General features: G+C 72.5%; 47 protein-coding genes (1 of these 47 running past the window's edge). 33 read left to right on the top strand and 14 right to left on the bottom strand.

The window, feature by feature from the left end:
* The 5 genes in view from hsaA to ACZ4MH_RS30500 are tightly spaced (at most 28 nt apart) and all read left to right on the top strand, a layout consistent with a single transcriptional unit that may run on beyond the window.
* On the top strand, positions 1-67 hold the 3' portion of the coding sequence (gene hsaA / locus ACZ4MH_RS30520) for a 3-hydroxy-9,10-secoandrosta-1,3,5(10)-triene-9,17-dione monooxygenase oxygenase subunit (protein WP_351593376.1). 1,103 nt of this gene lie to the left of the window's left edge; the window shows 67 of its 1,170 coding nt (coding positions 1,104-1,170); its start codon lies beyond the left edge, outside the window; it ends in the stop codon at positions 65-67.
* Entirely contained in the window at positions 67-939 is an 873-nt protein-coding gene (gene hsaD, locus ACZ4MH_RS30515) for a 4,5:9,10-diseco-3-hydroxy-5,9,17-trioxoandrosta-1(10),2-diene-4-oate hydrolase (RefSeq protein WP_351593373.1), read from the top strand. The genes hsaA and hsaD overlap by 1 nt, the downstream gene beginning before the upstream one ends.
* Before the next feature lie 28 nt (positions 940-967).
* Complete coding sequence (locus tag ACZ4MH_RS30510; protein ID WP_351593370.1) at positions 968-1,894, top strand: VOC family protein; 927 nt, start codon at positions 968-970, stop codon at positions 1,892-1,894.
* A 14-nt stretch (positions 1,895-1,908) separates the two neighbouring features.
* On the top strand, positions 1,909-2,382 hold the full coding sequence (locus tag ACZ4MH_RS30505; RefSeq protein WP_467754793.1) for a flavin reductase family protein: 474 nt from the start codon (positions 1,909-1,911) through the stop codon (positions 2,380-2,382).
* Positions 2,382-4,052 (top strand): FAD-dependent oxidoreductase, encoded by a 1,671-nt coding sequence (locus ACZ4MH_RS30500; RefSeq protein WP_351593364.1) that lies wholly within the window; start codon positions 2,382-2,384, stop codon positions 4,050-4,052. The genes ACZ4MH_RS30505 and ACZ4MH_RS30500 overlap by 1 nt, the downstream gene beginning before the upstream one ends.
* A gap of 70 nt (positions 4,053-4,122) precedes the next feature.
* Here ACZ4MH_RS30500 and ACZ4MH_RS30495 read toward each other — a convergent pair whose 3' ends face one another.
* The 3 genes from ACZ4MH_RS30495 to ACZ4MH_RS30485 form a co-directional block, all read right to left on the bottom strand.
* Positions 4,123-4,869, bottom strand: a complete 747-nt coding sequence (locus ACZ4MH_RS30495) for a glucose 1-dehydrogenase (protein WP_351593361.1) — start codon at positions 4,867-4,869, stop codon at positions 4,123-4,125.
* Positions 4,869-5,999 carry an LLM class flavin-dependent oxidoreductase gene (locus ACZ4MH_RS30490; RefSeq protein WP_351593358.1) on the bottom strand — a complete coding sequence of 377 codons (1,131 nt, stop codon included), beginning with the start codon at positions 5,997-5,999 and terminating at the stop codon, positions 4,869-4,871. Before ACZ4MH_RS30490 ends, ACZ4MH_RS30495 begins: the two co-directional genes overlap by 1 nt.
* Before the next feature lie 126 nt (positions 6,000-6,125).
* Positions 6,126-6,773 (bottom strand): TetR/AcrR family transcriptional regulator, encoded by a 648-nt coding sequence (locus tag ACZ4MH_RS30485; protein WP_351593355.1) that lies wholly within the window; start codon positions 6,771-6,773, stop codon positions 6,126-6,128.
* Positions 6,774-6,929: 156 nt separating this feature from the next.
* On the opposite strand from ACZ4MH_RS30485, the gene ACZ4MH_RS30480 reads away from it, so the two are divergent.
* The 4 genes from ACZ4MH_RS30480 to bglX all read left to right on the top strand — a co-directional run bounded on the left by ACZ4MH_RS30480 (position 6,930) and on the right by bglX (position 13,736).
* A complete protein-coding gene (locus tag ACZ4MH_RS30480) occupies positions 6,930-8,243 on the top strand; it encodes a UDP-glucose dehydrogenase family protein (protein ID WP_351593353.1) in 1,314 nt (437 codons plus the stop codon).
* Between the two features lie 182 nt (positions 8,244-8,425).
* On the top strand, positions 8,426-9,661 hold the full coding sequence (locus ACZ4MH_RS30475; protein ID WP_351593350.1) for a glycosyltransferase: 1,236 nt from the start codon (positions 8,426-8,428) through the stop codon (positions 9,659-9,661).
* Positions 9,658-11,304 carry an MDR family MFS transporter gene (locus ACZ4MH_RS30470; protein WP_351593347.1) on the top strand — a complete coding sequence of 549 codons (1,647 nt, stop codon included), beginning with the start codon at positions 9,658-9,660 and terminating at the stop codon, positions 11,302-11,304. Before ACZ4MH_RS30475 ends, ACZ4MH_RS30470 begins: the two co-directional genes overlap by 4 nt.
* Before the next feature lie 119 nt (positions 11,305-11,423).
* Entirely contained in the window at positions 11,424-13,736 is a 2,313-nt protein-coding gene (gene bglX, locus ACZ4MH_RS30465) for a beta-glucosidase BglX (protein WP_351593344.1), read from the top strand.
* A 15-nt stretch (positions 13,737-13,751) separates the two neighbouring features.
* Here bglX and ACZ4MH_RS30460 read toward each other — a convergent pair whose 3' ends face one another.
* Entirely contained in the window at positions 13,752-15,155 is a 1,404-nt protein-coding gene (locus ACZ4MH_RS30460; RefSeq protein ID WP_351593341.1) for an RICIN domain-containing protein, read from the bottom strand.
* A 273-nt stretch (positions 15,156-15,428) separates the two neighbouring features.
* On the opposite strand from ACZ4MH_RS30460, the gene ACZ4MH_RS30455 reads away from it, so the two are divergent.
* The 12 genes from ACZ4MH_RS30455 (at position 15,429) to ACZ4MH_RS30400 (ending at position 30,443) form a co-directional block, all read left to right on the top strand.
* Entirely contained in the window at positions 15,429-17,024 is a 1,596-nt protein-coding gene (locus tag ACZ4MH_RS30455) for a phage tail sheath family protein (RefSeq protein ID WP_351593338.1), read from the top strand.
* A gap of 69 nt (positions 17,025-17,093) precedes the next feature.
* Positions 17,094-17,537: a phage tail protein gene (locus ACZ4MH_RS30450; RefSeq protein WP_351593335.1), complete on the top strand. Its 444-nt coding sequence runs from the start codon at positions 17,094-17,096 to the stop codon at positions 17,535-17,537.
* On the top strand, positions 17,537-18,055 hold the full coding sequence (locus ACZ4MH_RS30445) for a hypothetical protein (protein ID WP_351593332.1): 519 nt from the start codon (positions 17,537-17,539) through the stop codon (positions 18,053-18,055). Before ACZ4MH_RS30450 ends, ACZ4MH_RS30445 begins: the two co-directional genes overlap by 1 nt.
* On the top strand, positions 18,052-18,210 hold the full coding sequence (locus ACZ4MH_RS30440) for a DUF6760 family protein (RefSeq protein WP_351593329.1): 159 nt from the start codon (positions 18,052-18,054) through the stop codon (positions 18,208-18,210). Before ACZ4MH_RS30445 ends, ACZ4MH_RS30440 begins: the two co-directional genes overlap by 4 nt.
* 2,999 nt (positions 18,211-21,209) lie before the next feature.
* Positions 21,210-21,647 (top strand): phage tail protein, encoded by a 438-nt coding sequence (locus ACZ4MH_RS30435; RefSeq protein ID WP_351593326.1) that lies wholly within the window; start codon positions 21,210-21,212, stop codon positions 21,645-21,647.
* Positions 21,648-22,373: a CIS tube protein gene (locus tag ACZ4MH_RS30430; protein WP_351593324.1), complete on the top strand. Its 726-nt coding sequence runs from the start codon at positions 21,648-21,650 to the stop codon at positions 22,371-22,373.
* The gene (locus ACZ4MH_RS30425; RefSeq protein ID WP_351593322.1) at positions 22,373-24,268 is read left to right on the top strand and encodes a VgrG-related protein; all 1,896 of its coding nucleotides are present in this window, start codon (positions 22,373-22,375) and stop codon (positions 24,266-24,268) included. The genes ACZ4MH_RS30430 and ACZ4MH_RS30425 overlap by 1 nt, the downstream gene beginning before the upstream one ends.
* Before the next feature lie 55 nt (positions 24,269-24,323).
* Positions 24,324-24,806 (top strand): GPW/gp25 family protein, encoded by a 483-nt coding sequence (locus ACZ4MH_RS30420; RefSeq protein WP_351593320.1) that lies wholly within the window; start codon positions 24,324-24,326, stop codon positions 24,804-24,806.
* The gene (locus ACZ4MH_RS30415; protein WP_351593317.1) at positions 24,806-26,764 is read left to right on the top strand and encodes a putative baseplate assembly protein; all 1,959 of its coding nucleotides are present in this window, start codon (positions 24,806-24,808) and stop codon (positions 26,762-26,764) included. The genes ACZ4MH_RS30420 and ACZ4MH_RS30415 overlap by 1 nt, the downstream gene beginning before the upstream one ends.
* Positions 26,761-27,330, top strand: a complete 570-nt coding sequence (locus ACZ4MH_RS30410; protein WP_351593314.1) for a phage tail protein — start codon at positions 26,761-26,763, stop codon at positions 27,328-27,330. Before ACZ4MH_RS30415 ends, ACZ4MH_RS30410 begins: the two co-directional genes overlap by 4 nt.
* A complete protein-coding gene (locus tag ACZ4MH_RS30405; protein WP_351593311.1) occupies positions 27,327-28,628 on the top strand; it encodes a zinc ribbon domain-containing protein in 1,302 nt (433 codons plus the stop codon). The genes ACZ4MH_RS30410 and ACZ4MH_RS30405 overlap by 4 nt, the downstream gene beginning before the upstream one ends.
* A 48-nt stretch (positions 28,629-28,676) precedes the next feature.
* Positions 28,677-30,443 carry an eCIS core domain-containing protein gene (locus ACZ4MH_RS30400; RefSeq protein ID WP_351593308.1) on the top strand — a complete coding sequence of 589 codons (1,767 nt, stop codon included), beginning with the start codon at positions 28,677-28,679 and terminating at the stop codon, positions 30,441-30,443.
* On the opposite strand, the gene ACZ4MH_RS30395 is transcribed toward ACZ4MH_RS30400, so the two are convergent.
* Complete coding sequence (locus ACZ4MH_RS30395; RefSeq protein WP_467754792.1) at positions 30,440-33,292, bottom strand: AAA family ATPase; 2,853 nt, start codon at positions 33,290-33,292, stop codon at positions 30,440-30,442. The two genes, ACZ4MH_RS30400 and ACZ4MH_RS30395, sit on opposite strands and share 4 nt — an antisense overlap.
* A gap of 189 nt (positions 33,293-33,481) precedes the next feature.
* Between ACZ4MH_RS30395 and ACZ4MH_RS30390 the strand changes: the two genes are divergently transcribed.
* From ACZ4MH_RS30390 to ACZ4MH_RS30360, 7 genes are all read left to right on the top strand, one after another.
* Entirely contained in the window at positions 33,482-34,126 is a 645-nt protein-coding gene (locus ACZ4MH_RS30390; RefSeq protein WP_351599684.1) for a helix-turn-helix transcriptional regulator, read from the top strand.
* 143 nt (positions 34,127-34,269) lie between these two features.
* Entirely contained in the window at positions 34,270-34,914 is a 645-nt protein-coding gene (locus ACZ4MH_RS30385; RefSeq protein ID WP_351599697.1) for a Pvc16 family protein, read from the top strand.
* A complete protein-coding gene (locus ACZ4MH_RS30380; protein ID WP_351599685.1) occupies positions 34,911-36,968 on the top strand; it encodes an ATP-binding protein in 2,058 nt (685 codons plus the stop codon). Before ACZ4MH_RS30385 ends, ACZ4MH_RS30380 begins: the two co-directional genes overlap by 4 nt.
* A gap of 354 nt (positions 36,969-37,322) precedes the next feature.
* Positions 37,323-38,714 (top strand): family 2B encapsulin nanocompartment shell protein, encoded by a 1,392-nt coding sequence (locus ACZ4MH_RS30375; protein WP_351599686.1) that lies wholly within the window; start codon positions 37,323-37,325, stop codon positions 38,712-38,714.
* Positions 38,701-40,017, top strand: coding sequence for a cysteine desulfurase (locus ACZ4MH_RS30370; protein WP_351599687.1), 1,317 nt, complete (start codon positions 38,701-38,703; stop codon positions 40,015-40,017). The genes ACZ4MH_RS30375 and ACZ4MH_RS30370 overlap by 14 nt, the downstream gene beginning before the upstream one ends.
* A 161-nt stretch (positions 40,018-40,178) precedes the next feature.
* Entirely contained in the window at positions 40,179-40,418 is a 240-nt protein-coding gene (locus tag ACZ4MH_RS30365) for a hypothetical protein (protein WP_351599688.1), read from the top strand.
* Positions 40,419-40,526: 108 nt separating this feature from the next.
* A complete protein-coding gene (locus ACZ4MH_RS30360; RefSeq protein WP_351599689.1) occupies positions 40,527-41,519 on the top strand; it encodes a LysR family transcriptional regulator in 993 nt (330 codons plus the stop codon).
* Here the strand turns inward: ACZ4MH_RS30360 and ACZ4MH_RS30355 are convergent.
* The 4 genes from ACZ4MH_RS30355 to ACZ4MH_RS30340 are packed head-to-tail and all read right to left on the bottom strand — an operon-like array spanning position 41,509 to position 46,035.
* The gene (locus ACZ4MH_RS30355; protein WP_351599690.1) at positions 41,509-42,306 is read right to left on the bottom strand and encodes an SDR family NAD(P)-dependent oxidoreductase; all 798 of its coding nucleotides are present in this window, start codon (positions 42,304-42,306) and stop codon (positions 41,509-41,511) included. The two genes, ACZ4MH_RS30360 and ACZ4MH_RS30355, sit on opposite strands and share 11 nt — an antisense overlap.
* Positions 42,299-42,838 (bottom strand): cupin domain-containing protein, encoded by a 540-nt coding sequence (locus tag ACZ4MH_RS30350; RefSeq protein ID WP_351599691.1) that lies wholly within the window; start codon positions 42,836-42,838, stop codon positions 42,299-42,301. The genes ACZ4MH_RS30355 and ACZ4MH_RS30350 overlap by 8 nt, the downstream gene beginning before the upstream one ends.
* 43 nt (positions 42,839-42,881) lie before the next feature.
* Entirely contained in the window at positions 42,882-44,618 is a 1,737-nt protein-coding gene (locus tag ACZ4MH_RS30345; RefSeq protein WP_351599692.1) for an alpha-L-fucosidase, read from the bottom strand.
* Between the two features lie 55 nt (positions 44,619-44,673).
* Positions 44,674-46,035, bottom strand: a complete 1,362-nt coding sequence (locus ACZ4MH_RS30340; RefSeq protein ID WP_351599693.1) for a sugar porter family MFS transporter — start codon at positions 46,033-46,035, stop codon at positions 44,674-44,676.
* 214 nt (positions 46,036-46,249) lie between these two features.
* Between ACZ4MH_RS30340 and ACZ4MH_RS30335 the strand changes: the two genes are divergently transcribed.
* From ACZ4MH_RS30335 to ACZ4MH_RS30315, 5 genes are all read left to right on the top strand, one after another.
* Entirely contained in the window at positions 46,250-47,071 is an 822-nt protein-coding gene (locus ACZ4MH_RS30335) for an amidohydrolase family protein (RefSeq protein WP_351599694.1), read from the top strand.
* Positions 47,072-47,175: 104 nt separating this feature from the next.
* Complete coding sequence (locus ACZ4MH_RS30330) at positions 47,176-48,603, top strand: L-fuconate dehydratase (protein ID WP_351599695.1); 1,428 nt, start codon at positions 47,176-47,178, stop codon at positions 48,601-48,603.
* On the top strand, positions 48,600-49,367 hold the full coding sequence (locus ACZ4MH_RS30325) for an SDR family NAD(P)-dependent oxidoreductase (protein WP_351599696.1): 768 nt from the start codon (positions 48,600-48,602) through the stop codon (positions 49,365-49,367). The genes ACZ4MH_RS30330 and ACZ4MH_RS30325 overlap by 4 nt, the downstream gene beginning before the upstream one ends.
* Positions 49,368-49,420: 53 nt before the next feature.
* Entirely contained in the window at positions 49,421-50,425 is a 1,005-nt protein-coding gene (locus ACZ4MH_RS30320) for an aldo/keto reductase (protein WP_467754791.1), read from the top strand.
* 186 nt (positions 50,426-50,611) lie between these two features.
* Positions 50,612-52,726, top strand: coding sequence for an ATP-binding protein (locus tag ACZ4MH_RS30315; protein ID WP_351601982.1), 2,115 nt, complete (start codon positions 50,612-50,614; stop codon positions 52,724-52,726).
* 18 nt (positions 52,727-52,744) lie between these two features.
* On the opposite strand, the gene ACZ4MH_RS30310 is transcribed toward ACZ4MH_RS30315, so the two are convergent.
* The 5 genes from ACZ4MH_RS30310 to ACZ4MH_RS30290 all read right to left on the bottom strand — a co-directional run.
* Positions 52,745-53,743, bottom strand: a complete 999-nt coding sequence (locus ACZ4MH_RS30310; RefSeq protein WP_351601985.1) for a CDP-alcohol phosphatidyltransferase family protein — start codon at positions 53,741-53,743, stop codon at positions 52,745-52,747.
* Between the two features lie 111 nt (positions 53,744-53,854).
* The gene (locus tag ACZ4MH_RS30305; RefSeq protein WP_467754790.1) at positions 53,855-54,547 is read right to left on the bottom strand and encodes a hypothetical protein; all 693 of its coding nucleotides are present in this window, start codon (positions 54,545-54,547) and stop codon (positions 53,855-53,857) included.
* Positions 54,544-55,410, bottom strand: coding sequence for a carbohydrate ABC transporter permease (locus tag ACZ4MH_RS30300; protein WP_351601181.1), 867 nt, complete (start codon positions 55,408-55,410; stop codon positions 54,544-54,546). The genes ACZ4MH_RS30305 and ACZ4MH_RS30300 overlap by 4 nt, the downstream gene beginning before the upstream one ends.
* A complete protein-coding gene (locus ACZ4MH_RS30295; RefSeq protein ID WP_351601184.1) occupies positions 55,410-56,369 on the bottom strand; it encodes a carbohydrate ABC transporter permease in 960 nt (319 codons plus the stop codon). Before ACZ4MH_RS30295 ends, ACZ4MH_RS30300 begins: the two co-directional genes overlap by 1 nt.
* An 11-nt stretch (positions 56,370-56,380) precedes the next feature.
* A partial coding sequence (locus ACZ4MH_RS30290) for an ABC transporter substrate-binding protein (protein WP_467754789.1) occupies positions 56,381-57,671 on the bottom strand: 1,291 nt, incomplete at its 5' end.

Below are 57,671 nucleotides of genomic sequence, written 5' to 3'. Positions count from 1 at the left end.
CGAGCGCGCGCTGGTGCTCTTCGGGCAGGCGGCGCTCGGCCTCGACATCCAGGACACGATGCTCTGATGGGGGATCAGGTAATGGCGGTTACGTACGAGTCGACGTCCCGCACGGTCAAGGCCGGCGGCATCGATCTGCACTTCCACGAGGCGGGTCCCGCCGGAGCGCCCGTGGTGATCATGCTGCACGGCGGCGGCCCCGGCGCCTCCGGCTGGAGCAACTTCGGCGGCAACCTGCCCGTCTTCGCCCGTACCTTCCGCACCCTCCTCGTCGACCAGCCCTGCTTCGGCCGCTCCGCCAAGCCGGAGCTGGACAGGGACTACTTCAGCTACAGCGCGGGAGCCGTCGCGGCACTCATGGACGAACTGGGCATTGAACAGGCCCACTTCGTCGGCAACTCGCTCGGCGGCGGCACCTCCGTCCGCATGGCACTGGACCACCCGGCCAAGGTCCGCAAGCTGCTGCTGATGGGCCCCGGCGGCATCTCCCTCAACCTCTTCGCACCGGACCCGACCGAAGGCATCAAGCGGCTCTTCGAGTTCCAGGCGGCGCCGGAGCCGACCAAGGAGCAGCTGCGCGCGTTCCTCAGCGTCATGGCGTACGACCAGTCCATCGTCACCGACGAACTGGTCGAGGAGCGCTGGGCCTCGGCCACCGACCCCGAGACGAAGCTCGGCAACGCCCGGATGGCGGCGGCCTTCGCCAACCCGGCCTGGCAGGAGGACTGGATGCTCTGGCGCGAGGCGCACCGCATCACCCAGCCCGTCCTGCTCACCTGGGGCCGCGAGGACCGCACCAATCCGCTCGACGGCGCGCTGGTGGCCCTGAAGACCATCCCCGACGCCCGGCTGCACGTCTTCCCGCACTGCGGCCACTGGGCGCAGACCGAGCAGGCGGACGAGTTCAACCGGCTCGCGGCCGACTTCTTCTCCCACTGACCGCCCCACCAAGAAAGAGGTGTTCCCCATGGACATCCGCGCCCTGGGCTATCTGCGCGTGGAGACCACCAAGTTCGAGGAGTGGCGTACGTACGCGCTGGACCTCCTCGGCATGGTGGCGGCCACCGGCAGCGGCGAGGCCGGTGCTGACAAGGACGTGCTCCCTCTGCGGATCGACGACCGCGCCCATCGGCTCACCATCGTCCGCGGCACCGCCGACCGGCTCCAGGCGGCCGGCTGGGAGGTGGCGAACGCCACCGCGCTCGCGGCCGCAGGGCGGGAACTGGAGGCAGCAGGCTTCCCCGTCAAGGCCGCCGGAGACGCCGAGCTCGCAGAGCGCCGCGTCCAGGGACTGCTGCACGTCACCGACCCCTGCGGCAACCCCCTGGAGCTCTTCTGGGGCCAGGCGCAGGACCACACCCCGCTCGGCACCCCGTACGGCAACCGCTTCGTCACCGGCACGGCGGGTGACGAGGGCAATCTGGGCCTGGGCCATGTCGTCCTGCCCGTCCCGGACATCGAAGCGGCGCTGGACTTCTACGAGAACGTACTCGGCTTCCAGCTGCGCGACTCCATGAAGCTGCCCCCGCAGGCCGTCCCCACCGCCAAGGAACAGCGGGACTTCCACCTGATGCACTTCCTCAGCCCCAACCGGCGCCACCACAGCCTCGGCCTGTACCCGGGCGAACTGCCGCCCGGCATCGTGCACTTCATGGTCGAGCTGGAGACCCTCGACGACGTGGGACGCGGCCTGGACCGCATGCACGACGCGGGCATCCCCATCTCCTCGACCCTCGGCCGGCACACCAACGACCGGATGGTCTCCTTCTACGCCCAGGCGCCCGGCGGCTTCCAGGTCGAGTACGGCTGGGACGGTTTGATCGTCGACCCCGCCACCTGGGTCGCCAAGGAGATCACCGCCGACAGCTTCTGGGGGCACCGGTGGAACGGCTGACCGGGGGGACGACGGTGGACCCCGCCGGATTCCGCGACGTACTGGGCCGTTTCGCCACCGGCATCACCATCGTGGCCGGACTGGACGAGGGCGGCAGGCCCGCCGGCTTCGCGTGCCAGTCCTTCGCTTCGCTCTCCCTCGACCCGCCGCTGGTCATGCTGGCCGTCGGCAAGGCGTCCACAAGCTGGCCGGTGATCGAGCGCGCGGGCCGCTTCTGCGTCAACATCCTCGCCGAGCACCAGCGCGAGACCTGCGCCGCGTTCGGCCGCAGCGGCCCCGACAAGTTCGCCGGGGTGCCCTGGAGGACGGGCGAGCACAGGACTGTACGCATCGACGGCGCGCTCGCCTTCGTGGAGTGCGAGCTGCAGGCCGTGTACGAGGCGGGCGACCACCATCTGGTCACCGCGCGGGTCCTGGCGCTCGACGCCCGCGAGGACGGCCGCCCCCTCCTGTACTTCCGCAGCCGCTACGCAGTGGGGGCCTTCTGATGGATGCTTGGGATCACACGTACGACGTGGTGGTGATCGGGTCCGGCGCTGCCGGCCTGGCCGCAGCCCTCACCGCCCGGCTGCGCGGCCTCAGCGCGCTGGTCGTCGAGAAGACCGACCGGTACGGCGGCTCCACGGCGCTGTCCGGCGGTGCGGTCTGGGTGCCGGGCAATTTCCATCTCGACGCCGCGGGCCTCGGCGACACCCGGGAGAAGGCGCGCGCGTACCTCGACGCGACCGTGGGCGACCGGGTACCGGCGGAGCGCAAGGACGCGTATCTGGAGCACGGCCCGGCCATGCTGCGCGAATTCCACGACAAGACCGACGTCCGGTTCACGTACACCCCCGGGTACAGCGACTACTACCCGGAGCGGCTCGGCGGCGCCCCGCAGGGCCGCTCCGTCGAACCGGAGGTCTTCGACTTCAAGCGGCTCACGCCGGAGCAGCGCGCCACCATGCGCCGCGCCGGGCTGCCCACGTACGGGCTCACCATCACCTCCTACGACTTCCGCTACCTGAACATGGCCGCGCGTACGTGGGCGGGCAAGCGGACGTCCCTGAAGGTGGGCCTACGGGCGCTCGGCGCCCTGGCGGCCGGGCGCAAGCCGCTGGCCCTCGGCGAGGCGCTGATCGCCCGGATGCGGCACTCGCTCGACCGGCTCGGCGCTGACCTGTGGCTGTCCGCGCCGCTCACCGGCCTGGTGACGGAGGACGGCAGGGTCGCGGGCGTACGGGTCGGCCGCCACGGCGGCGAGATCACCGTACGCGCGAGGGGCGGCGTCGTCCTGGCCTCGGGCGGCTTCTCGCACAGTCAGCGGCTGCGCGAGAAGCACCTCCCGGCGCCCACCTCCACGGAGTGGAGCGCGGCGGCCGAGGGGCAGACCGGGGACGCCCTCGAAGCGGCCGTCGCGGCGGGCGCGGCGACCGACCTGATGGACAAGGTGTGGGGCGCGCCGTCCGTGGTGGCGCCCGGCGAGAAGCCGTTCTTCCTGGTCGCGGACCGCGGCATCCCCGGCATGGTGATCGTCGACCAGTCCGGCGCGCGGTACGCCAACGAGGCGGCGCCGTACCACGAGTTCGTCGACGCGATGTACGCGCACGACCGGCCCGGCGCCTCCACCGTGCCGTCCTGGCTCATCCTCGACGCCACCTCCAAGGCCCGGTACGTCTTCATGGGACTGCTCCCGGGCCAGCCGTTCCCGAAGAAGTGGACGGCGAACGGCTTCGTGAAGAAGGCCGGCACGGTCGAGGAGCTGGCCGCGCAGACCGGTCTGCCCGCCGACCGGCTGCGGGCGACCCTCGACCGCTTCAACGGCTTCGCCCGCGCGGGCCGCGACGAGGACTTCGGACGCGGCGACAGCGTCTACGACCGCTACTACGGCGACCCCACCCTGCCCGCACCCAACCTCGCCCCGCTGACCAAACCGCCCTTCTACGCCGTCCCCGTCCACCCCGGCGACATCGGCACCAAGGGCGGCCCGGTCACCGACGCGACGGCCCGCGTGCTGCGCGAGGACGGCTCGGCCATCGAGGGGCTGTACGCCTCCGGGAACGCCTCGGCCGCCGTGATGGGCGAGACGTACCCGGGCCCTGGCGCGACCATCGGCCCCGCGATGACGTTCAGCTGGATCGCGGTCAACGCCATCGCGGCCGGCCTCGGGGCCCGCTGACCGCCCGGCCCCACAGCCAGCAAGGAAGCCCGCCGGTACGGTACCGGCGGGCTTCAGCGCTTCCGGGCTCCTACTGCGCGGTCAGCCCGCCGTCGATGGCGAACTCGGCGCCCGTGACGTACGCCGACGCCTCCGACACCAGGTACAGCACCAGCTCCGCGACCTCCTCCGGGCGGCCCATCCGGCGCAGCGGTACGTTCGGCCACTCCCGCTCCCCGGCGTCCGCGCCGAGCGCGCCCGCGACCATCGGGGTGTCCACCATGCCGGGGTGCACGGAGTTGACCCGGATGCGGTGCCGGGCGAGGTCGAGCGCCGCCGACTTGGTGAGCCCGCGCAGCCCGAACTTCGTCGCCCCGTACGACGCGTGGCCCTGGATGCCGACCAGCCCCGCCGTGGAGGAGATGTTGACCACCGAGCCGCCGTCGCCCGTCGCACGCATCGCCGGGACGACGGCCTGGATCCCGAGGAACGGGCCGACGAGGTTCACCTGGAGGAGCCGTTGCAGGTTCTCCTCGCTCTCCTCCTCGATGGGCGCGGTGCGCCACAGCGCCGCGTTGTTCACCAGCGCGTCGACCCGCCCGAAGGCGTCCTCGGCGGCCCGTACGACCCGCTGCCAGCCCGCCGCGTCGGTCACGTCGTGGGCGACGAAGACCCCCTGCTCGCCGAGCGACTTGGCGACCGCACGGCCCGCTTCCTCCTGCACGTCCGTCAGGACGACGCGCGCGCCGTGCTCCGCGAACAGCCTTGCCTCGGCGGCCCCTTGTCCGCGCCCCGCACCGGTGACGAGTACGACTTTCCCGGCCAGCCGTGCCGCCATCAGCCCGCGTTCCCTTCGAGCGCGCGGAAGTGCGGGATGACCTTCTCGCCCCACTGCCGGATGGTCTCCATGCACACGTCCTGCGGCACGGTCCCCATCTGGACCAGGCACATCACCTCGTCGACGCCGATGCGGCGCAGCTGCTCGACGTAGTCGATGGCCGTCTCGGCGGTGCCGTAGGCGTGCTCGGCGTTGAAGGTACCGGTGTCGGCGGGGCGGGCCGGGATGTCCGCCTCGTGCAGCTTGGCGACGAGCTCGTCGCGGCGGCGCCCCATCGCGGCGACGTGGTCCTCGTCCTCCGCGTACACGGTCGGCTTCGGGCCGTTCCCGTACCAGTGCGCGATGGACTCGGCGAAGAACCGCTGGCCCCGGGTGCCGATCCGGTAGGCGGCGTCGGCGTCGTCCAGGACGATCGTGGGGCACAGCGCGGAGAAGTGGTCGTTGACCTCGGTGGAGACGAAGCGCTCGGTGCCGCGCATGGCGATGGCCTCGTCGTAGACCTTGCGCATCTCGCGTATGTCGTCGGCGCCCGCGAAGCCCAGCACGAGCGCGCCGATGCCCAGTTCGGCGGCGAGCTTGAGGGTGTCGTGCTTGCTGCACGCCATGAACAGCGGTGGGTGCGGAGCCTGTACGGGGCGGGGGAGTACCGCGCCGGGACCGATGTCGAGCGACCCGTGCCACTCGAAGGTCTCCTCGCGCCAGGCGGCGCTGACGATCCGCAGCGCCTCCTCCATCTGCGGATAGGTGTCCTCGGGCCGCACCCCGTACATGGACATCTCCTGCTTGGTGGCGCCGCGTCCGGAGCCGATGTCGACGCGGCCGCCGGAGAGCACGTCGAGCATGGCGGCCCGCTCGGCGACCCGTACCGGGTGCTGGTAGCCGAAGGGCATGGTCACCACGCCGTGGCCGATCCGGATGCGGGAGGTCTTCGCCGCCACCCAGGACAGGAAGACCTCGGACGCGCTCATGTGCGCGTACTGCGTCAGCGAGTGGTGCTCGACCGCCCAGATCCGGTCGAAGCCCATCTCCTCGGCGTGCACGGCCTGTTCGACGCAGTCCCGGATCACCTGGCGCTCGGATGCGGGAGACGGGTCGGCCATCTGCGCCTCGAAGATCATCGAGAACTTCACGACGGGCTCCTTCGCTCGACTATTTCTATTAGTAATACTCCTATCAGGTCTAGCGCGCACGCATAAGGGGGCACGGTCGGCTCGGCCGACCGTGCCCCCTTACGGAGTCGGTTCAGGAGTGCGGGCTCAGAGGCCGCACGGGCAGGCGCAACCGCACTCGCAGGTGCGCGGGTTGAGAAGGCCGGCGAGGCCGGCGCGGAGATGGGCTTCCAGGGTGGCGTCCGTGGCCGCGTCCAGGGCCGGCGTACGGAACGCCTTGCGCATCAGGCTCGTACCGAGGAGCCAGGCGGCGAGCAGTTCGGCGCGCAGCTCCGCGTCGGGTCCCTCCAGGCGCTCGGCGAACCGGCCGGAGAACACCTCGGCGACCTTGTCGCGGAACTGCCGGACGGCCTCCTCGCGGCTGGAGGAGCGGAGCACGGACAGCACCGGGTGCGGTATCTCCTCGTCCGGCGGGCCGCCGGTGACGAAGCCGCAGACCCAGGCGGCGACCTCGTCGAGCGGCACCTCCAGCAACGGGTCGAACATCGCGGTGTCCTCCATGGCCACCGACGCGAACAGGGCTTCCTTGGAGCCGAAATAGCGGTACACGAGGGCGGCGTCGACCCCCGCGTCCCCGGCGATGTCCCGGATGCTGGCGCCGTCGTAGCCGTACCTCCCGAAGCGCAGCGCGGCCGCCTCCATCAAGGCGCTGCGCGTGCCCGCCGCGTTGTGTTTGCGCGTCCTCGGGGGCTGCGCGCCGGTGTCGTTCTTCGCCTTCGGTGTCGATCCGTCCACGTGTTCGTACCTTCTTCGGCTCGTCGTTCAGCAGCACATGGTCCAGGATCCGGACCGTGTCCGGAAGTCATCGGTCGTTGTCATCAATCGTTGACCCCCTCCGGGGTCCGTGTCATAAAGTCGGGCGCCGACGATCATTCGAAAAGGTGATTATCAGTGACTGAACGACGCGTCGCCGTCATCGGTACCGGTTACGTGGGCCTGACCACCGGCGCCTGCCTGGCCTCCCTCGGACACCGGGTGGTGTGCGCGGACGCCGATCCGGGCAAGGTCGAGCGGCTCCGGAGGGCCGAGGTCGACATCCTGGAGCCGGGCCTGCCGGAACTGGTCCGGGAGGGACTGGAATCGGACCTTCTGGAATTCGTGGGAGACACCCCGGCCGCCGTGCGCGACGCCGAAGTGGTCTTCCTCTGCCTCCCGACGCCCATGGGCGCGGGCGGCGCCGCCGACCTGGCCGCCGTCGAGGCCGTCGCCGGGGAGATCCGCGCCGAGCTGCCGCACGGCGCCGTCGTGGTCAACAAGTCCACCGTGCCCGTCGGCACGGCGGACCGGGTCGCCGCGCTGCTCGGCCGGCCGGACGTGTCCGTGGTGAGCAACCCGGAGTTCCTCCGCGAGGGACGCGCCGTGCACGACTTCCTGCACCCGGACCGGATCGTGGTCGGGGGAGCGGACGCCGAGGCCGCGCGGCGGGTCGCGGAGCTGTACGTGCGGCTGGCGGCGCCGCTGGTCGTCACCGACGCCGGCAGCGCCGAACTCACCAAGTACGCGGCCAACTTCTTCCTCGCCATGAAGCTGTCCTTCGCCAACAACCTGGCGACGCTGTGCGAGCGCTTCGGCGCGGACATCGGCGACGTCACGGCGGGCATCGGCCACGACCCGCGCATCGGCGCCGCCTTCCTCCAGCCGGGCCCCGGCTGGGGCGGCTCCTGCCTCCCCAAGGACACCCACGCGCTGCTGTCCGTCTGCGAGGCGGCCGGGATCGACTTCCCGCTGCTGCGCGCCACCATCGAGACCAACGTCGAGCACCAGACCCGGCTCGTGGAACGCGTCGCGGCCCAGTGCTCGCGGGGCGACGGCTCGCTGACGGGCGTACGGCTGGCCCTGTACGGCCTGGTGTTCAAGGCCGGCACCTCCGACCTGCGGGACTCGCCCGCGCTGGCCATCGCCCGGCAGCTGCGGGAACGCGGCGCCGAGCTGTACGCCTACGACCCCGCGCTGAGCGAGACCCGGCCCGACCTGAGCGACCTGGTCACCCTCGTCGACGACCCGGTGAAGGCCGCCGAGGGAGCCGAGGCCGTCCTCGTACTCACCGAATGGCCCGAATTCATCGAACTGGACTGGGACGCGGTCGCCGCCCGCCTCGACGGCCGCATCGTCCACGACTTCCGCAACGTCCTCGTCCAGGAGCGGCTGGAGCGCGCCGGGCTCGTCCGGCAGAGCATTGGCAGCCCGTACACGATGGCCGGCTGACCGCCGGCAGGACTCCTGGCAGGGCCCCTCCCTCTCCCCATCCACCAGAGAGCCGGAACGACGGTGAAAAGGCCCCTCCCCCACCTCCACCGCACTCCCACAGACGCTACCGCCCACCACTGACAGTCGACCGGGGCCCGGCGCCCCACCCCCCACCACAGACGACCGAAAGGCCCCGTTTCATGCGAGTCTTGTGCACCACCCTCGGAAGTCCCTCGCACGGCCGCGCCCAGCTGCCCCTGCTGCGGGCCCTCGCGGCAGCGGGACACGAGGTACGCGTCGCGACCAACGAGGAGCTCGCCCCGCTCTTCCGCCACGACGACCTGCACGTCGTGTCCTGCCTGCCGGAATTCTCGCCGCAGGCGTTCGCCGACCCGGCACAGGACCTGGCCGGAACCGCGGACACGACCGAACTGGGCCCGGAACAGCAGCAGGCCGCCATGATGCGCTTCATGGTCCGGGTCCTGTCCGGCCCGATGGCCAAGCGGCTCCGCGAGTCGCTGCGCCCCATGGCACTGGAATTCCGCCCCCACCTCATCCTGCGCGACGGCATGGACCTCAGCTCCTGCCTCATCGCCGAGGAACTGGGCATCCCTCAGCTGCCCACGCCCTCCGGCGCGAGCAACGTCGTCGACCCGGCGGAGATCCACCCCGGCCTGAACGCCCTGCGCGCCGAGCTCGGGCTGCCCGCCCAGGAGGACCCGCTGTCGATCGTCCAACACGGGCGCGTCGACTACGTACCGGCGGACTTCTCCTTCGCCCGCCACCTGCCGGGCCCCCTCGCGTACCGCCAGACGGTGAACGTGGACCGCAGCTCCGTACTGCCCCACTGGGTCGCCGAACTGCCCACCGACCGGCCGCTGGTGTGGGCCGCCATCGGCACCGCGCTGCCCATGATCCAAAAGCGGCAGGAGCAGGGGGAACAGCTGCCGGAGATGCCCTTCGAGTTCCCCGACCCCGCCAAGACGCTGCAGAGCATCGTCGAGGCCGCGGCCAGGCTGGAGGAGTGCACGGTGATCGTCGCCACCTCCGGCGTACCGGTCGACACCACGGCGCTGCCGCCGCACGTCCACGTCACCGACCGGCTGCCGCAGCCGCTGCTCCTGGAGTGCGTCGACCTCTTCCTCACCCACGGCGGCTTCAACAGCATCCGTGAAGCGATGCGCACCGGCACACCGCTGGCGGTCCTCCCGCAGTTCGGCGACCAGCACCCCAACGCACAGCGCGTCGAGGAGCTGGGCCTCGGCCGGCAGATCACCGACCGCACCCCCGACGGCATCGCCGCGGTCTGCCGGCAGGTTCTTGCCGACTCCGGCGCCGCCGCCACCGCGCGCCGGGCCCGGCTGGAGATGCTGGCCCTGCCGGAGATCGAGAATGCCGTGGCCGACCTGGAGAGGCTCGCCGGAGAGCGCGCGTGACCTCCTCCGACGCGCTCCGCAAGCAGGAGCAGCAGCCCGCGGGCGGACCGGCCGGCCAGGCCGGGCCGCCCGCGCGGCTGTCCCACCGCGAAGTCGTCATCGTCATGTCCGGCCTGATGCTCGGCATGTTCCTCGGCGCGCTCGACCAGACCGTGGTCTCCTCCGCGCTCCGCACCATCGCCGACGACCTGCACGGACTGACCGCCCAGGCGTGGGTGACCACCGCGTACCTCGTCACCGGCACCATCGCCACGCCGCTGTACGGCAAGCTCTCCGACATCCACGGCCGCCGCCCCGTCTACCTGGTCGCGATCCTGCTCTTCGCCGCCGGGTCGCTGCTGTGCGGATGCGCCGCGTCCATCCACCAGCTCGCCGCGTTCCGCGCGGTCCAAGGGCTCGGTGGCGGCGGCCTGATGTCGCTGGCCATGACCGTGATCGCGGACATCACCTCGCCGCGCGAACGAGGCCGCTACCAGGGCTGGTTCATGGCGGTCTTCGCCGGGTCCAGCATCGTCGGGCCGGTGGTCGGCGGGGTGTTCGCGGGCAGCGGCACGGTGCTCGGCATCACCGGCTGGCGCTGGATCTTCCTGATCAACGTGCCGCTGGCCGCGGTAGCGCTGGCAGTGATCACGCGCGTACTGCGCCGCGTGCCGCACCAGCCCGTACGGCACCGCCTGGACTACGGCGGCGCGCTCGCCCTCGCCGTCGGCGTCGTCCCCCTCCTCGTCATCGCCGAGCAGGGCCGCAGCTGGGGCTGGGCCTCACCGGCAGCGCTCGCCCTGTATGCGACGGGGGCGGCCGGACTCGCCGCCTTCGTACTGATCGAGCGGCGCATGGGCGAGGCAGCGCTGCTTCCCCTCCGCCTCTTCCGCGTCCGCAGCTTCCGCCTCGGCACCCTGCTGCACTTCATCGTCGGCATCGGCATGTTCGGCGCGATGACCACGCTGCCGCTGTACCTCCAACTCGCCCAGGGCATGAGCCCGATGGCGGCGGGGCTGGCCATGCTGCCCACCACGGTCGCCAACGTCGCCGTCACACTGACGGTCGGCCGGCTGATGTCCCGTACTGGACGCCTGAAGGTGCACCTGGTCACGGGCGTCGGCTGCTTCACCGCCGCGATGCTCGTGTACGCGACGCTCCAGGTGGACAGCCCGTTGTGGTACGTCTCGATCGGCATGCTCTTCATGGGTGCGGGGCTGGGCGCGGCGATGCAGACCATGACGACGCTGGCCCAGTCCGAGGTGCCGCGTACGGACATGGGCGCGGCGACCGCCTCGGTGAACTTCTTCCGCTCCAACGGCGGCACGGTCGGCGCCGCGGCCTTCCTCTCCGTACTGTTCTCGCTGGCCGGCTCGCGCATCAGCGAGCAGCTCGCCGAGGCGTTTCGCCACCCGTCCCTGCGCCGGCTCGCCGAAGAGCCCGGCAACGCCCGGGCGCTGAGCGGGGTGCTGCGCCCGCACGGCGGCCTGAACCTGGAGGACTCCGCCTTCCTGCGCACCCTGGACCCGCGCCTGGCGCTGCCCTTCCTGGAGGGCTACGTCGCCGCCATGCGCATCGTGTTCCTGGCGGGCGCGGCGGTGACCCTGCTGGCCTTCCTCGTCGCGCTGCTGCGGGTGCCGAACCTCAAGCTTTCGGACGAGTGACAGGTACGGGGAGCTGCGTCGCGCCTCTTGACCCGCCAGTCAGGTAAAACTTAACGTCCATTCACCTTCTGAATTCGGGGCAGGCAATGCAGCCTGTCCATTGCCGAAAAGGTGAACTCATGCAGGGGATGCGACGACGCACGCTTCTGAGTGCGGCCGGTGGTACAGCCGTTGTCGGCGGGCTCCTCGGATCGGGGAACGCGCAGGCCGCCGCCCCGGCCGCACGAGGCGTTCCCCGCGCCTCCGGTCCGTACGATCAGAAGATCAAGCAGCTGATGGGCCGGATGACGGTCGACGAGAAGTTCGGCCAGCTCCAGCAGCTGCCGTGGACCTGGGACACCGGCCCCGGCGGCGGCGAGACCAAGGCGGTCGAGGACGCCGCGCGCAAGGGCATGCTCGGCTCGGTCTTCTCCCTCTTCGGCGCGAAGACCACCAACGCCCTGCAGAAGATCGCCGTCGAGGAGTCCCGGCTCGGCATCCCGCTGGTCTTCGGGCTGGACGTGATCCACGGCATGTGGACCAACTTCCCCATTCCGCTCGGCCAGGCGGCCAGTTTCGACCCGGAGGTCACCGCAGCGGACGCCGAGGTGTCCGCCAAGGAGGCCCGCTCCAGCGGCGTGCACTGGACCTTCGCCCCGATGATGGACGTCACCCACGAGCCGCGCTGGGGCCGCATCGCGGAGGGCAACGGCGAGGACCCCTACCTCACCTCGGCGTTCGCCGCCGCCAAGGTACGCGGGTACCAGGGCAAGGACCCCAAGGACCTCCAGGCCAAGGACCGGATGGCGGCCTGTGCCAAGCACTTCGTCGCGTACGGCGGCGCGGAGGGCGGCCGTGACTACAACACGGTCGACGTCTCCGAGTCCCGGCTGCGCAACCTCTACCTGCCGCCGTTCAAGGCCGCGCTGGACGCCGGCGTGGCGACCGTCATGGCGTCCTTCAACACCATCAGCGGCGTGCCGGCGCACGGCAACCCGCACACCCTCACCGACATCCTCAAGCGGGAGTGGGGCTTCGACGGGCTGGTGGTCAGCGACTTCACCGGCGTGCAGGAGCTGATCGCGCACGGCTTCGCCGAGGACGGCGCCGACGCGGCGCGGCTGTCGCTGAACGCCGGCGTCGACATGGAGATGACCAGCACCCACTTCGTCGAGAACGGCAAGAAGCTGCTGCGCGCCGGCAAGCTGGAGCAGAGCCGGCTGGACGACGCGGTGTACCGGGTCCTGCAGCTGAAGTTCCGACTGGGCCTCTTCGACCACCCCTACGTCGAGGAGAAGGACGAGATCACGGAGCCGTCCGCCGCGGCCCGCAAGGCGGCCCGCGCCGCAGGCAGCCGCTCGATGGTCCTGCTGAAGAACTCCGCGCACTCCGGCAAGGGCGGGCCCGTCCTGCCGCTCTCCGCCAGCGCCTCCTCGATCGCGGTCGTCGGCCCCTTCGCCGACTCCGCCGACCTGCTCGGCACCTGGGTGATCCCGGCCGCCGAGAAGAAGTTCCCGGCGGTGAAGGTGCTGGACGCGGTGAAGAAGGCCGCGCCGAAGGCGAAGGTCACGTACGCGAAGGGCGTCGACGCGGCGGGCAAGGACACCAGCGGCATCGCCGAGGCCGTCGCCGCCGCCAAGGCCGCCGAGGTGACCGTCGTCGTGGTCGGCGAGCCCCCGGCGATCAGCGGCGAGGCCGCGGCGCGCAGCGACATCTCGCTGCCGGGCGCGCAGGAGAAGCTGGTCGAGGCGGTCGCGGCCACCGGCAAGCCGTTCGTGGTGGTACTCGTGAACGGCCGCCCCCTGACCCTCGGCGATTGGCTGGAACAGGCGCCCGCCGTACTGGAAGCCTGGCACCCCGGCATCGAGGCAGGCCACGCCATCGCGGACGTCCTCTTCGGCACCGTGAACCCGGGCGGCAAGCTCCCGGTCTCCTTCCCCCGTACGGTCGGCCAGATCCCGATCCACTACAACCACGAGTCCACAGGGCGTCCCTACGACCCGGACAACAAGTACACGTCCAAGTACCTGGACCTGCCCGACGGCCCGCAGTTCCCGTTCGGCTTCGGGCTCAGCTACACCGACTTCGCGCTCGGCGAGCCGAAGCTCAGCCGGTCGGGCGTGGCCGCCGACGCGCTGCGCAAGGGCGACACCCTGGAGGTGTCGGTCGAGGTGCGGAACACCGGCGAGCGGGCCGGCGACGAGGTCGTACAGCTCTACGTGCACGACCGCGCCGCCTCCCTCACCCAGCCGGTCCGCAGGCTCCGCGGCTTCCGCCGGGTGACCCTGGAGCCGGGGAAGCACACCACGGTGCGCTTCCGCCTCGGCGCCGAGGACCTGGGCTTCTGGACGAACGACAGCCGCGGACACTTCACCGTGGAGCCGGGCGCGTTCGACCTCTACGTGGGCACCAGCTCGGCGGCCACCGCCAAGGTCGGCCTCACGGTGACCTGACGGACGGGGACCCGGTCAGCTGCTGGTGGGGAAGGTCCACTCGTGGTTGTTGTGGGCCTCGTCGGCGCAGGGGAAGATGCTCAGGTTGCGGTCCTGGCTGTCCGCCACCTGCGAGTCCAGGCACTGGTTGTCGCTCTTGACGTTGCGGATCCAGTACCGGCCCTCGGCCTTCTTGTCCAGCCACCACAGCTGGTTGTCGTCGGGCGTGCCGTTGCACCTGAACTCCGTCACCCGCGTCGCCGGGCGGGCGCCGCCGAAGTTGGGCAGGTCCATGCAGAGCCCGTCCTTGTCGTTGCGGATGACGAAGACGGGCGCCCCGTTCGGCCCGCCGTGGTCGAGCTTCTTGTCCAGGTTCCACAGCTGGTTGTCGGACGTGGCGCTGTTGCACCCCGACTGGTTGACGGGGCCGTCGGGGCGGCCCTGGTCAGTGGGGATGTCGGCGCACGTCTGGTTGGTCACGTTCTTGACCAGCACCCGGGTGAGGGTCGGCGGCAGGCCGTTGTCCGGCCCGCCGTCGGCGGGCTTGGCGGGGGCCGGATTCGCCGGAGGGGCCGGCTTCTGCTCCTGGCCGCCGGAGTCCGCGGGCGCTTCGGTCTGCTGCTGCTCGGGCTTGGGGGCTTCCGTGGGCGGCGGCAGCGTGGCGGCGGCACCGTTCGCGGGCTTCTCCTGGGCCTTGGTGTTGACCGCCGGCTGGTAGGTGAACCAGAGGATGAGCCCCGTAATGGTGAGCGCGAGCAGCAGGCCCAGCACCGTCATCAGCCAGTAGGGGAAGACGCTGCGCTGTACGTATGTGCCGTCCACCGCCATCGGTTCGCTGCCCGAGCGCCGCACGGCGAGGTTGTAGGGCCGCTGCTGCTTGTGGCCCGCCCAGGTGATCTGGCGGGGCTTGAGGGTGGCGTCCACGAACGCGGCGCGGCCGGGATCGATCTGTACGTTGGCCGGCCTGATCTCGTACGACAGCTCGTCAGCCTGGTCGCCGCCCGCGATCGAGGCGGTGAGCTTGGTGTTGCCGAGGTTGTCCACGGCCAGCTTCGGGCGCCCCCGGAACCGTCCCTTGACGGTGTGCGGGACCAGTTCGGCCCGTATCTCGCTGAAGGGCGTGATGGTGAGGTTGCCCTCGACGACGGTGGTGGCGTCCGGGTGTTCGGTGGGAATGACCTGCACGCCGTACGGATTCGGCCCGGCCGTGGCGTCGGGGGTGCGCGGCGGCGCGAAGGTCAGTTCCACGGTCCCCGTGGTGCCCGGGTACAGCCGGACCGTCGCGGGTTCCACGGTCACGTACGGCGCGATGTCGCCGACCGGCACGAAGCGGTACTCGTCGACGACGTCGCCGGTGTTGCGGAGTCTCAGCCGTACGGAGGTCGTGTTGCCGGGGTCCACGGTGGCGGACGAGGGCTCGAGGGAGGTCCAGATGCTCACGCCCGCGACGCTACGGCAGGGCCCGGCCGCAGGTCAGGAGGCCACGGGGCAGGAGTGATGCCCGAACGCGCGCCGCACTCTGCCCTGTTGGTACGCAACCGGCGGGCCGTGCGGCACCGGGGACGGCCGGGGACGGCCGGCAGGGACATCGGGTTGCTGTCCTTCAGGGCACCGGCGCTGCCCTGAAGAAGGAACCGGAGGACGTTCACCTGGGTGCGGACCGTCCCGGAGGGTGATCTCGGATCGTGTCCAGCATCGCGAGGAGAGCAGAGCATGTCGTCGTACCTGTCGCCGGGCGTCTACGTCGAGGAGGTGGCCGGTGGCTCGCGCCCGATTGAGGGGGTGGGCACCTCCGTCGCGGCCTTCGTCGGACTCGCCCCGAGCGGACCGCTGAACAAGCCGACGCTGGTCACCAACTGGACTCAGTACGTCGCCGAGTTCGGTGAGTTCACCGACGGGTACTACCTCGCGCACTCCGTCTACGGCTTCTTCAACAACGGTGGCTCCGCCGCGTACATCGTGCGGGTCGGCGGGGCGAAGGGCGGCGAGAACGGGCAGGCACCGGCCGCCGTCGCCGGCCGGACCACCACCCCCGCGGCGCTGCCGCCCGGTGAGCCGCAGGCGCTCGGTACGTTCAAGGTCGCGGCCCTCGCGCCCGGCAGCGGCGGCGACGGGCTCAGTGTCGAGGTGGCGGACGCCGAGGGCGAGGGTCCCGCCGAGCGGTTCCGGCTGATCGTCAAGGACGGCGGCAAGACCGCCGAGACCTTCGACGTCACCGCCAAGAAGGGCGGCCGCAACTACGTCGTCACCCAGGTCAAGGAACGCTCCCAGCTGATCTCCGTGCAGGAGGCGGCCCCCGCCGCGCAGCTGGCCCGCCCCGAGAACCAGACCGTGGCCCTGCCCGCGCCGGCTCCCGCCCCGGCCGCCGCCCCCGCTGCCGGCGAGGCGGACGGCAGCCACCCCGGCCCCGCCCAGTACCTCGGCGACTCCGCCGACCGCACCGGCTTCGGCGGCCTGGAAGCGGTCGACGAGATCTCGATGGTGGCCGTCCCCGACCTGATGGCCGCCTACCAGCGCGGCGCGATCGACCTGGAAGCCGTCAAGGCAGTCCAGCTCGGCCTGATCGCGCACTGCGAGCTGATGGGCGACCGGGTGGCCGTCATCGACCCGCCGCCCGGCCTCAACGCCCGCGGCATCCGCGTCTGGCGCCAGGAGACCGCCGGTTACGACTCCAAGTACGCGGCGCTCTACTACCCGTGGATCAAGGTCTTCGACCCGGCCACCGGCGAGTCGCGCACCGTCCCGCCGAGCGGCCACATCTCGGGCATCTGGGCCCGCAACGACTCCGAGCGCGGCGTGCACAAGGCGCCCGCCAACGAGATCGTCCGCGGCGCCGTCGACCTGGAGATGCAGATCACCCGCGGCGAGCAGGACCTGCTCAACCCGATCGGCGTCAACTGCATCCGCGCCTTCCCGGGCCGCGGCATCCGCGTCTGGGGCGCCCGCACCCTCGCCTCCGACCCGGCCTGGCGCTACCTGAACATCCGTCGGTACTTCAACTACCTGGAGGAGTCGATCCTGATCGGCACCCAGTGGGTGGTGTTCGAGCCGAACGACCAGCAGCTGTGGGCGCGGATCCGGCGCAACGTCTCCGCCTTCCTCGTCACCGAGTGGCGCGAGGGCGCGCTCTTCGGCTCCCGGCCGGAGGAGGCGTTCTACGTCAAGTGTGACGCCGAGACCAACCCCCAGGAGTCGGTGGACCTCGGGCGGGTCATCTGCGAGATCGGCATCGCGCCCGTCAAGCCGGCGGAGTTCGTGATCTTCCGACTGGCCCAGTTCTCCAGCGGCAGCGGCGAGCTGGAGGAGTAACAGCCCCTGTCTCCCCTCCGCACCTCTTCTCCGCACGATCAGTAATCAGCAAAGGACACCGGACGACCCATGAGTCTCCAGCCGGGTGACGCCCTCACCTCACATAATTTCGGCCTCCAGATCGACGGCGTGATGGTCGAGTACCTCCAGGAGGTCAACGGCCTGACCATCGAGCAGGACGTCATCGAGTACCAGCAGGTCTCCGCGCAGGGCAAGCCCGTCACGAAGAAGCTGCCCGGCGTGAAGAAGGCGGGCACCTGCACGGTCGTACGCGGCATGACCCAGTCCGCGGCCTTCAACCAGTGGATCACCGAGTCGGTGGCCGGGGTCATGAGCACGGCCCGCAAGAACGCCACCATCATGGTGATGGACTATCAGAACAACCCGGTCAAGCGGTACAACATGCGCAACGCCTGGTGCAGCAAGGTCGACACCAGCACGGTGAAGGCCGGCGAGGCGTCCGCGCTCACCGAGACCGTGACCATCACGTTCGAAGAACTGGTCATCGAGTAATGCGCCGTACCGCTCCCAGGTCGCCCGCCGCGGCGGCGCCGGCTGCCGGTCCCGAAGACGGGCCGGAAGCCGGTCCGGAAACCGGGGCCGCGGCCACCGGAATCGCGCCCCCGCCCGCGGCCGCCCCCGCGGCGCCGCAGCGGCGCAGCCTGAGCACCGAGTTCGCCTTCGAGCTGCCGCGCGGCTACGTCGACGAGTCGGGGACCGTCCACCGGGACGGGGTGATGCGCCTAGCGACCGCCAAGGACGAACTGGTACCGCTGCGGGATCTGCGGGTTCAGGAGAACCCGGCCTATCTGTCGGTGGTGCTGCTCGGCCGGGTGATCACCCGGCTGGGCTCGCTGCCGCTGGTGCACGACGGCGTGGTGGAGAACATGTTCGCCTCCGACCTCGCCTTCCTGCAGGACTTCTACCGGCAGATCAACGCCGAGGGCCACACGCGGGCCGGGGTGTCGTGTCCGCACTGCGAGCAGCCGTTCGAGGTCGAACTCGGCGGGAGCCGCCTGGGGGAATCGTGACGTACGCGACCGACCGCATGCATGAGGAGATCGCGTACATCGCCTACCACTTCCACTGGAGCCTGGAGGAGATCCTGGACCTCGAACACCGCGACCGGCGCCGGTACGTAGAGCAGATCGCGACGCTGGTGACCCGCGCGGAGGCGGAGCGGTAATGGGAATGCTCGACCGGTTCCGGCGGGGCCGGGGCGATGTGGCGGGGATCGATGCGGGTACGGGCGCTGGCCCCGGTGCTGGGGCTGTGGCCGCTGCCGGGCCGGTGTCCGGGTCCGGGTCCGTCGGTGCGACGGGCCCTGCCGGGCTGCCGCCGATCCAGCGCGCGGTGGCGCATCCGGCGCGGCACACGGTGGCTTCGGCCGACTTCTCCGCGTCGCTGGCGTCCTTCCAGAGCCCTGCGTTCATGGGCACGCTTTCGCACGCCGTACTCGACAGCGCGCCGGCCGGACTGATCCGGGACGCCCTGACCCCCGCGACGACGTCCGTCCGGGGCCTCGGCGACCCGGCGCTGTCCCTCCCGGTGGTACGGGCCGAGGACGCGCAGGGTGAGGCGTACGGGCATGGGCACGGGCACGGGTATGAACACGGGCACGGGCTCGTAGCTGGGGCCGGGGCGGCAGGCGAGGCCGGAGTGACCGGTGCGCCCTCTGCCTCTCCCTCTCCTTCTCCCTCCGCCTCGCCCTCTGCCTCGCCCTTGCTGTCCGGTGGGTCCCCCTCGGTTCAGCGGGCGCGGGGGCCGCGGGTCGTACCGGTGGTCGCTGCGGCTCCTCGCGCTGCGGCTCGTCGCGCTGCGACGGGCGCGACGCCGCCTGCGGTGTCCGGGCCGGGCACGACGGCTTCGGCGCCTGAAGCGGCACCGACGCCTGGAGCGGGCCCGATGCCCGAGTCGGGGCCGATGCCCGAGTCGGCTTCGATGCCTGTGGCGGCTTCGTTGCCTGTGGCGGGGACGAGGCCGGTCGCGGGTTCGCGGTCCGTGGACGTCTCGCGGCCTGTGGCGGCTTCTCGGCCTGTAGGCGCTTCAGCGGCTGCGGCTGTCACGACGGCCGCGGAGTCCCGAGAGGCCGCGGCGGTTGCCAAGCCATCGTTGACCAAGGCGTCGGTTCCCGGCACTGTGCAGCGCAGGACGTTGCCGACCGCGTTGCCGGTGCGGAGGACGGCGAGCGAGCCGGCGCCTGAGCCGGTGCGGCAGCCTGCTGCCGCAACCGAGGTGGCTGAGGCGGCTGTTCCGGCCGCTGCGGTCGCCGCAGTCGCCGCGGTCGCTTCGCAGGAAAGTGTGGTCGCTGAGGAGTCCGCTCCGGTACCGCCGCGGCAGACGTCCGTACCCGTGCCACCGACACCGCAGGTACGGACGGCTGTGTCGGTCCCGCCGGGAGAGGCGGCCGTACCGTTGTCGTCGGCGCCTGTCGGTCCCGTGCAGCGCTCTGCGGAGCGGTCTGCGGAGCGCAGCGCGTCGGCGAGCGTGCCGGAGCAGGCCGTCACTCCCGTTCAGCGGCCCGCGACGGCCCGGTCGGAACGGCCGGTTGAGCCGGTTCAGCCGGTACAGCGGGCTCGTTCGTCTCAGCCGGGTGAGATCGTTCGCCCGGCTGGGCCCGCTGATGCCGCTCGGCCGGTTCAGCCGGTTCGGCCGGCACCGGCTGCTGGGCCGATGGGTCCTGTCAGGCCTGGCCGGTCGGGCAGGCCCGCCGGGCTCGGCGCCCCCGTCAAGGCCGATGGCGGCGAGACGCCAGGAGCCGTCACCGCTTCGGTATCGCCCACCGTCCCGGCTTCTCCCACCGGTCCGGCTGCTCCCGTCGGCCCGACGCCCCCCGCCGCTGCGACCTCCGCGTCCACGGCGGCAGTTGTAGCGTCTCCGGCTGCTCCGACGACCTCGGCCCCGGCCCCGGCCTCGACCTCGGCTCCGGTACGCCGTCCTGGACTCGGCGCCCCGGTGTCGGCACCGCCCGCAGCGGCGAAGCCACAGCCACGCGCCGAAGCCGGTGACCGGCCGGTCGTCCAGCGACTGGCTGCCACGTCCCCTGCTCCCGCGCCCGCTCCCGTGTCCACGGCTGCTCCCGCTCCCGCGCCCGCTCCCGCGAAGCGGGACGGTGGGCGAACGGCTGCTCGGCAGCGGCCGGTGTCAGGGCTGGGGGCACCGCTGGTGCGCCCGGCTCGGTCCGATGTCGAGGCGCCGGTGACGCCTACCGCGCCCGCCCCGCAGAGCGGTCCGAAGCCGGTGGCGCTGCGACGCGTCAGCCCGGGGAGTACCACAGGGACAGGGAAGGCCACCAAGACCGTCAGGACCGGTGCGGCTGCCGGATCAGGCGGCCCCGGGGACACAGTCCAGCGTGCTGTCACGCCTCCCACGCAGGCCCAGCGTCTGACAGCGCCGCCCGCCGCGCCCACGACCGCGACTGCGGCCACGCCCACGAGCGCGCCCACGACCGCGACCGCGCCCACGCCCACGACCGCGGCTACGCCCACCATGCGTACGCCGGACACGCGCCCGGCACAGCCGCGGGGTGACCGTGCCCGTACCGCTGCCCGTACCGCTGCCCGTACCGCTGACCGCGACCGGGCCGCCGTGCCGCTGGCAGCGCCGGCTTCGGCGCCGTCCGTGCAGCTCCCCGTACAGCGGGCGTCCGCAACGCCGGCGGTGACGCCTTCGGTGACGCCGACCGTGCGTCCGTCCGCGCCGCGACCGGCCACCCCGCTCGTCACACCGCCGGTACAGCGGACACCGGCACCGACACCGCCACCACCTCCGGTACAGCGGGCACCGGCACCGGTACCCGCACCCGCACCGCCACCCCCTCCCGTACAGAACACCCCGCCCGCCCCGCCACCGCCACCCGCGCCCCAGTCTCCCGCCGTCGTCCAGCGGGCGGCCCGTGGGCGGGACGTGCGGCAGGGCGGGTCGGGCAAGGGCGGGGGCGCGGGGGCGCGGTCCGGTGGGTTCGACCCCCGGGAGCTGTCGGACGGGCAGGTGGACGAGTTGACGCATCGGCTCATCGGCCCGCTGACCCGGCTGCTGCGCACCGAACTACGGCTCGACCGCGAACGGATCGGCAGGCTGCGCGACCCCCGCCGATGACCACCGCCCCGCACCGCCCCACCCGCATAACCCGCAAAACAGCAAGCGCCAAGCAGTACGCAGCACCAGGAAGGCCAGGCCCACCCGATGCCTCAGGACCAGGATCCGGGCTCCACCATCTTCTTCAACCTGACCATCGACGGGGAGAGTCTGGGCGACTTCAACGGATGCGAGGGGCTTTCCTCGCAGGTGGAGATCGAGCAGCGGCAGGAGGGCGGCAACAACGGGTTTGTGTGGCAACTGCCCTCCCGCGTGAGCTTTTCGCACATCACGCTGACCCGGCCGCTCACCCCGGACACCGCCAAGGTGGCCGCGTGGATCTCCTCCGTCACCAGCGGCGCGGTGCGCCCCACCGCGCAGATCGCGGCGCTGCGCGCGGACGGCTCGGTCGTCGCGCGGTGGGGGCTGCTCGACGTGCTGCCGGTCAGCTGGCGCGGGCCCTCCCTGGACCCGGCCAGCCCGGCCGTGGCCACCGAAACGCTGGAGATCGCGCACCACGGCTTCACGGACGCGGGGGCGGCGTAGATGGCCGGCAGGGGAAAGGGCGGTGCGGGCAAGAGCCTGGTGCGGGCCACGCTCGCCATCCACCAGCCGCCCCTTGGGTACAGCACCAAGCCCGGCGGTCTGATCAGCACCTTCAGTTTCGACTTCAATCCGGGGCAGCTCGCGCTGAGCCGCCGCGCCGAGTGGAAGACGACGCCGACCGCCGCCGTACGCGACGGCGCGCTCCCGGAGTTCATGGGGTCCGCGCCCCGTGAGATGACGGTGGAGGTGTTCCTGGACCGGTCCGGGAATCCGGACAGCAACGATGTGCGGAAGAACGTCGAGGCGCTGTTCTCCTGCTGCGAGGTGACCTCGGCCAGCATCGCGGCGAAGCAGCCGTCGACGCCGTGGGTGGTGTTCGAGTGGGGGTCGTTCTCCACTGCCCGCTTCACCGCGTACGTCAGCGCCGTCGAGGCCTCGTACACCCTCTTCGGCACCACCGGCGTGCCCATCCGGGCCACCTGCCAGGTGCACCTGCACGAGATCCCGAGCCGGACCTCCGGCCAGAACCCCACCTCCGGCGCGCTCACCGCGCGCCGGGTGCACCGCGTGGTGGCGGGCGACTCGCTGCAGTTCCTCGCCTGGCGGGAGTACGGCGACGCCACCGCCTGGCGCACCATCGCCGAGGCCAACGACATCGACAATCCCGCACAGCTGCGGCCGGGGACCGAACTGATGCTCCCCGCCGCTGAAGAGGTCGGCTCCTGATGACGCAGATCGGCTACTCCAACGTCTTCCACGTCAAGGTCGGCGGCGCGCCGCTGAGGCCGGAGCTCGCCCGGCTGCTCGTCGGTGGCTGGGTCGACTTCGGTGCCGGGGTGCCCGGAGCCTTCCAGCTCACCTTCCGCGACCCGAAGCGGAAGCTGCTCGGTGAGGCGGGCATCACGATCGGGACGGAGGTCGTGCTGGCGCCGGTGGCCGACGGGCAGGGGGCCCAGTCCCCGCTGCTCACGGGTGAGGTGACGGGGCTGGAGACGGACTACGACGGGACCGGGACGTTCACCGTCGTACGGGGTTACGACCTGGGCCACCGGATGCTGCGCCAGCGCCGGGTCGCCGGTTACCGCTCCATGACCGCCTCCGACATCGTCCGGAAGCTGGCCGGCCAGGACCGGGTACCGGTCGGCCGGATCGACGGCACCACCGCCAAGTACGAGTTCCTCACCCAGGCCAACGTCACCGACTGGGACTTCGTGTGCCGGCTGGCGGACGAGAGCGAGCGGGTGCTGTCGCTGAGCCCCAAGGGCAAGCTCCAGTTCCTCCGGCCCGATCCGGCCTCCGGCGCGCCCCCGGTGAGCACGCCGAGCGAGAAGAGCCCCTTCGTCCTGGAGGCGGGCATGGACATCCTGCGCTGCCGGGCCGCGGTCACCTCCGCCGACCAGGTGAGTTCGGTGCAGGCGCGCGGCTGGGACGTGACGACCAAGCGCGACCTGGTCGGCCGGGCCACGGCCGCCACCACGCCGGGCGTGGCCATCGGGACGACGCCGGGCCGGGCCTCCAGCGCGTTCGGCGCCGCCACGCTGGTGGAGACCGACACCCCGCTCGACACCCAGGCCCAGGTCCGGTACGCGGCCGAGGCGCTCGCCGACGACGTGACCGGCGCCTTCGCCGAACTGGAGGTGACGGTACGCGGCAACCCCAAGCTGCGGCCCGGCGTCCCGGTCGCGCTCGCGGACGTGGGGGCGCCCTTCGAGGGCAAGTACACGGTGACCGCCGCCCGGCACTCCTTCGGCGACGGCCGGCACTACGAGACCCTGCTGACCGTCAGCGGCCGGCAGTGGCGTTCTCTGTACGGCCTGGCCTCGGGCGGCACGAGCGTGCAGCCACGACTGCCGAGCGTCGCCAACGCGCTGGTCACCGACGTCAAGGACCCGCTCAAGCAGGGGCGGGTCAAGCTGCGCTTCCCCTGGCTGGACGACAAGTACACCAGCGACTGGGCGCGGACCGTGCAGTTCGGCGGCGTGAAGGGCGGGGGCGTGATCACGCCGGACGTGGGTGACGAGGTGCTGGTCGCGTTCGACCGGGGAACTCTGGACCATCCGTATGTGATCGGCGGACTCTACAACGGGCGGGACAAGCCGGATCCGGTGGACGTGCCGCTGTACGACGCCACGAAGGGCACCATCACCCGGCGTACCGTCGCCGACCGCAGTGGTAACCGCATCGACCTGCTCGACCAGCGCACCGGCGGCAAGCGCGGCGTACGGCTGAGCACCGGGGACGACAAGCTGACGGTCAATCTGGACCGTACGGGCACCGAGATCACCATCAACAGCTCCGGCAGCGTCACCATCAAGGGCAGCCGTTCGGTGTCCGTCGAGGCGGGCACGGACCTGAACCTGAGCGCCCGCCGCAATCTGACCATCAAGAGCGGCGGCATGCTCAACATCCAGGGCCGGGGGCTGGTCAACCTCAAGTCCCTCGCCGGTGCGGTCAACGTGGACGCGATGGGCGCGCTGAGCCTGAAGGCGGTGGGCGCCGCGACGGTCAGCGCCGGCGGCACGATCCAGGTCAACTCCGTCGCCAACGTCGGCATCCGCGCCGCCACGCTGCTGCTCCAGGGCGTCGTGCTGGTCAACAACAAGCCGTACCCGATCCCGTGACGGCCGAGCGGATCACCCGGTACGGCACGGAACAGAGAAGGCAGGTGGCCCACTGATGGCCGATCAGTTCGTCGGGTCCGGCTGGTCGTTCCCGCTGCGCATCAGCCCCACGGGCGGCATCGCCCTGGTCAGCGGGGAGCGCGAGGTCGAGGAGGCCATGCGGCTGGTGCTGGCCACCGCACCGGGCGAGCGCCCGATGCGCCCCGAGTTCGGCTGCGCCATCCACGACATGGTGTTCGCACCGGTCAACGAGGCCACGGCGGGCCGCATTCAGCACGAGGTGTACGCCAGCCTGGACCGCTGGGAGCCGCGCATCGAGGTGGACGACGTCACCGTGACGGCCGGCGACGACCAGGGCGTGCTCTACATCGACGTGCGCTACGCGGTACGCGGCACCAACAACCCGCGCAGCCTGGTCTTCCCGTTCTACGTCATTCCCTCGCACGACGAGCCGGCCGGCTCCCCCTCCGCCGGCCCGCCCGGCGGCCCCGACCCTCTTTCCCGTACGCCCGACGAGCACATTGGAAGCGACCGCTGATGGCCCTGCCCTCCCCGAACCTCGACGACCGGCGTTTCCAGCAGTTCGTCGACGACGCCAAGCGCTACATCCAGCAGCGCGCCCCGGAGTGGACCGACCACAACGTCTCCGACCCCGGCGTCACGCTCGTCGAGACCGTCGCGCACATGGCCGACCAGGTCGTCTACCGGCTCAACCGGGTGCCGGAGAAGAACCACCTGGCCTTCCTCGACCTGCTCGGCATCACGCTCTTCCCGCCGTCCGCCGCCCGGGCCGACGTGACGTTCTGGCTCTCCGCACCCCAGGAGCAGCCCGTACGGCTGGCCGTCGGGACCGAGGTCGCCACCGCGCGCACCGAGAGCGAGGAAGCGGCCGTCTTCGCCACCGAGGCCGAACTGACGGTCGTGCCGAGCGAGTTGTCCTATCTCGTGGTCCAGCCGCACGGCGCTGAGGTGACCGAGCGGACCTCCGACCTCGTCGAGGGCAAGGACGTGCACTGCTTCGCCGAGTCGCCGCGCCCGGGCGACCGGATGCTGTTCGGGCTCAGCGCCGCCGTACCGCACTGCGCAGTGGTACTGACCCTGGGAAGCCGCGTCGACGGCGTCGGCGTGGACCCCCGGCAGCCCCCGCTGGCCTGGGAGGCGTGGACCGCGGACGGCTGGGTGGCCTGCGAGGTCGACCGTGACACCACCGGCGGTCTGAACCGCCCCGGCGAGGTCGTCCTGCACGTCCCCGGCGGCCACGTCCTCTCCCGCACCGGCCGGCGGGAAGCCGGCTGGCTGCGCTGCCGGGTCACCGAAGCCGCCGCGGGCCAGCCCTTCTACACCACCTCGCCCACCATCCGCTCCGCCGAGGCGTTCACCATCGGCGGCACCACCCGCGCCGTGCACGCCGACACCGTCCGCGACGAACTCCTCGGCGAGTCCCCCGGGCTGCCGGGGCACCGGCTGCGCCTCACCCACGCACCGGTGGTCGGCGACGCGCCCCCGCTGCACCTCCAGGTCGCCGAGCGCGACGGCTGGACCGACTGGCAGGTCGTCGGGCACTTCGCCGCCTCCGGCCCCGACGACCGGCACGTCACCCTCGACGCCGCCACCGGCGAGGTCGCCTTCGGCCCCGCCGTACGCGAACCCGACGGCACCCTCCGCCAGTACGGTGCCGTACCGCCCAAGGGCGCCGTCATCCGCGCCCGCCGGTACCGCACCGGCGGCGGCAGGACGGGCAACGTCGCCCGCGGCGCCATCCAGGTGCTGCGCGACTCCGTCCCGTACGTCGCCGAGGTCACCAACCGCGAGGCGGCCAGTGGCGGGGTGGACGGGGAGACCGTGGAGGAGGCCAAGGTCCGGGCGCCCATCGCGCTGAGCGCCCAGGACCGGGCCGTCACCCTGCGCGACTACGAGGAACTGGCCCGCCGCGCGGCGCCCGAGACGGCCCGCATCACCTGCCTGGCCGCCGAGCCGGACGAACACGGCGCGCACGCCGTACGCGTCCTCGTCATCCCGCAGGCCGTGCCCGACCCGGGCGGCCGGCTCCGCTTCGAACAGCTCGTACCGAACGACGCACTGCTCGACCGCATCACCCGTTACCTCGACGACCGGCGGCTGATCGGGACCCGGCTGGCGGTGGGCCCGCCGTACTACCAGGGCGTCACCGTCGTCGCGACCGTGCACGCCTTCCGCGGCACCGACACCGACCGGGTGCGGCGGGAGGCCCACGACGCGCTCCACCGCCACCTGGACCCGCTGACCGGCGGCGCGCACGGCACCGGATGGCCCTTCGGGCGGCCGGTGCAGGCCGGCGAGGTCTTCGCGGTCCTGCAGCGGGTGCCCGGCGTCGAACTCGTCGACGAAGTACTGCTGCACCCCGCCGACCCGCTCACCGGCAAGCGCGGCGACGCCACCGACCGGATCGACCTGGACCCCTCGGCGCTGGTCTTCTCCTTCGACCACCGCGTACGAGTGATCGGGGACGCGTCATGAGGGGGTCGATCGACGGCCTGGGCTCCTCCGCGCCGCTGGGCGCCATGCTGCCCGCCGTCTTCGCCGAGGACGATCTGGCCCAGCGCTTCGTCGCCGGGCTCGACGAGGTACTCGCTCCCATCCACAACGTCCTGGACTGCCTGGACGCCTACTTCACCCCCTCACTCGCCCCGGCCGACTTCACCCGCTGGCTCGGCGAGTGGGTCGGCGCCGCGCCCGACGGCGGCTCGGACCTCCCGGAGGACCCGGCACAGCTGCGGGCCGCGGTCGCCGCCGCCGTACATCTGCACCGCATCCGCGGCACCCGGCGCGGCCTGGAGGAGGCGATCCGGCTCGCCTTCGGCGTGGCACCGGAGATCACCGAGAGCGGCGCCGCCACCTGGAACGCCCGGCCGCTCGGCCCGGTACCCGGCGAACGCCGACCCCGCCTGCACGTCACACTCCGGCTCCCCGACCCGGGCCCGGCCGACGCACACCGGCTGGAGCGGCTCGTCGCAGCCGCCCGCCCCGCACACATGCCCTACACGGTCCAGGTGACCGCAGTTGAAAGGACATCGGACAGGTGACCGACCCCACCTCTCCCGCCGCCAACGACGGCCGGGCGGCCGGCTACGGCAGCTCCGGCTCAGGCTCCGACGCCGGCGAGGCCCGGCGCCGGCCGGTGGACTGCCCCGAGTGCGGCACCCGTGCCGCACCGGGCCAGTCCTTCTGCGACAGCTGCGGCGCGGTACTCGGCTGGAATCCGGGCCCGGGCCCGGCAGCGGCCCCGACGACGAACACCGACCCCGAGCGCGCCAGTGAGGTGACTGCCCGTCAGGAGAGCGACGCTCAGGTGACCGCTCGCCCGGAGGAGGCGGACACGGCCGCTCCGGGCCCGTCCGGCACGCCCTCGAGTCCGCCCGGGACCACCACGTCCCAGGACGCCGCGACCGTCCCCGTCGAACGGCAGCAGCCGGACTCCGCGGCGGCCGACGAGCGGGCCAGGGCGCTGCTCGTGCCCGTGGCGGACCCCGAAGGACGTGCCGACGCGGCACCCTCCGTGGCACCGGTGCTCCCCGGCCGGCCGGAAGCCGCCCGGCCCCGGGCACAGGCCCCCGTCGGCGCGCCCGACGAGGACGGTGGTCCCCCCTGCCAGTGGTGCGGCACCGGCAATCGCCCCGACCGGCACTTCTGCCGCCGCTGCGCCATGTCGCTCGCCGCCCGCCCGGACGGCCCGGTCCGGCTTCCCTGGTGGCGCCGGATACTGGACCGCAACAACCGTCCCGCGCCCTGGGCGGGGTCCCGTCCGCGCCTCCGCCGGGACCTCGGCCGCATCCTCAGCTGGATCGCCTGGGCTCTCGTGATCGCCCTGGTGGTGACCGCCGCGTTCAACGTCGGCACCGCCGTGGACGCCGTACGCGACCACTTCGCCAAGCGGGCACCGGTCGGCCCGGACACCGTCGCGGCGTCCCGCTCCTACCAGCACCACGGCCCCGAGAAGGTCTTCGACAAGTACAACAACACCTGGTGGGGACCCGGCGTCACGCAGGCGGGGGAGGGCGAGTGGATCGAGGCACGGTTCCAGGAGCCGGTCCGCCTGCTCGACCTGCTGATCACCCCCGGCAAGTCGGCGCGCCCCGCCGACCTCACCAAGGCCACCCTCCCGCACCGCGTCGAGGCCCTCATCACGACCTCGAAGGGACACCACCTCACCCGCAGTTTCACCCTCGACCAGGCCAGCGGCGCCCAGCGCGTCCCCTTCCGCGTCGGCGAGGTCAGCTCCGTACGGTTCGTCGTGCGCTCCTCTTACCAGCCCAACGCCGACAACCAGGTCTCCTTCGCCGAGATCGAGTTCTTCGGCCGCTCGCAGGCGTCGAGTTCATGAGGCCCGGGGGAGGGGAGAGTACTCCCGGGCGAACAGGAGGGTGCCACCATGCGTGACACGGAACAGCAGCGGGCCCCGGGCACGGGCCGCCGGGAGCCGGCATCGGCCCGGGCACGTACGGAGGCGGGGCCCGGCCTCGCCCGGTCGGTGGCGGCGCTCACCGGCCGGGGCGGGCGGCCCACCGCGGGGGACATCACCGCGCTGCAACGGGCCGCGGGCAACACCGCGGTGACGGCCGCACTGGCCGGGACCGCGGACCCGGCCCCCGTGCAGCGGTCCGCCGTGCACGACGTGCTCCGCAGCCAGGGCCGGCCGCTCGACGACGAGGTACGCGGCGACATGGAGGCCCGGCTCGGCGCGGACTTCTCCACCGTACGGCTGCACAGCGACGGGGTCGCGCAGCGTTCGGCGGCCGAGGTCGGCGCCCGCGCGTACACCTCCGGCGAGCACATCGTCCTCGGCGCCGGCGGCACCGACCGGCACACGCTCGCCCATGAGCTGACCCACGTCATCCAGCAACGCCAGGGGCCTGTCGCCGGCACCGACCGCGGGGACGGGCTGCGCGTCAGCGACCCGTCCGACGCGTACGAGCGCGCCGCCGAGGCCAACGCGACCCGCGCCCTGGCGGGCCCGGCACCGGTACAGCGCGCGGAGGGCGCGGCGGCGACGCGGGGCGGAGGGACCGCGGAACCCGTCGTGCAGCGCGCGATCGCCGGAGCGCAACGCACCCGCATCACCGACGCGTTGAAGGCGGGCAGCCAGGTCGTGGTGGCGGCCGGGGACGGGTCCCGCGGCCGGCTCACCTTTCACGGCGACCACTACCGGGTACAGAAGTCGAAGCGGGACACGGTCACCGTGGACGAGGCGACCCTGTGGCGGGACTACACCCTGCTGGGGACGGTCCGCGCGGGCGAGCGACTGCCCCTGGACCTGGACCCGGGCGACCTGCCCGGCAACACGAAGACACAGGAGCGCAACGGGGCGCAGGTGATGGACTTCGACACCTCACCCGTCGCCTTCGCGCACTACTCCTACGACCTGATGCCCGGGCCCGGCAAGGGCGGGAACCAGCGGACCAACGATCACCTCACCATCGAGAATTCGCTGCCGGCCATGCTCACCAGCCTGAAGCACAGCCCCGGGAAGGTGGAGGCCGACCTCCACGAGCGCCCGCACAAGATGAAGCCGCACTTCAACCGGCAACTGAACGAGGCCGGTCACGCGGACATCGACAACATCAATTTCCGCCCCACCGAGAACCGCCAGGGTCCCCGCCCGATCGGTGCCGCCCTCGATCCCACCGGCGCGCTGCGCGCCGACAAGAACCGCAAGGACACGGCGGCCGACCCGATCCCCGTGGAGGAGCGGATCCACCTGGAGTCGTTCCTCGGCTACATCGACACCGCCATGCGCCGGCTGGAACTGGGCCAGGGGATGCGCACGGCGATCGCCGATTCCATCCGTACCATGCAGGGCCGCATGGGCTTCGACGCCGACAAGCTGTACCTCAACTTCAAGCAGCGCGAGGACTTCACCCGTTTCGTGGTCCTGGTGACGAGCCTGACGGGCAGCCGGGGGATCCCCGACGTGCTGGCGCAGATGGCCGGGAACGAGGCGAAGGCCGACCTGAGCGATGCCGACTTCCGGCTGATCCGGGACCACCTGGACTCGCCGCTCCGGGAGCAGATCGCGGACAAGGTCGAGGGCGGCGGCACCTGGTCCGTCGTGGGTAACGGCCCCGACCTCAAGGCCGTCCGCTCCGCGATCGCCAAGCACTACTGGGACACCATCGTCGACTGGGCGAGGAACCCCTAACCCGCATGCCGGTCGTCGGAATCCCCGATGCCGTCGCCGTCCAGGGCCTCCCGCAGCGCGGTGCGGCGTTGTATGCCCAGTTTGCGGTAGGTGCTGGTCAGGTGGGTCTCCACGGTGCGGCGGGCGAGGTGCAGCAGGGCGCCGATCTCGGCGTTGGTGCGGCCGTCGGCGGCGAGCGCGGCGATGCGGCGTTCGCTGTCGGTGAGGGCGCCCGCGCCGGTGTGCCGGGCGGGCCCGCGGCGGGCGCCGCTGTCGCGCAGCGCCCGCTCGGCCGCGGCGAGGAGCGGCGCGGCGCCCATGCGGTCGGCGGTGGCGGCGGCCTCCCGCAGCAGGGGCCGGGCCCGGCGCGGGTGCCCGGCGGCGGCGAGCCGGCGGCCGTGCGTGATCAGCGCCGGGACCAGTTCGATGTCCAGCGCGTCCGGCGGCCCGGCGTCCGCTGCTGCGTACCCGGCATCCGACACGGGCCCCGGCGCGCCGTCCCGCAGGACGGTGACGGCCTGTTCGGTGAGTTCCAGTCCGTGCCGTCCGCCGGTGGCGGCGCCCAGGACGCGTAACGCCCGGCCCAGTACGCGAGGCGTGTGCCACACCTGCGCGAGCCGGTACTCCTCCTCGGCGAGGGGCAGGGCCGCCGCCGGCCGGCCGAGCGCCAGGTGACACTCGGCGGCGGCCGAACGCCAGGCGGACACGGCGGGGTTGAGGATGTCCCGGGCGGTCTGCCGCCGCCCGCAGTTCAGGAAGTCCTCCAGCGCGCCCACGTGGTCACCGCCCGCGGCGCGCAGCACGCCGCGGGCGTAGAGGAAGCGGTTCAGCTCCCAGCCGTCGGTGGCTTCGTCGACGTGTACGGGCGCCGCGAGCCGGCCGGCTTCGGCCAGCCGGCCGGCGCGTACGAGTGAAAGGACGGCGTGCGCACGGAAGTTGGTCGGCGCGACCCGCCCGGAATCCGCGGCGGATGGCCGCCGGCCGGAGAGGTCCGCGGGCTGCCATGCGTACCGGCCGCGCGACCCGGCGGTGTCGGCGCGGGTGTTGAGCAGGGAGTGGTGGGCCGGGTGCAGTGGCGACAGGCGCTCGGTCAGGCCGTCCCGTACGAGCCGGTCGGCGTCCTCCAGCGCGTCCGCCCACTGGGCGACGGCGGCGGCCGCGCTCAGCTGATACGGCATCAGCAACCGGTCCTCGGGGGCCGCGACGAGCTCCCGGACCTGTTCCATGGCCGCCTCGGCCGACAGCAGCCCCGCGCCCGCCTCGTACCGCACCAGCAGCGTCCGCACGGCCGGGCTGAGCAGGGCCGGGTACTGCTCGGCGGTCTTCCGCAGCCGCTCGTGCACCTCGCGCCGGATGTCCCGGTCGTGGTCGGAGAGCAGCGCGGCCGCCGTCTGCACCGTACGGGCCAGCACCGGATCGTCCTGGTCGTCGAGGCCACGCAGCACGTCGAAAGCGGCCTGCGCCTCGCCGCTGTGGACCAGCGCGGTGCCGAGCGTGACCGCGGTCAGCACCCGCTGCCGGGGCGCCTGCTGGAGGCGCAGCGCCTCCGCCAGCCGGGGTATCCCCGCCGACCGTACGGTGGCGAACTCCAGCGCACCGAGGCGGTTGAGCACCGCGGCCCGGCGCTCGGGCGGCATCGGCGCGTCGAGCGCGCCGCGCAGATAGGCGGCCGCGTCGCCGTCCCGGCCCGCGCGGGAGGCGTCGGCCGCCGCGTCCAGCAGGGTGCCGGCGGCCCACTCCGTACCGGTCGAGGGGGCCCGCAGCAAGTGCCGGGCCACCGCTTCGGCGCGGTCGCCCCGGCGGTACCGCAGCGCCGCGGCCCGGCGGTGCAACGCGAGCCGGTCCTCCTGCGGCCAGCCGTCCAGCACCGCATCGCGCAGCAAGGGGTGGGCGAAGAGCGGGCCGCCGTGGCCCGGGTCGCGGCGCAGCAGACCCAGCCGGGTCATCGCGGTGATCCATCCCGGCACCCGGGCGAGCCCGGCCCCGCTCACCTCCGCCAGCAGGTCGTCGGGGACGTGCTCGGTCCCCCCGCCGGCTTCCTCCAGTTCGGCCAGGGCGCGGGCCACGGCGGCCGTTTCGGGCCCGGCGCTGTCCAGCCACCACAGGACGGCGGCCGCGTAGGCCCCCGGGTAGAGGTCGGCGCAGCTGTCCGGCAGTGCCACCCCCTCCTGCCCGCCGTCCGGAACCACCGCGCGCAGGTCGTCCAGCAGGGCCCGCAGCAACAGCGGGAGGCCGGCACCGGCACGGACGCAGCCCTCCACCCAGGCGTCCGCCGCGTCCGCCCCGAAGGCGTCCCGGACCAGTGCCTCGGCCGCACCCCGGCTCAGCGGGGCCGGTGCGTGCGCGCGCACCAACGCGGGCGCCAGGGCGTGCGCCAGGCCGGGGCCCGGCGGCGCGATGTCGTACTGGACGCGCTCGCCGGCCACCAGCAGGACCGGCAGTTCGGCGAGCCGGCGGGCGGCCTCGGTCAGCCAGCGCCGGGACGCGGAGTCGGCGAGGTGGACGTTGTCCACGGTCAGCAGGAGCGGTGCGGCGGCCGCGTACGAGCGCAGCAGCCGCCACAGCCGGGCCGGGACGTCGTGGTGGTGGGGCGCCCGGCGCACGTCGTCGGCCAGGCCCGCGTCGGGCGGCGGGTCGAGCAGCTGCAGTACGGCGCCGAACGCGGTGCGGGAGCTCTCGGCGGAGCAGTCGGCGCGCAGCACCCGCATCCCGTGCTGCCCGCCGTGCCGGGCCGCGGCGTCCAGCAGGGCACTGCGGCCTGTCCCGGTGGGCCCCCGGAACAGGAGCAGTCGGCCCGTTCCGGCCCGGGCGCGGGCGGCCTCGGAGGACAGCAGGGCGAGCGCGGCGGCACGTTCGAGGAGCTGGGTCACGGGCGGAGACCGCCGTTGATCTCGTGGTGCGTCTCGTGGTCGGCCACGATTGCGGGCCCGGTGGCCGCGGCGGGAGGCTGGACGGTGTGCGTACCGCTCACGCCGCGACGTCCTCGCGGGTGGGCACGTAGCCGCAGACCAGCACGTACCCGAAGGCGCGTACGTACCAGCAAGCAAGTACTCAAGGGAATGGTTGTGCACGTTCGGACCCGGGTCCCGGTCGTCGTCCACGCATCGGATCCGCTCTCCCAGGCCGGAGCCGTCAGCCAGTTGCGTGCGCAACCGGAGATCGAGCTGATCGACGACACGACGGCACCCGTCCCCGAGGGAACGGTCGCCGTGCTGCTCGCCGAGAAGCTGGACGAGGCCACGCTGGCGCGGCTGCGGCGGCTCGTACGCACCGACGGCACCCGGGCCGTCCTCGTCACGGGGCTGATCCGGGAGGCCGAGCTGCTCCAGGTGATCGAGTGCGGGATCGGCACCATCGTCTGGCGGCGCGAGGCCACCGGGCACCGGCTCCTGAAGGCGATACTCGCGGCCGCCCGTGGCGACGGCGACCTCCCGTCCGACCTGCTCGGACGGCTGATCACGCAGATCGGCAGCATGCAGCGCAACGTGGCGGGCCCGTCCGACTCCCCGGCGTCCGGCTTGACCGCACGCGAGGTCGACGTGCTCCGCCTGGTGGCCGAAGGGCTGGGCACCGGCGAGATCGCTAGCAAGCTGTCGTACTCCGAACGCACCGTCAAAAATGTGATGCACGGCCTGACGACCCGGCTGCACCTTCGCAATCGGGCCCATGCCGTGGCGTTTGCTCTCCGTGAAGGCTACATCTGACGGTTCGCACGCCCGTCAAGGGCCCCCGGGGCACCGTCGGGTGCCCTTCGCGCGGCCCCGTAAAGGCTGCCGGGACCGGCCGTACGCGGTCCACCATGACGGGTACGGGGGACGACGAACCACTGCAAGTGAAGGGCACGACCGTGATCCACGAGGTGGACGAGGTACTCAAGGGGCTGCTGACCGGCGGCGCGCTGGCCGGTTCCGGCGTCGAGGTCGCCTTCGACGCCCCGACCAGGGAGTGGGCCGCCCGGCGCAACGCCCCGGCCATCGACGCCTACCTCTACGACATCCGCGAGGACGTCCAGCGGCGCCAGCGCGGTACGGTGCCGGTGCGCGACGAGCAGGGAGTGGTACTCGCGCGCCGCCAGCCGCCGCGCTGGTTCCGGCTCGCCTACCTCGTCACCGCCTGGACCAAGCGTCCGCAGGACGAACACCGGCTGCTCTCCGCGGTACTCGCCACCCTGCTGCCGTACGAGACCCTGTCCCCCGACCAGCTGACCGGCTCGCTCGCGGACCTCGGCCTCACCGTCCCGCTGACCGTCGCGGGCTCGTCCACCGAGGCCCGCTCGACCGCCGACGTCTGGACCGCTCTCGGCGGCGAGCTCAAGCCGTCCCTCGACGTCGTCATCACCGCGCCGTTCCCCGCCTACCCGGAGTACGACGCGGGCCCGCCGGTCACCGAAGGCGCGGGGGTACGCGTCCGGGCCCTCGACGGCACCCTCGACGACAGCCCCGAACGCCGGCACCGCCCCGGCCACTTGGCCGGCGGAGGTGCGGCGAAGTGACCGCGGACGCCCCATGGCACGACCCGTCGGCCGGCCCGCTGCTGGACCGGCTCGCCCGGCTGCGCGACCGCGTGGCGCTGCTGGTCGACCGGCGCGCCGCCACCGACCCCACCGCGGCCGACCCGCTGCGCGGGCTGTACCTGTCCGAGGACTCGGTGCGGCACGTGCTGGGGAAGGAGGGGGAGCCGGTTCCGCAAGAGGGCGCCGAGACGGTGCCGGAACCCCCGGCGGCGGAGCCGCACCCCCCGGTCGCCGCGGACGACGACCGCCTGCGGCGGCTCGCGGACCGCCTCGGCCTGACCGCGCTGGACACCCGCATCCTGCTGATCGCGCTCGCGCCCGACCTCGACCGCGATTTCGAGCCGCTGTACGGCTACCTCAACGACGACGTGAGCCGACGCCGGGCGACCACGGGGCTGGCGCTGGACCTGTGCGGCCTGCCCGCGCACGCCGGACCGGCGCGTGCCCGGTTCCACCCGTCCGCGCCCCTGCAGGCCCTGGGCCTGATCACCATGGAGGAACCCGAACGCCCTTTCCTGAGCCGGGCGTTGCGGGTGCCCGACCGGGTACTGGCCCACCTGCTGGGCGACGACACCCTGGACGCGGCCCTCGCCGGGAGCGTACGGACGGAGCCGCCCGGTGCCTCGTCCGACGCCGGACCGACGGGCCGGAAGCTGGCCGAACGGCTGGCGAACGGCCCGCTCACGGTTTACCTGCGCGAACACCGCGGCGGCGACGGACCGGCCTGTGCCGCGGCGGCACTGCACGCCGCCGGGCTCGCCGCGCTGCATCTCGCACCGGGGGAGGGGGCGCCGCACGCGGAGCTGCTGCGGGAGGCGCGGCTCACCGGCCGCGCGATCGTCGTGGCCCCGCTGCCCGAGAAGCCGCAGGCCCTGCTGCGGGCGCTGGCGGCCGAGGACGTCACCGTGCTGCTCGCCGACCCGCGTCCGTACGATCCGCAGTGGTACGACGGTGCCCGCGACCCGCTCGTGCTGGACGTCCCCCGGCAGCGCTCGGGCGACGTGGCGACCTGGACGGCCGCCCTCGGCGCCGCGTCCGTCGGCGCCGTCTCCGGCACCGAAGCGCCCGCTCCCGGTTTCGACATCGCGCCGGTCGTCGCCGCCTACCGGCTCGGGGAGAGCGGCATCCGCCGGGCCGCCCGGGCCGCGGTGGAACTGGCGGCGTTCGACGGCACCCCGCTGTCCGCCGCGCACGTACGGCTCGCCGCCCGCCGGCAGTCCGTCTCCGGGCTGGAGCAGCACGCCCGCCGCATCAGCCCCGACGTCGGCTGGGGCGATCTGGTGCTCCCGGAACGGCAGTTGAGCGCGCTGCGCGAGCTGGCCCGCCGCGCCACCCACCGTGACCGGGTGCTCGGCGACTGGCGGCTGAGCGCGGGCGGCGGACGCGGCCGTGGCGTCCTGGCGCTGTTCGCGGGCGATTCCGGTACCGGCAAGACGCTCTCCGCCGAGGTCGTCGCCGCCGACCTGGGGCTGGACCTCTACGTCGTCCAGCTCTCCTCCGTCGTCGACAAGTACGTCGGAGAGACCGAGAAGAACCTGGAGCGGATCTTCGCCGAGGCCGACCGGACCGACGCCGTGCTGCTCTTCGACGAGGCCGACGCCGTCTTCGGGAAGCGCTCGGAGGTCAAAGAGGCCGGTGACCGGTACGCGAACATGGAGAGTGCCTACCTCCTCCAGCGGCTGGAGTCCTTCGACGGCATCGCGCTGCTCACCACCAACCTGCGGGCCAACATCGACGAGGCGTTCACCCGCCGGCTGGACCTGGTCGTGGACTTCCCGTTCCCCGGCCCGGACCAGCGCCTCGCCCTGTGGCGGCACAGCCTCGCCCACGTCCCCTGCGCGGACGACATCGACCCCGGGCCGTGCGCCCGGGAGTTCGAGCTGGCCGGTGGCTCCATCCGCAGCGCCGTCGTGACCGCCGCCTACGCAGCGGCGGAGCGCGGCGGCCCGGTCGGCAACGACGACCTGCTGGACGGCGCACGACGGGAGTACCGCAAGGCGGGCCGTCTGGTGCTGGAGGACGCGGACTGGTGACGCCGGTCGTGACGCCGATCCGTGACGCCGGCCGGTGACGGTGGCGTACGGATGGAATCGCGTCGTATCCGGGAATCGGACGGTGGCGTCCGGAAGGCGTGCTAACGGCCATGCACCACGGAGGTCGGAGGTCCGACCGCTGGTCACGCATGACCCGCGCGCGAAGTGGTTGCATTGCGGACCAATTGGCACAAGAGTCGGTCCGATTGTTTCAGGACTATGAAGCGCCATGCCGTCTTGTGGTCGATAAGGGCCCGCCGTGACGATCACTCTCGTTCCCGGCCGCCGCTCCACCGCGTCCGGGGCATCCGTACGGGGCAACCCCCCACCGGCTTCCGACGTCCAGGAGTCACCATGAGCGACCGCCTCAGCCTCAGCCCTGATGCCGCACGGCAACTCGCGACCACCACGAAGACCGCGCCCCAGATGCGCGGCATCACCCCGCGTTACCTGCTCCGCGCGCTGCCCTGGCTGGACGTCGACTCGGGCGTCTTCCGTGTCAACCGACGCCGTACGTTCCTGCTCGGCGACGACCGGATCACCGTCGACACCGACCACGAGGGCGCCCGCCGCGTGGTCAGCGAGGACCTGCGGGAGATCCCGTACCTGCGCGAGGCGGACCCGGCGCTGCTCGGCGAGCTGGCCCAGGCGTTCACCGAAGTCTCCTTCGACGCGGGCCAGTTACTGGTTCAGGAGGGCGAGTCCACCGACCGCCTGTGGGTGCTGGCGCACGGCCGCGCGGAGAAGCGCGTGACCACCCGTTACGGTGAGGAGACCGTGCTCGAAGTGGTCGGCGACGGCCAGTACTTCGACCTCGACTCCTGGACCCGCGGCGAGCGCACGCCGTACCAGGTCAAGGCCCTCACCCCCGGCGTCGCGCTGTGCGTCGAGCGCGCCGTACTGGGCCGCCTGTCGGACCGCGACGAAGCGCTGTGCAACGCGGTCACCGCGTACAGCGAGGGCGGCGCGCCCCTCGCCGGCAAGGAGGCCCCCATCCAGCTCGCCGGCGGCCACGTGGGCGAGCCCGAACTGCCCGGCACCTACGTCGAGTACGAGGACACGCCGCGCGAGTACCACATGACCGTCGCGCAGACCGTGCTGCGCGTCCACACCCGCGTCTCCGACCTCTACAACGAGCCCAACGACCAGGTACGGGCCCAGGCCGACCTGACCATCCAGGCGCTGCGCGAGCGCCAGGAAGCCCTGATGCTGAACCACCCCGACTTCGGCCTGTTCCACAACGTCACCCCGGGCCAGCGGGTCCAGGCACGCACCGGCGCGCCCACCCCCGACGACCTCGACGAACTCCTCACCAAGGTCTGGAAGCAGCCCGGTTACTTCATCGCCCACCCCAAGGCCATCGCGGCGTTCGGCCGGGAATGTACCCGCCGGGGTGTGCCCCCGGTGATGGACACCCGCTTCGGCAGCCCCCTGCTGACCTGGCGCGGCGTGCCGCTGCTGCCGTCCGACAAGGTCGGGTTCACCAACGGCTCCGGCGCGGTGACCGGCACCACCGAGATCCTGCTCGTCAGGGCGGGCGAGGCCGAGCAGGGCGTGGTCGGGCTGCGCCCCTCCGAGGTGCCCGACGAGGTCGAACCCGGCCTGTCCATGCGGAACATGGGCACCGACAAGAAGGCGATCACCTCCTACCTGATGACCGCGTACTTCAACACCGCGGTCCTGGTCGAGGACGCCATCGCCGTGCTCCAGAACGTCGAGGTGTCCAAGTACCATGACTACTCCTGAGATGCTGGCTCCTGAGATGTGGGGAGCCCTCAAGAGTCCCGAGGCCCGGACCCCGGAGGCGGCGCCCCGGGAGCCCGCGAGCCCCGGCCGTGGCTTCGATCCCGAGACCGTGCGGCGCGACTTCCCGGTCCTGCACCGGACGGTCAACGGCCACCCGCTGGTCTGGCTCGACAACGGCGCCACCACCCAGAAACCGCGCCAGGTCATCGAGGCGCTCGCCGCCTTCTACGGCTCCGCCAACTCCAACATCCACCGCGGCGCCCACACCATGGCCCGCGAGGCCACCGAGGCGTACGAGGGCAGCCGCGCCGCCGTCGCCTCGTTCCTCGGCGCCGCGTCCCCCGACAACGTCGTCTTCGTCCGCGGCACCACCGAGGCGGTCAACCTCGTCGCCCAGACCTGGGGCCGGGCCAACCTCGGCGCCGGCGACGAGATCCTCGTACCGGTCCTGGAACACCACTCCAACATCGTGCCGTGGCAGATGATCGCCAAGGAGCGGCACGCCCGGGTGGTGCCCGTACCGCTCGGGCCGGACGGCCAGATCGACCAGAACGCCTTCGCCGACCTGCTCTCCTTCCGCACCCAGCTCGTCGCGCTCAGCCACGCGTCCAACGTGCTCGGCACCGTCCCGCCCGTACGGGAGATGACGGCGCTGGCACACCGGTACGGCGCCAAGGTGCTGGTCGACGGCGCCCAAGCGGTCGCGCACTTCCCGGTGGACGTCCAGGCGCTGGGCGCCGACTTCTACGTCTTCTCGGGGCACAAGCTCTTCGGCCCCACGGGAATCGGCGCGCTGTACGGCAAGCCGGAGGTGCTGGCGGGGATGCGGCCGTGGCAGGGCGGCGGCAACATGATCGACTCGGTCGAGTTCGGCCGGACCACCTTCGCCCCCGTACCGCATCTGCTGGAGGCGGGCACCGGCAACATCGCCGGCGCCGTCGGCCTGCGCTCCGCGATCGAGTGGCTCACGTCCCTGGACCGCACCGCCGTCACCGCCTACGAGAAGGCCCTGACGGAGTACGCCGTAGCGGCCCTGGCCACCGTCCCCGGGCTGGAACTCATCGGCTCGGCCCCCGAGCGGATCTCCGTCCTCACCTTCACGCTCGCGGGACACGACCCGGCGGCGGTCGCGGAGTGCCTGGACCGCGACGGCATCGCCGTCCGGGCCGGCCACCACTGCGCCCAGCCCGCGCTGCGCCACTACGGCCTGGAGAGCGCGGTCCGGGCCTCCTTCGCCCTCTACAACACGCCGCAGGAGGTGGACACCCTGGTCGCTTCGCTGCGGAACATGCGGCAGCCGTGACCTGAGGGGCCGGCCGCAGGCACTTCGGAGCCGTCCGCGCCACTCCGTCCCTTCCATTCAGGTGACGCGGTGTGTGACGGCTGTGACGTGTGGTTACTCATCGACTGCCGGGCGGCGGAGGAAGCCGCCTCTTCCCTGTGCAACCAATGGAGGAACCGAAGATGAACCGCACTGCGAAGCGCCTGACCGCCCTCGTCGTTCCCGTGGCGGCGCTCGTCCTGGCGGCCGGCGGCACGGCCGTGGCCGACGACCCCGAGTTCCTGAACACCAAGATCGCGTCCACCGACTCCGGTTACCAGAGCGGCAGCGCCAGCGAGCACCACGGCGCGCAGACCACGGGCGCGGAGACCCACACCTCGCTCGTCGAGACCGGCGCCGACAACAGCTCCGACGACGACTGATCCGGCGCTTCCAGCCGGCCCGGCCTCTTCCGCCGAGACCTGCCGAGCACCAGCCCCGCTCTTCTCCGGGAGAGCGGGGTCCGCCATGTACGAGGTGGGGAGCGAGACATGGAACTGCGTGATCTGGAGTATTTCGCCCTGGTGGCCGAGGAGTCGCACTACGGCCGCGCCGCGGCCCGGCTGCACGTCGCGCCCGCCGCCGTCCGCCGGCGCATCCGCGACCTGGAACGGGAGCTGGGCCTCGTCCTCTTCGACCGGACGAGCAGCCATGTGGAGCTCGCCGCGGCCGGCGGCGAACTGCTGCCCGCAGCGCGCCGCACGCTCGCCTCGGCCGCCGAGGTCGCGGACACCGCGCGCACCCTGCGCGCCGCCCGGCTGGGGGAGCTGCGCATCGGCTGCGCCCCAGGCGCGGCCCGTCTCGTCGACGTACTGATCGGCAAGGTGGCGCGCGCACACGCCGACGTGGCCGTGGTGTCCGTCCCCATGTGGAGCCTGCAGGCACTGGACGCCCTCGTACAGGGCGAACTCGGCCTGGCGCTGGTCCGCGACCCGCTGCCACCGCACGGCACGTCGTCCCTGATCGTCGGGAGGTACCGCGACGACCATGTGGCGGTGCCCGCGCCCGGGCCGCTGACCAAGCAGGTCCCGGTGCCGCTCGGCGCGTTCGAGGGCATGCCGTTCCTGATCAACGAGCGGGACACCGCGCCCGGTGTGCACGACGCGACCGTACGGTTCTTCGCCGACCACGGCGTGGCCCCGCTCTGGCAGCACCACCGGCTGCGCGAACAGGAGCAGCTGCTCGCGCTGGTGGCGGCCGGCACGGCGTCCGGGCTGGTGCACGCGCACCCCGCCGACGTCTCCGACCCCGCCAACATCACCTGCCCGGGCGTCGCCGTCCTGCCGCTCAGCGAGCCGGGCCCCGAACACCGCTTCCACCTGGTCTGGCGCGCGGACGACGACTCCGAACTGCTGCGCGCGGTCATCGACCTGATCTGCGATCACGGCTGCGACCTCGACGAGCCGGAGGAGGGGCCCGCTAACGGGCCGGAGGGCGGGCGGGAGCACCGGCCGGGGCACGGTCAGGAGGGCGTCACCACGTAGGACGGGCGCTGACGCCGCCGTCCACGACCAGGTCGGTGCCGGTGATCCACGAGGCCGCGTCCGAGGCGAGGAAGACGCAGGCGTCGCCGACGTCCTCCGGGCGGCCGAGCCGGGTGAGCGGCGCGGCGCGGGTCCACCGGTCGACGCCGTCCGGCCAGTCCGCTTCGAGGCCCGGCCGGTCGATCAGGCCGGGGGAGACGGTGTTGACCCGGATGCCGAGGGGGCCGTACTCCAGGGCCGCCGACCGGGCGAACATGATCAGGGCGGCCTTGGCGGCGCTGTAGTGCGCATGGCCCGGCGCGGGCCGGGAGCCCTCGATCGACGCGATGTGGACGACCGAACCGCCGCGTCCGGCCCCTTCACCACTGCCGCGCGTCATCGCCCCGACGGCCGCCTGGGTGCAGCAGAACGCGCTGGTCACATTGGCTTCGGAGAGCCGCCGCCAGTCGGCCGCCGTCATCCCGGCGAGCGGCTGGACCGGCTGGATCCCGGCGTTGTTGACCAGGATGTCCAGCCGGCCGCGCCAGGCGGCCGCCGCGTCGACCAGCTGCCGGCACTCCTCCTCCCGCGTCACGTCCGCCCGTACGGCCAGCGCGCTGCCGCCCGCCCCGGTGATCTCCTTGACGAGCGCTGCGGCCTGCTCCTCGCCCCGGTACCAGTGGGCCACCACGGCCGCTCCGGCCCGCGCCAGCCGCCGGGCGATGCCGCCGCCGATGAGTCCGCTGGCGCCGGTGACCAGGGCCACCCGCCCGGCCAGGCTGCCGGCCGCCGCTCCCGCGTCACGCATCGAACGCCCCGTCCCGCGTGCCCTCCGGCATCCGCAGCGGGGCGCCGGGCCGGCACAACTCCCTGATCCGCTCCGCGTGCCGGGGGTACTGCCTGGTGAGGACGTCCACGTCGCCGCCTTGATAGTCGGAGGGCAGGAAGCCGGGCGCCATCGTCGTCCCGCACAGCGACCAGCTGCCGCCCGGGATCACCCGGGCGCCCATCCACGTACCCGCCGGCACCACGGTCTGCACCTCCCCGCCGCTGCCGCCGAGGAGCACGGCCCGGCCGCCGTCGCCCGGTCCGAGGAGGAGCAGTTCGGCGGGGTCGCCCCGGTAGAAGTGCCAGACCTCGTCGAGGGGCAGCCGGTGCAGGGCGGAGAAGCCGCCGGCGTCCGTGGTGAGCAGCACCAGGATCGCCGAGCCTGCCGGGCGGCCCGTGGCGTCCGGCGGCCCCGCCCACGTCCGGCGGAACAGCCCGCCCTCGGCGGGCAGTGGCCGCAGCCCGTACCGCTCGGCCACCTCGGCCGACGTCGTCCCCTCCGTACCCGGCACGGCCCACCCCTCTCTGTCGTCACGGCGGCGCGGTCACGGGCGCTCAGGCCGGTTCGGCGCTCCGGTACAGCCCGAGGAAGGCCAGCCGCGGCGTCGCCCGCGCCGCCGTGATGCGTACCCGTATCCGACGGGCCGTCACCGGCGCGGGCAGGACGAGAATGCGGCTGTACCCGATCGTCGTACCGGACGCCACCTGCCGCCAGCCCGCCCCGTCCCACACGTCCAGCGCGCAGCCCTCGACGCGCTGGCCCCGGGTGATGTCCTCGCCCAGCCGGACCCGGTCGAACGCGGCCTCCTTCGGGAGCGTCAGCTCCAGCGCGCCGGTGACCGCGCCGCCGGGCGGCGACCAGCCGGTGCCGAGGCCGCGGTCGGTGAGCGCGGCGGCCGCCCGGCCGCGACCGCCGGAGAGCAGGTTGGTGCCGTACGTCCGGTCCAGCGCGCGGCGGAAGGAGGTCAGCGCGTCGATGTCCGCCGGGTCCACTCTGCCGTTCCTCGCGGGCGGCACGTTGATCAGCAGCACGGCGTTGCGGCCGACGGACTTCTCGTACAGGGACACCAGTTCGCCGGGCGACTTGGGCCGCTGCTCCGGGTGGTGGTACCAGCCGGGCCGAAGGGAGACGTCGGCCTCGCCCGGGAACCACCGCAGCGACGTCACGTCCGGGTTGCCGGTGATCCGCTCCCGCGAGCCGAGGTCGGCGCCCGACTCGCCGCCGGGGACCTGCATGCCGACACCGTCCCCGGTGACGGGCAGGACGCTCCACTCGGACTCGCGGGCGGTGCCCTTCTCGTTGCCGATCCAGCGGACGCCGCACGGTGCCTTGAAGACGACGGTCTTCGGGGACAGCTTCCCGATGACGTCGTAGAAGGTGGCGAAGTCGTAGGTCTGGGTGATGCCCGCGTCGGTCCACGGGTTGGCGCCGTCCAGCCACAGTTCGTCGATCGGGCCGTACTGGGTGAACAGCTCGTAGACCTGGTTGAGGTAGTACGCGTCGTAGTCGTTGACCGTGACGTCGAACGTCGGCAGCTCGCCCTTGGCGACGGCCCGCGCGCGGTCGTCGCCGTCGACGAGGGTGGGGAGGGTGCGCGGGGTGGGCTCGCTGCCGTTGCCGTACCGGCCGTGGCCGCCGGGAGCGCGGTCGCCGTCCTCGAGGGTGGCCTGCTCCTCGATGCTGAGCGGTTCACCGGCCTGCTGCTTGGCGCGGATCTTTTCGACCCAGTCGGCGTGCCAGGCGTGCGGGAGTTCGGCGCCGTCGGCGGGGGAGAGGTACACGCCGACCTTCAGGCCTGCGGCGCGGGCCGAGCGGACGTACGCACCGAGGATGTCGCCCTTCCAGCGGCTGGCCGCGACGGAGTGCCCGGTGTACCGGGTCGGGTAGAGGACGAAGCCGTCGTGGTGCTTGGCGGTCAGCATGACGAGCTTCGCCCCGGCCGCGCGGTACACGCGCATCCACTGGTCCGTGTCCACCTGTTCCGGCGCGAACCACGCCGGGTCCTCGGCCCCCGACCCCCACTCCCGGTCGGTGAAGGTGTTCATGCCGTAATGCGTGAAGACGGTCAGTTCGTTGCGCTGCCAGGCGAGCTGATGGGGTGTCGGTACGACGTGGGCGGCCTTGGCGACGATCCGTTCGGCGGTGTCGCCGGGGGAGACGGGGATGACGGGCGCGGGCGTGATGCCGGTGGAGTCGGCGACGGTCGTGGTGCCGGCCGCCACCGCGGTCCGGGAGAGGAGCGCGGTGGCGGGCAGCGCGGCTCCGATGGCGAGGATCGTTCTCCGGGACATGCTCATCGTGGTCCTCCGTACAAGGTGTTGTGGTGGACGAGCGAGTGCGACCGGGCTACGCGCGCTGCTGCCAGTACTGCTCGATCTCCTCCAGGGAGCGGCCCGCGGTCTCCGGGACGCGGCGGGCGACGTACCACGCGGCGAGCGCGGACAGCACGGCGAAGACGGCGAAGACGGAGCTGCCGATCGCCTTCAGCACGTCCGGAAAGGCCAGCGAGAAGGCGAAGTTGAGCAGATACTGGGTGAAGGTGATCACGCCCATGCCCAGCGCCCTGGCCCGCAGCGGCAGCACCTCCGGGCAGTACAGCCAGAACACCGGCCCCAGCCCGAACCCGAACGCGAAGGTGTAGACGAACACGCAGATCACGGCGAGCACGGAGACATCGGGGAAGAGGGCGAGCGCCACCATGGGCGGGACCTGCGCGGCCAGCGAGATGGTCAGCAGCTTGACCCGGCCCAGGCGTTCGATGAACGGCAGGGATGCCGCGGTGGACAGGACCAGTGCCGCGCCGACGCCGTAGTTCGCGATGGTGCCGGCCTGCGAGCCGTTGCCGTCGGTGAGGTGGGAGAAGATGACGGGCGCGTAGTAGACCACCGCGTTGATGCCGGTGAAGACCTGGAAGAAGGTCAGGATCAGGGTGATCCGCAGCGCGGGGCGGTATGTGCCCGCCAACTCCCGCAATCCTGCGTGCTGTTGGGCCAGGCTGTCGCGGATCTCGGTGATCTCCGCCTCCGCGGTCTCCGGTGTCGCGCGCAGCCGCCGCAGGACGCCGCGGGCCTCCTCCTCGCGCCCGTGCGTCATCAGCCAGCGCGGGCCCGCCGGGCTGAGCACCATGCCGGCCAGGAAGACCACGGCGGGCACGGCGCCCAGGCCGAGCATCCACTCCCACGCGCCGGCCGCCGACAGCGCGTCGCCGACCCCGTACGCGAGCAGGATGCCGACGTTCACCGCGAGCTGGTAGAGCGCGGTGATGCGGCCGCGCAGGTGCTTGGGCGCGAGCTCGCTGAGGTAGATCAGGCCGAACATGTTCGCGATGCCGACGGCGAAGCCGAGGACGAACCGCGAGACCATCAGCGCCCCGGCACTGAAGGCCAGGCCGCAGGCGACCGAACCGAGGACGAAGATCACGCCCGCCAGGATCAGCAGGTGGCGGCGGTCCCAGCGGCGGGCGGCGAGCGAGCCGCCGACGATGGCCGGCAGCGCGCCGAGCAGCAGCAGGCTGGTGACCAGGCCCTGCCCCGTGGCGTCCAGCCCGAACCGGTCGGTCAGGGGTTGCAGCGCGCCGGAGATGGCGCCGGAGTCGTAGCCGTACAACAGGCCGGACAGGCCGCCGAGCACGGCGATCCAGTGCACCCGCCGGGGCACCTTCTCGCCGCCCTGCGCGGCGGCTCCGGCCGGGGACTGGACCTGTGCCACGGGATTGTCCTTCCGTACGCCAGACATGGGGCCGCCAGACATGGGACCTATCCGGAGGGGGTGTCATGCTCGGCGACGAAAGCTAGCCTGTGGACACGGTCACGGCAATGGTTCACACCGAATGCGTCACGAAGAGATCCGACCTATTGTCGGCGCCATTGCCGTCGAATTGCTGCGTCATTCATCCGATGTATCGATTGGTCTGGGGGTTCCCGTGATCGACGCGCACCACCACCTCTGGGACCCGGCGGCGCGCGCGTACCCCTGGATGGACCCCGACGCACACGCGCCCATCCGCCGCCGCTACACCGTGGCCGACCTCGCGGCGTGCGCCGGCGAGGACGTGACCGCCACCGTCCTCGTGCAGACCGTGGCCACCGCCGAGGAGACCGCCGCCTTCCTCGCCGCGGCCCGCGCCTCCCGCGGCCTGATCGCGGGCGTCGTCGGCTGGACGGACCTCACCGCACCCGAACTCGCCCTGCCGGACGACCCGTTGCTGGTCGGTGTGCGGCACCAGGCCGAGGACGAGCCCGACCCGCGGTGGCTGGTCCGCGCCGACGTCCGCCGCTCGCTCGCCGCGCTCGGCGCCCGTGGGCTGGCCTACGACGTGCTCGTACGGGCCCCGCAGCGGCAGGCCGCGCTGGAGTGCGTACGCGGCCTGGACGAGGTGCCGTTCGTACTCGACCACGCGGGCAAGCCGGGCATCGCGGCGGGGGAGTGGGAGCCGTGGGCGTCCTGGCTCACGGACCTGGCGGCCTGCCCGAACACCGTGTGCAAGCTCTCCGGGCTGGTCACCGAGGCGCCCTGGCACAGCTGGACGGCCGAGCTGCTGAGGCCGTACGCCGAGCACGTACTGGCCGCGTTCGGCGCCGACCGGGTGCTGTTCGGGTCGGACTGGCCGGTGTGCGAACTCGCGGGTGGTTACGCGGCCGTACGCACCCTCACCGAGGACCTTTTGGGCGGCTGTACCGCCACGGAGCGCGCCGCGGTGCTGGGCGGCACGGCCCGGCGGGTGTACGGCCTGCCCGCCGGGTGATCTCTTGTGCTCCGGCTCGGCGAGGCCGTATGTTCACGTCGTTGGCAGAGACATCCGATGTATCCCGTGCATTCCGCAAGGCGGTCGACGAAGGGCTCCAAGCAATGAGACCGACACGCCTCGGCACGCCGGGCCGGGAATCCCCGGCCGCCCCGACCGGCGGCCCCACCGCCTCCGCCCGGGTCACCTCGGTCACCGTCCACGACCTCCGCTTCCCCACCTCCCGGGAGCTGGACGGCTCGGACGCCATGAACCCCGACCCCGACTACTCCGCCGCCTACGTCGTTCTCGGCACCGACGCGCCCGACGGCCTCGAAGGCCACGGCTTCGCCTTCACCATCGGCCGCGGCAACGACGTCCAGGCCGCGGCGATCGCCGCCCTCCGCCCGTACCTCCTGGGCCGGTCCGTGGACGCGCTGTGCACCGACCCCGGGTCGCTCAGCCGCGACCTCGTCGGCGACAGCCAACTGCGCTGGCTCGGCCCGGAGAAGGGCGTGATGCACATGGCGATCGGCGCGGTCGTCAACGCCGTGTGGGACCTGGCCGCCAAGCGCGGCGGCCGGCCGCTCTGGCAGCTCCTCGCCCACGCCGAGCCCGAATGGCTCGTCTCGCAGGTCGACTTCCGCTACCTCACCGACGCGCTCACCCCCGACGAGGCGCTGAAGCTGCTGCGGGCCGGCAGGGCGGGCAGCGCCGGACGAGAGGCCCTGCTCCGCGAGCGCGGCTACCCCGGCTACACCACCTCGCCCGGCTGGCTGGGCTACTCCGACGCCAAGCTGACCCGGCTGGTCCAGGAGGCCGTCGCGGCCGGATTCCGGCAGATCAAGCTGAAGGTCGGCGCCGACCTGGCCGATGACATCCGGCGCTGCCGCACCGCACGCGCCGCCGTCGGCCCGGACATCCGCATCGCGATCGACGCCAACCAGCGCTGGGACGTGGCCGAGGCCATCGCCTGGACCAAGGCGCTGGCGGAGTTCGATCCGTACTGGATCGAGGAGCCCACCAGCCCCGACGACATCCTCGGGCACGCCGCCGTGCGCCGCGCCGTCGCGCCCGTACGGGTCGCCACCGGCGAACACGTGCAGAACCGCATCGTCTTCAAGCAGCTGCTGCAGGCCGGCGCGGTCGACGTGGTGCAGATCGACGCGGCGCGGGTCGGCGGCGTCAACGAGAACCTGGCGGTGCTGCTGCTGGCCGCGAAGTACGGCGTGCCGGTCTGCCCGCACGCCGGCGGCGTCGGCCTGTGCGAACTGGTCCAGCACCTCGCCATGTTCGACTACCTGGCGCTGTCCGGTACCACGGAGGACCGCGCCATCGAGTACGTCGACCATCTCCACGAGCACTTCATCACGCCGGTGGAGATCCGGGACGGGCACTACGCGGCGCCCACCGCGCCCGGCTTCTCCGCCGAGCTGCGCCCCGCCACGCTCACCACGTACGCCTACCCCGACGGCACGTTCTGGACGGCCGACCGCGCGGCACACGAGGAATCGACGAAGGACGACGACGCACTTCAGGAGGAGCGGGCATGAACGAGACGCGGGACATGAACGGCCTCAAGGCTCTGGTCACCGGCGGCGCCTCGGGCATCGGCCTGGCCACGGCCCAGCTGCTCGCCGCGCGCGGCGCCCGGGTGGCCGTGCTGGACCTGGTACCCGACAAGGTCGAGGAGCCGCTGACCGGTTACCGGGCCGACGTCAGCGACGACGACTCCGTACGCGAGGCGGTCGGCGCCGCGGCCCGCGACCTGGGCGGACTCGACATCCTGGTCAACAACGCCGGCATCGGCGCGGCCGGCACGGCCGAGGACAACACCGACACCGAGTGGCACCGCGTCCTGGACGTCAACGTCCTCGGGATCGTCCGCACCAGCCGCGCGGCGCTCCCGTACCTCCGGGAATCCGCGTACGCCGCGATCGTCAACACCTGCTCCATCGCCGCCACCGCCGGTCTGCCGCAGCGCGCGCTGTACTCGGCCTCCAAGGGCGCCGTCCTCTCGCTCACCCTCGCCATGGCCGCCGACCATGTCCGCGAGGGCGTCCGCGTCAATTGCGTGAACCCCGGCACCGCCGACACGCCCTGGGTCGGGCGGCTGCTGGACGCGGCCGACGACCCCGAGGCCGAGCGCGCCGCGCTCAACGCCCGGCAGCCGATGGGCCGCCTGGTCACCGCAGAGGAAGTCGCCGCCGCCATCGCCTACTTGGCGTCACCCGCCGCCGCCTCGGTCACCGGCACCTCGCTCGCCGTCGACGGCGGGATGGCGGGGCTGCGCCTGCGCCCGGAAGGCCGGCGGTGAGCCGCGGGCCGCAGGACATGGCGCCCGGTGGCCCGGGCGGGGCCGGGCCACCGATGCCTCCCGCGCCGCCCGGGCCCCCGGAACGTCGCCGCACCCTCGGGCGCAGCGGCGTCCCCGTCACCGCGCTGTCCTTCGGCGCCGCCGCCCTCGGCAACCTCTACACGGCCGTCACCCCCGACCAGGCGGCCGCCACCGTCGACGCCGCCTGGGACGAGGGCATCCGTGCCTTCGACACCGCGCCGCACTACGGGCTCGGCCTGTCCGAGCGGCGGCTGGGCGCCGCGTTGCGCGACCGGCCGCGCGCGGAGTACGTACTCTCCACCAAGGTGGGCCGGCTGCTGCGCCCCGGCGGGCCGGGCGGCGACGACCTGGCCCACGGGTTCGCCGTGCCGGCCACCCACCGCCGGGTCTGGGACTTCAGCGCGGACGGCGTCCGGCGCAGCATCGAGGAGAGCCTGCACCGCCTCCGCCTCGACCGGATCGACCTCGCCTACCTGCACGACCCGGACGACCACGCGGAGCAGGCGTTCGGCGAGGCGTACCCGGCGCTCGAACGCCTCCGCGCCGAGGGAGTGGTCCGCGCGATCGGCGCGGGCATGAACCAGACCACCATGCTCGCCCGCTTCCTCCGCGACACCGACGTCGACGCCGTCCTGCTCGCCGGCCGCTACACCCTGCTCGACCCCTCGGGCCTGGACGAGGTGCTGCCCGAGGCCGCCGCGCGCCACCGCGCCGTCGTCATCGGCGGCGTCCTCAACTCCGGCCTGCTCGCCGACCCCCGGCCCGGCGCGACCTACGACTACGCACCCGCCACCCGCCCCGTACTGGAGCGCGCCCTGCGCCTCAAGGCCGTCACGGAACGGCACGGCGTACCGCTGCGCGCCGCGGCCCTGCACTTCCCCTTCGGGCATCCGGCCGTCGCGAGCGTCCTCGTGGGAGCCCGCTCACCGGCCGAGGCGACCGACGCGAGCGAACTCCTGCGCCGCCCCGTACCGCCCGCGATGTGGACGGAACTACGGGCGGAGGGCCTGCTGCCGGAGCAGGTGCCGACCCCCTGACCGGGCGCCGGCCGGTCAGGGGCTCAGGATATGTCCCGTTGTGGTCCGTCCCAGTCCGTTATGGTCCGGCGCCGTCGGCAGCGATCGTTTTCTCCCCGACGGTCATGCGGCGCGGCGAGAGTCGGCAGGCTGGCCACAGGGGCAGGGGCAGGGGCAGGGGCAGGGGCAGGACCGAGGAGGGCGATCGTGGCGGTGCAGCGGCGGTTGGTGGGGAACCTGCCTGCTGAGTCGGGTGAGTTGATCGGTCGCCGGGCGGAGCTGGCACAGGTCCAGCGGCTGTTCGAGGGCGCGCGGTTGGTCACCCTGACCGGGGCCGGTGGTGTGGGCAAGACCCGGCTGGCGCTGTGGGCCGCGGCCGAGGCGCGGCCGGGGTTGCGGGACGGGGCGTGGTGGGTGGCGTTGTCGGCGTTGCAGCAAGGTGAGCTGCTGGCGCACGTCATCGCCGAGGCACTGCCGCTGGCCGATCAGACGAGCCGGCCGATGATCGAGGTGGTCGCGGAGTACCTGGCGGGCCGGGAGCTGCTGTTGGTACTGGACACGTGTGAGCACTTGACCGGTGCGTGCGCGGTGGTCGCGCAGGCGCTGCTGGCGGCGGCCCCGGGGCTGCGGATCCTGGTGACCAGCCGCAGTCCACTGCGGATCATCGAGGAACGGGTGCTGACCGTGACCCCGCTGCCGGTCTCCGAGACACCCGACCGGGCGGCGGGCGGGGCGGACGCGGTGGCGCTGCTCGCCCAGCGCGCCGCCGAGGCGGTCCCCGGCTTCGCCGTCACCGACACCAACCGCCCCGACCTTGTACGGCTGTGCCGACGCCTGGACGGCCTTCCCCTCGCCATCGAACTGGCCGCGGCCCGCCTGCGCGAGATGTCCGTGGCCGAGCTGACCGAGCGGCTGGAGGATCGCTTCTCCGTACTCGGCGAGACCGATGAGGTGGCGTACGGCACCGAGCCCCCCTGGCATCAGGCGCTGCGCACCGCGATCGGCTGGAGCCATCAGCTGTGTACTCCGGCCGAGCGGTTGCTGTGGGCGCGGCTGTCGGTGTTCGCGGGCAGCTTCGATGCGAAGACGGCCCAACGGGTGTGCGCCGACGCGGAGCTGCCCGCCGGGAGGATTCCGGCCCTGCTGAGCGCGCTGGCCCACGCCTCCCTCCTCACGTCGGCCCCGGCCCTGGGCGGTGGCCCGCGCTTCCGGATGCTGGACACGATCCGTGAGTACGGCGCCGGATGGCTGCGCCTCTTGGGCGAGGAGGACCAAGCGCGAGGGCGCCACCGGGACTTCTACCTGGCGCTGGCCCGCGAGGGTGGCGCCGCCTGGCTGGGGCCCGACCAGTACGCCTGGTACGACCGGATGACCGGGGAGCACGACAACCTCCGCGCCGCGCTGGACTTCTGCCTGACCACGCCGGCGCCGGGAGACCACACGGCACTGGAACTGGCCGGGTCGCTGTGGTTCTTCTGGTACGCCTGTGGGTTCGCCCGGGAGGGGCGCCACTATCTGGACCAGGCCCTGGCCTCGGAAACGGAGCCGAGCTGGGCGCGCAACCAGGCCCTGTGGGCCTGCGGCTTCGTCTTGCTGGTCCTGGGCGATGCCGACGCCACCGCTGCCCGGGCCGCCGAATGCGCCGCGGCGGCCGAGCGTCTCGGGGACAGCGGCGCGGCGGACGTCGCGCTGGCCGTCACCATGACCGCGGCGGCGTTGCGCGGTGACCTGGCGCAGGCGGGAGCCATGTCGGAGAGCCTGCTCGCCACACGGCGGCACGGTAGTGAACTCACTCTCCCCGGAATCACGGCCCGACTGGTGAGCAGCCACGCGTGCGTCGTCCTGGGACGCATCGAGGAAGCCATCGCCCACCAGGAGCAGCTGTGCGCCGTATGCGACCCCCACGGAGAGCATTGGGCACGTTCCTACGGCGACACCATCCGGGCAGCGGCCGAGCTGGCGCGCGGTCGGTACGAGGCCGCGCAGGACTACGGCCGGCTGTCCTTGGAGGCGAAACACCGGCTGCACGACAGTGTGGGGGTCGGGATGAGCTTCGATGTGCTCGCCGCGGCCGCGGCGGCCACCGGGCGCGGCGAGCGCGCCGCTCGGTTGCTCGGCCTGTCCCAGCAGGTCTGGGACACCCTCGGCCGCGCGCAGGCCGGTGCCCCTGACTTCTTCGCCACCCGCCGGACATGCGAGCGGCAGACCCGCCACGCCCTGGGCGACGACGCCTACAAGGCCGCCTTCCACGCCGGCTACGACACCGACCTCGACACCGGCGTCACCTACGCCCTCAGCCCGGTACCGTCCAGCGCTCCTTGACCGCGGTACCCGGGACGCTCAGGCCGCCGCCGGCGTCTTCGCGTTCTCGAAGGAGTCGAGGGTGCGGGCGAAGTCGCGGGTGGAGAGGAGCAGCTTGTAGACGATGGCGAGTTCGAAGAGGAGCAGCAGGACGGCGGAGACGACCGTGACGGGGATGACCGCGTCGAAGAGCGGTCCGATGATGAAGACGCCCATCTGGAACTCGATGCCGCTGATGAGGTGCGTGCGGACCCGGTGCCGCAGCAGGTAGGAGCGGGCCCGCAGATAGCCGGGGAAGCGGCTGCGGAACTCCCGCTGCAGGTCGATGACGTCGGCCTTCTTCCGCCGCTGCGGTTCCGGTACGGCCATCAGCACCGGCGTGCTCTCCACGCCCTCCATGCCCTCCATGCTCTCCGCACGGTCCTGCTGGAGGTCCTGCTCGATGTCCGCCTCGGGGTTGTCGCGCAGCAGGTCCTCCATGAACGCGACCTCCGCCGCGTCCTCGGCCCGCCGCGCCGCCCGGATGCGCGACTTGATCTGCTTGCGCATCGTGTGCCGGGTCTTGAAGATCTCCAGGGAGTTGATGTACCGCAGGCCGTCGAGCGCGACCACGCCCGCCGCGAGCCAGATGTAGAGGGTGTCGCCGGTGCGGTGGTACTGGCCGCCCATAAGGGCGACGGCGCAGGCCATCACGCGGATACGGTCGAAGATGTAGTCGAGCCAGGCGCCGAAGACGGAGCCCTGGCCGGTGAGCCGGGCGACCTTGCCGTCCATGCAGTCCAGGATGAAGCTCAGGTGGTAGACCACGGCACCGGCGATGAGCCAGCGCCAGTCGCCGAGCGCGAAGCAGGCCGCGGAGACCAGGCCGAGGAGGAGCGCGCCCCAGGTGATCTGGTTCGGGGTGATCCGCGTGCGCATCGCGGTCTGCCGTACCAGAGGGGTGGCGACCGGGTCGACCAGCAGGACGGTCCACCATGCGTCCCGCTTCTTCTGGGTAAGGCGACGCACCTCGGCGAGGGGCGGTATGTCTCTGCGCATGTTCGACTTCCTGGTGTTAGCACGGGGTTCACCTGAAGTTAAGGAAGTGATTGTTGGTTGCACAAGGTTCGCTCGGGGCAACCTTTTGGTGGGGATAACGGTCTTACGGGGTTAGTGAGTCGATGACTTTGGTGTGTCCGTTGCCGCGAATGTCGCCGCGGACGGGCCCGCTCGGCGCGCCTCGACCGCCGTCAGTGCCACCGCCAACGGCCCCGGCAGCAGGAACAGCAGGGGCGGTACGGTCCATGCGCAGACCGCGGCCGTGGCCAGCGCCAGCAGGACCAGGAGGCTGCCGGGGAGGTCCCGTACGGTACGGGCCGCGCCCTCGCGTACCGCCGCCCGCCAGCCGTCCGCCGCGCCGCCCCGCACGCTGTCCGCCCCGCCCTCCGCCGCCGCGGGCCGCGCGCACGCACGCAGCCCCGCCACCGCCAGTACCGTCCCCGCGAGCGCCAGGAAGAGCGCGAAGGGCACCGCGCCCGGCAGGCCCGCCGCCGCCAGTGCCGCGTCCGCTGCGAAGAGCGCGCCCAGCGCCAGCAGCAGGCCGCCGGCGGCCAGGTCGGCGCGCCACCGCCGGGCGCGCAGCGCGGCGAAGTACCGCCCGGCCGTGCACGGCTCGTCGTACCACTGCCGCCTGCGCAGCAGCGTGCAGGCCGTGGCCAGCGCGGCCGGCACCGTCACCAGCGGCAGACAGGCCACCGCCGTGGCGAGCCCGATGGCGAGCACGTCGGCGAAGAACGCGAAGCGCGGCCCGAACAGCTCGCCGGGCTCCCGGCGTCCGGACGCCGGGTCCGTTGCGGCGCTCATCCCTTGACCCCCGAGTTCGCCATGCCCTCCACCAGGAAGCGCTGGAAGGCCAGGAAAAAGAGCACGATCGGGAGCAGTGCGAGGACCGACATGGCGAACATCGGGCCGTACGCGGACTGGCTGGAGGTGTCCACGAAGGTACGCAGGGCGAGCGTGAGCGTGTACTTGTCCGGCTCGAAGAGGTAGATCAGCTGGGTGAAGAAGTCGTTCCAGGTCCAGATGAAGGTGAAGATCGCGGTGGTGATCAGCGCGGGCCGGGTGAGCGGCAGCACGACCCGGGCGAAGGTACGGAACGGCCCGCAGCCGTCGATCTTCGCGGCCTCCTCCAGCTCGCGCGGCAGCCCGCGCATGAACTGCACGATGAGGAAGACGAAGAATGCGTCGGTCGCCAGGAACTTCGGCAGCACCATCGGCCAGAAGGTGTTCACCATGCCGAGCTGGTTGAAGACGATGTACTGCGGGATCAGCACCGCGTGGTGCGGCAGCATGATCGTGGCGATCATGAAGGCGAACAGCGGCCCGCGCATCCGGAACCGCAGCCGCGCGAACGCGTACGCGGCCAGCGAGCAGCTCAGTACATTGCCGAGCACGGCACCGATCGAGATGGTCAGCGAGTTGCCGAACAGCTTCAGCAGGCTCACGCCCTGGATGCCGGCCGCGGCCGTCCCGTAGTTCTCGGTGGCGAGCCGGGACGGCAGCAGCGCGAGGCTGGCCAGCACCTCGTCGGCCGGCTTGAAGGACGTCGCGACCAGCCAGCCCAGCGGGTACAGCATGACGGCCAGGACCAGGAGACAGCCCGCGTGCAGTGCGGCGCGCGGCCAGTTGACGGTCATCGGCCGCACGGTCATCGGCTTCGCGGTCATCAGCGGCCCTCCTCATTCGCGTAGAAGACCCAGGAGCGGGAGGTGCGGAAGAGCACCGCGGTGACGATGCCGATGGCGATCAGCAGGACCCAGGCCATCGCGGAGGCGTAGCCCATGTGCGAGGCGGTGAAGCCGCGGTCGTAGAGGTAGAGCGTGTAGAAGAGGGTGGAGTCGGCGGGGCCGCCCCGGCCGCCGCTCACCGCGAACGCGGGCGTGAAGACCTGGAACGCCTGGATGGTCTGCAGGACCAGGTTGAAGAAGAGGACGGGGGACAGCATCGGCAGGGTGATCGAGGCGAACTGCCGCCACCGCCCGGCGCCGTCCACCGACGCCGCCTCGTACAGCTCCTTCGGTATCTGCTGCAGTCCGGCCAGGAAGATGACCATGGGCGCGCCGAACTGCCAGACGGTCAGCAGCGCCACGGACAGCAGCGCCCAGCCGGGCCGGTTGATCCAGCCGCCGGTGTGCAGGCCGAGCGAGCCGAGTACGTTGTCGACGGTGCCGCCGTCGTTGAACAGCGCCCGCCAGACGAGCGCGATACTCATCGAGGCGCCGAGCAGCGACGGGGCGTAGAACGCGGAGCGGTAGAAGCCCTTGCCGCGCTTCATCGACTTCAGCGCGACCGCCACCGCCAGCGCCAGCGCGAGCTGGAGGGGGACGGCCACCAGGACGTACAGCAGGGTGTTACCGACCGAGCGGAGCAGCCGCGGGTCCTCGGTGAACATCTGCGTGTAGTTGCGCAGGCCGACCCAGCTCGGCGGGTCGAAGAGGTTGTAGTCGGTGAAGGAGAGGTAGAGGGATATCGCCATCGGGAGGAGGGTGAGGACGGCGGCGCCCAGCACCCAGGGGGAGAGGAACACCCAGGCGGCGCCCTCTCGTTCGCGCTTCGGCCGCCGTTTCGGTGCGGGCCCCGCGGGGGCCGGGCGCTGCCGGGGCAGCGTGGCCGTCGCGGGATCCATTGCTCGCGTGCTCACGGCCTCAGCTCCGTCCGTGCCTCGGTAAGGAAGTCCTCGGCGACCTGGCGCGGTGTCGCCTGCTCGAAGGCCACCTGGTCGTAGTCGCGCTGGAAGGTCGACTGCAGGCCGTTGTCGCCGCGCGGCGGCGCGGCCGGCGGGTCCTTCAGCCGGCCCTCCAGGGATTGCTGGAGCCCGGCGACCTGCTGCTGGAAGCCGGTCACCTGGGGCAGGACCCGGTCCCGCTGGCGGCTGTTGACCGGGGTGCCGCGGTCCACACCGAGGATGTCGGCGGCCGCGTCGGAGTTGAGCAGGAAGTCGAGGAAGCGGGCCGCCTCGCGCGGGTGCGCGCTACCGGCGGCGATCCCGAGGAGCATCGACGGCTTGAAGTACTGGCCCGGGGTGCCGTCCGGGCCCGCCGGCATCGGCGCGAGCGCCAGCCGGTCGCCGTACACGGCCTCGTAACCGGCCGACGGCGCGTCCCAGTTGAACTCCGCGACCGCCCGCTTGCGGCCCATCGGCGAGTCCTCGACCGAGCCCGCCATCTGCGTGGTGTCCTCGGCCCGGCTGACCAGCCCCTCCTTGCGCAGCTTCGAGGTGAAGGTCCAGAAGCGGGCCAGGTCCGCCGCGCTGAAGGCGGCCTGCCCGTCAGCGCCGTACAGCCGCTTGCCCTGGCCGCGCAGCCAGACCTCGAACCAGTCCTCCATCGAGCCCGGGTCCGTCATCGGCCGCTCGTACCCGGCGGCCTTCAGCCTCCGCAGCGCGTCCGCCCAGTTCTCCCAGGTCCAGCCCGCCTTCGGGGCGCGCAGCCCGGCCTTCCGCCACGCCTCCTTGTCGTACGCGAGGGCCTGCGTGCCGACGCCCATCGGCAGCGCGTACTGCACGCCGCCCACCTGCCCCGTCTTCAGCAGCCCGGAGTCCATCCGCCCCGTGGGCAGCGTCTTGCGCTGGGTCTTCAGATCGAGCAGCACGTCCGAGCCCGCGTACTGGCTGATCTGCCGGTAGTCCAGCTGGATGAGGTCGGGGACGTCGCCGCCCGCCGCCTGCGTGGCCAGCTTCTGCTTGTACGACTCGTACGTGGAGTACGAGGTCTGGATGTCGATGCCGGGGTTCGCCCGCTCGAAGGCGGCGACGGCCTTCTCGGTGCGCGCTGCCCGGTCCGCGTTGCCCCACCAGGTGAAGCGGAGCGTGACCTTGCCGCCGTCGGCCGCGGGGGGGGGGGGGGGGGGGGGGGGAAGAAAAAAAAAAAAAAAAAAAAAAAAAAAGAAAAAAAAAGAGTCGGAAAAAGGGCTCCCCGCTCCCTCCCCC

Source organism: Streptomyces sp. NPDC026301 (assembly GCF_055567935.1).
Note: the sequence above shows the minus strand (reverse complement) of the source record. Positions and strands in the feature narration are given on the sequence as shown.

Excerpts from the sequence above, each read along its gene's own strand:
- hsaD (WP_351593373.1), top strand. The coding sequence starts at position 67 with ATGGGGGATCAGGTAATGGCGGTTACGTACGAGTCGACGTCCCGCACG.
- ACZ4MH_RS30510 (WP_351593370.1), top strand. The coding sequence starts at position 968 with ATGGACATCCGCGCCCTGGGCTATCTGCGCGTGGAGACCACCAAGTTC.
- ACZ4MH_RS30500 (WP_351593364.1), top strand. The coding sequence starts at position 2,382 with ATGGATGCTTGGGATCACACGTACGACGTGGTGGTGATCGGGTCCGGC.
- ACZ4MH_RS30495 (WP_351593361.1), bottom strand. The coding sequence starts at position 4,869 with ATGGCGGCACGGCTGGCCGGGAAAGTCGTACTCGTCACCGGTGCGGGG.
- ACZ4MH_RS30475 (WP_351593350.1), top strand. The coding sequence starts at position 8,426 with ATGCGAGTCTTGTGCACCACCCTCGGAAGTCCCTCGCACGGCCGCGCC.
- bglX (WP_351593344.1), top strand. The coding sequence starts at position 11,424 with ATGCAGGGGATGCGACGACGCACGCTTCTGAGTGCGGCCGGTGGTACA.
- ACZ4MH_RS30455 (WP_351593338.1), top strand. The coding sequence starts at position 15,429 with ATGTCGTCGTACCTGTCGCCGGGCGTCTACGTCGAGGAGGTGGCCGGT.
- ACZ4MH_RS30450 (WP_351593335.1), top strand. The coding sequence starts at position 17,094 with ATGAGTCTCCAGCCGGGTGACGCCCTCACCTCACATAATTTCGGCCTC.
- ACZ4MH_RS30445 (WP_351593332.1), top strand. The coding sequence starts at position 17,537 with ATGCGCCGTACCGCTCCCAGGTCGCCCGCCGCGGCGGCGCCGGCTGCC.
- ACZ4MH_RS30435 (WP_351593326.1), top strand. The coding sequence starts at position 21,210 with ATGCCTCAGGACCAGGATCCGGGCTCCACCATCTTCTTCAACCTGACC.
- ACZ4MH_RS30430 (WP_351593324.1), top strand. The coding sequence starts at position 21,648 with ATGGCCGGCAGGGGAAAGGGCGGTGCGGGCAAGAGCCTGGTGCGGGCC.
- ACZ4MH_RS30425 (WP_351593322.1), top strand. The coding sequence starts at position 22,373 with ATGACGCAGATCGGCTACTCCAACGTCTTCCACGTCAAGGTCGGCGGC.
- ACZ4MH_RS30420 (WP_351593320.1), top strand. The coding sequence starts at position 24,324 with ATGGCCGATCAGTTCGTCGGGTCCGGCTGGTCGTTCCCGCTGCGCATC.
- ACZ4MH_RS30415 (WP_351593317.1), top strand. The coding sequence starts at position 24,806 with ATGGCCCTGCCCTCCCCGAACCTCGACGACCGGCGTTTCCAGCAGTTC.
- ACZ4MH_RS30410 (WP_351593314.1), top strand. The coding sequence starts at position 26,761 with ATGAGGGGGTCGATCGACGGCCTGGGCTCCTCCGCGCCGCTGGGCGCC.
- ACZ4MH_RS30400 (WP_351593308.1), top strand. The coding sequence starts at position 28,677 with ATGCGTGACACGGAACAGCAGCGGGCCCCGGGCACGGGCCGCCGGGAG.
- ACZ4MH_RS30390 (WP_351599684.1), top strand. The coding sequence starts at position 33,482 with ATGGTTGTGCACGTTCGGACCCGGGTCCCGGTCGTCGTCCACGCATCG.
- ACZ4MH_RS30375 (WP_351599686.1), top strand. The coding sequence starts at position 37,323 with ATGAGCGACCGCCTCAGCCTCAGCCCTGATGCCGCACGGCAACTCGCG.
- ACZ4MH_RS30370 (WP_351599687.1), top strand. The coding sequence starts at position 38,701 with ATGACTACTCCTGAGATGCTGGCTCCTGAGATGTGGGGAGCCCTCAAG.
- ACZ4MH_RS30365 (WP_351599688.1), top strand. The coding sequence starts at position 40,179 with ATGAACCGCACTGCGAAGCGCCTGACCGCCCTCGTCGTTCCCGTGGCG.
- ACZ4MH_RS30360 (WP_351599689.1), top strand. The coding sequence starts at position 40,527 with ATGGAACTGCGTGATCTGGAGTATTTCGCCCTGGTGGCCGAGGAGTCG.
- ACZ4MH_RS30355 (WP_351599690.1), bottom strand. The coding sequence starts at position 42,306 with ATGCGTGACGCGGGAGCGGCGGCCGGCAGCCTGGCCGGGCGGGTGGCC.
- ACZ4MH_RS30345 (WP_351599692.1), bottom strand. The coding sequence starts at position 44,618 with ATGTCCCGGAGAACGATCCTCGCCATCGGAGCCGCGCTGCCCGCCACC.
- ACZ4MH_RS30330 (WP_351599695.1), top strand. The coding sequence starts at position 47,176 with ATGAGACCGACACGCCTCGGCACGCCGGGCCGGGAATCCCCGGCCGCC.
- ACZ4MH_RS30325 (WP_351599696.1), top strand. The coding sequence starts at position 48,600 with ATGAACGAGACGCGGGACATGAACGGCCTCAAGGCTCTGGTCACCGGC.
- ACZ4MH_RS30320 (WP_467754791.1), top strand. The coding sequence starts at position 49,421 with ATGCCTCCCGCGCCGCCCGGGCCCCCGGAACGTCGCCGCACCCTCGGG.
- ACZ4MH_RS30310 (WP_351601985.1), bottom strand. The coding sequence starts at position 53,743 with ATGCGCAGAGACATACCGCCCCTCGCCGAGGTGCGTCGCCTTACCCAG.
- ACZ4MH_RS30305 (WP_467754790.1), bottom strand. The coding sequence starts at position 54,547 with ATGAGCGCCGCAACGGACCCGGCGTCCGGACGCCGGGAGCCCGGCGAG.
- ACZ4MH_RS30300 (WP_351601181.1), bottom strand. The coding sequence starts at position 55,410 with ATGACCGCGAAGCCGATGACCGTGCGGCCGATGACCGTCAACTGGCCG.
- ACZ4MH_RS30295 (WP_351601184.1), bottom strand. The coding sequence starts at position 56,369 with ATGGATCCCGCGACGGCCACGCTGCCCCGGCAGCGCCCGGCCCCCGCG.